General features: G+C 59.0%; 45 protein-coding genes. 24 read left to right on the forward strand and 21 right to left on the reverse strand.

Annotated elements, in window-relative coordinates:
* The coding region (locus GE543_RS25930; RefSeq protein WP_306092884.1) for a calcium-binding protein at window positions 1–3,756 on the forward strand (3,756 nt) is incomplete at its 5' end.
* Between the two features lie 507 nt (window positions 3,757–4,263).
* Entirely contained in the window at window positions 4,264–4,725 is a 462-nt protein-coding gene (locus GE543_RS25935; RefSeq protein ID WP_058445857.1) for a hypothetical protein, read from the forward strand.
* Window positions 4,726–4,850: 125 nt separating this feature from the next.
* Here GE543_RS25935 and yacG read toward each other — a convergent pair whose 3' ends face one another.
* Genes yacG through pilB form a run of 5 tightly spaced genes read right to left on the reverse strand, consistent with a single transcriptional unit; the run spans window position 4,851 to window position 9,465 of the window.
* On the reverse strand, window positions 4,851–5,060 hold the full coding sequence (yacG, locus tag GE543_RS25940) for a DNA gyrase inhibitor YacG (RefSeq protein WP_002552020.1): 210 nt from the start codon (window positions 5,058–5,060) through the stop codon (window positions 4,851–4,853).
* On the reverse strand, window positions 5,057–5,680 hold the full coding sequence (coaE, locus tag GE543_RS25945) for a dephospho-CoA kinase (protein WP_153222690.1): 624 nt from the start codon (window positions 5,678–5,680) through the stop codon (window positions 5,057–5,059). The genes yacG and coaE overlap by 4 nt, the downstream gene beginning before the upstream one ends.
* Window positions 5,677–6,549 carry an A24 family peptidase gene (locus tag GE543_RS25950; RefSeq protein WP_044313562.1) on the reverse strand — a complete coding sequence of 291 codons (873 nt, stop codon included), beginning with the start codon at window positions 6,547–6,549 and terminating at the stop codon, window positions 5,677–5,679. Before GE543_RS25950 ends, coaE begins: the two co-directional genes overlap by 4 nt.
* Window position 6,550: 1 nt before the next feature.
* Window positions 6,551–7,768 (reverse strand): type II secretion system F family protein, encoded by a 1,218-nt coding sequence (locus tag GE543_RS25955; RefSeq protein WP_003414825.1) that lies wholly within the window; start codon window positions 7,766–7,768, stop codon window positions 6,551–6,553.
* A 2-nt stretch (window positions 7,769–7,770) separates the two neighbouring features.
* Window positions 7,771–9,465: a type IV-A pilus assembly ATPase PilB gene (gene pilB / locus GE543_RS25960; protein WP_003414827.1), complete on the reverse strand. Its 1,695-nt coding sequence runs from the start codon at window positions 9,463–9,465 to the stop codon at window positions 7,771–7,773.
* 224 nt (window positions 9,466–9,689) lie between these two features.
* Between pilB and GE543_RS25965 the strand changes: the two genes are divergently transcribed.
* From GE543_RS25965 to GE543_RS25975, 3 genes are all read left to right on the forward strand, one after another.
* Window positions 9,690–10,106: a prepilin-type N-terminal cleavage/methylation domain-containing protein gene (locus GE543_RS25965; RefSeq protein WP_032697899.1), complete on the forward strand. Its 417-nt coding sequence runs from the start codon at window positions 9,690–9,692 to the stop codon at window positions 10,104–10,106.
* Between the two features lie 352 nt (window positions 10,107–10,458).
* Complete coding sequence (locus GE543_RS25970; RefSeq protein ID WP_256664804.1) at window positions 10,459–11,697, forward strand: O-antigen ligase; 1,239 nt, start codon at window positions 10,459–10,461, stop codon at window positions 11,695–11,697.
* Window positions 11,698–11,808: 111 nt separating this feature from the next.
* Entirely contained in the window at window positions 11,809–13,095 is a 1,287-nt protein-coding gene (locus tag GE543_RS25975; protein WP_003414831.1) for a polysaccharide biosynthesis C-terminal domain-containing protein, read from the forward strand.
* A gap of 49 nt (window positions 13,096–13,144) precedes the next feature.
* Here GE543_RS25975 and GE543_RS25980 read toward each other — a convergent pair whose 3' ends face one another.
* Window positions 13,145–13,690, reverse strand: coding sequence for a DUF1523 family protein (locus GE543_RS25980; RefSeq protein ID WP_032702604.1), 546 nt, complete (start codon window positions 13,688–13,690; stop codon window positions 13,145–13,147).
* 119 nt (window positions 13,691–13,809) lie between these two features.
* On the opposite strand from GE543_RS25980, the gene GE543_RS25985 reads away from it, so the two are divergent.
* The 13 genes from GE543_RS25985 (at window position 13,810) to GE543_RS26045 (ending at window position 25,324) form a co-directional block, all read left to right on the forward strand.
* The gene (locus GE543_RS25985) at window positions 13,810–14,808 is read left to right on the forward strand and encodes an ATP-grasp domain-containing protein (protein ID WP_046266186.1); all 999 of its coding nucleotides are present in this window, start codon (window positions 13,810–13,812) and stop codon (window positions 14,806–14,808) included.
* A gap of 54 nt (window positions 14,809–14,862) precedes the next feature.
* The gene (locus GE543_RS25990; protein ID WP_046269786.1) at window positions 14,863–16,002 is read left to right on the forward strand and encodes a trypsin-like peptidase domain-containing protein; all 1,140 of its coding nucleotides are present in this window, start codon (window positions 14,863–14,865) and stop codon (window positions 16,000–16,002) included.
* 66 nt (window positions 16,003–16,068) lie between these two features.
* Window positions 16,069–17,202, forward strand: a complete 1,134-nt coding sequence (locus GE543_RS25995) for a phosphoribosyltransferase domain-containing protein (RefSeq protein WP_153222691.1) — start codon at window positions 16,069–16,071, stop codon at window positions 17,200–17,202.
* Window positions 17,195–17,953 carry a hypothetical protein gene (locus GE543_RS26000; RefSeq protein WP_003345111.1) on the forward strand — a complete coding sequence of 253 codons (759 nt, stop codon included), beginning with the start codon at window positions 17,195–17,197 and terminating at the stop codon, window positions 17,951–17,953. The genes GE543_RS25995 and GE543_RS26000 overlap by 8 nt, the downstream gene beginning before the upstream one ends.
* Window positions 17,946–19,040: a cysteine protease StiP family protein gene (locus GE543_RS26005; RefSeq protein ID WP_004409949.1), complete on the forward strand. Its 1,095-nt coding sequence runs from the start codon at window positions 17,946–17,948 to the stop codon at window positions 19,038–19,040. The genes GE543_RS26000 and GE543_RS26005 overlap by 8 nt, the downstream gene beginning before the upstream one ends.
* Window positions 19,040–19,990, forward strand: a complete 951-nt coding sequence (locus tag GE543_RS26010; protein WP_044313567.1) for an HpcH/HpaI aldolase/citrate lyase family protein — start codon at window positions 19,040–19,042, stop codon at window positions 19,988–19,990. Before GE543_RS26005 ends, GE543_RS26010 begins: the two co-directional genes overlap by 1 nt.
* Window positions 19,991–20,737, forward strand: coding sequence for an HAD family hydrolase (locus GE543_RS26015; RefSeq protein ID WP_003317765.1), 747 nt, complete (start codon window positions 19,991–19,993; stop codon window positions 20,735–20,737). It abuts the gene before it with no gap.
* A gap of 46 nt (window positions 20,738–20,783) precedes the next feature.
* A complete protein-coding gene (locus GE543_RS26020) occupies window positions 20,784–21,377 on the forward strand; it encodes a TerD family protein (protein WP_003414858.1) in 594 nt (197 codons plus the stop codon).
* The gene (locus GE543_RS26025; RefSeq protein WP_153222692.1) at window positions 21,374–22,543 is read left to right on the forward strand and encodes a TerD family protein; all 1,170 of its coding nucleotides are present in this window, start codon (window positions 21,374–21,376) and stop codon (window positions 22,541–22,543) included. Before GE543_RS26020 ends, GE543_RS26025 begins: the two co-directional genes overlap by 4 nt.
* Window positions 22,544–22,594: 51 nt before the next feature.
* A complete protein-coding gene (locus GE543_RS26030; protein WP_003371299.1) occupies window positions 22,595–23,044 on the forward strand; it encodes a tellurite resistance TerB family protein in 450 nt (149 codons plus the stop codon).
* A 26-nt stretch (window positions 23,045–23,070) separates the two neighbouring features.
* Entirely contained in the window at window positions 23,071–24,105 is a 1,035-nt protein-coding gene (locus GE543_RS26035) for a TerC/Alx family metal homeostasis membrane protein (protein WP_003414862.1), read from the forward strand.
* A 27-nt stretch (window positions 24,106–24,132) separates the two neighbouring features.
* Window positions 24,133–24,708, forward strand: coding sequence for a TerD family protein (locus tag GE543_RS26040; RefSeq protein WP_004409953.1), 576 nt, complete (start codon window positions 24,133–24,135; stop codon window positions 24,706–24,708).
* Between the two features lie 37 nt (window positions 24,709–24,745).
* Complete coding sequence (locus GE543_RS26045; RefSeq protein WP_003317757.1) at window positions 24,746–25,324, forward strand: TerD family protein; 579 nt, start codon at window positions 24,746–24,748, stop codon at window positions 25,322–25,324.
* Between the two features lie 226 nt (window positions 25,325–25,550).
* Here GE543_RS26045 and GE543_RS26050 read toward each other — a convergent pair whose 3' ends face one another.
* Window positions 25,551–26,627: a TIGR00266 family protein gene (locus GE543_RS26050; RefSeq protein ID WP_046235481.1), complete on the reverse strand. Its 1,077-nt coding sequence runs from the start codon at window positions 26,625–26,627 to the stop codon at window positions 25,551–25,553.
* Between the two features lie 47 nt (window positions 26,628–26,674).
* Complete coding sequence (nadC, locus tag GE543_RS26055) at window positions 26,675–27,523, reverse strand: carboxylating nicotinate-nucleotide diphosphorylase (protein ID WP_003414876.1); 849 nt, start codon at window positions 27,521–27,523, stop codon at window positions 26,675–26,677.
* 354 nt (window positions 27,524–27,877) lie between these two features.
* Here nadC and GE543_RS26060 point away from each other — a divergent pair, with 354 nt between their 5' ends.
* From GE543_RS26060 to ampE, 3 genes are all read left to right on the forward strand, one after another.
* Complete coding sequence (locus GE543_RS26060; RefSeq protein ID WP_004409958.1) at window positions 27,878–30,133, forward strand: DUF1631 domain-containing protein; 2,256 nt, start codon at window positions 27,878–27,880, stop codon at window positions 30,131–30,133.
* A 197-nt stretch (window positions 30,134–30,330) separates the two neighbouring features.
* Window positions 30,331–30,879: a 1,6-anhydro-N-acetylmuramyl-L-alanine amidase AmpD gene (gene ampD / locus GE543_RS26065; RefSeq protein WP_046235483.1), complete on the forward strand. Its 549-nt coding sequence runs from the start codon at window positions 30,331–30,333 to the stop codon at window positions 30,877–30,879.
* Between the two features lie 15 nt (window positions 30,880–30,894).
* On the forward strand, window positions 30,895–31,731 hold the full coding sequence (gene ampE / locus GE543_RS26070; protein ID WP_153222693.1) for a regulatory signaling modulator protein AmpE: 837 nt from the start codon (window positions 30,895–30,897) through the stop codon (window positions 31,729–31,731).
* A 21-nt stretch (window positions 31,732–31,752) separates the two neighbouring features.
* Here ampE and GE543_RS26075 read toward each other — a convergent pair whose 3' ends face one another.
* Both GE543_RS26075 and cra read right to left on the reverse strand, forming a co-directional pair.
* Window positions 31,753–32,553, reverse strand: coding sequence for a TatD family hydrolase (locus GE543_RS26075; protein ID WP_153222694.1), 801 nt, complete (start codon window positions 32,551–32,553; stop codon window positions 31,753–31,755).
* Window positions 32,550–33,545 carry a catabolite repressor/activator gene (gene cra, locus GE543_RS26080; protein WP_004409969.1) on the reverse strand — a complete coding sequence of 332 codons (996 nt, stop codon included), beginning with the start codon at window positions 33,543–33,545 and terminating at the stop codon, window positions 32,550–32,552. Before cra ends, GE543_RS26075 begins: the two co-directional genes overlap by 4 nt.
* Before the next feature lie 354 nt (window positions 33,546–33,899).
* Between cra and ptsP the strand changes: the two genes are divergently transcribed.
* Genes ptsP through GE543_RS26095 form a run of 3 tightly spaced genes read left to right on the forward strand, consistent with a single transcriptional unit; the run spans window position 33,900 to window position 39,466 of the window.
* Window positions 33,900–36,770: a phosphoenolpyruvate--protein phosphotransferase gene (gene ptsP, locus GE543_RS26085; protein ID WP_153222695.1), complete on the forward strand. Its 2,871-nt coding sequence runs from the start codon at window positions 33,900–33,902 to the stop codon at window positions 36,768–36,770.
* On the forward strand, window positions 36,770–37,711 hold the full coding sequence (gene pfkB, locus GE543_RS26090) for a 1-phosphofructokinase (protein ID WP_024663879.1): 942 nt from the start codon (window positions 36,770–36,772) through the stop codon (window positions 37,709–37,711). The genes ptsP and pfkB overlap by 1 nt, the downstream gene beginning before the upstream one ends.
* Window positions 37,712–37,723: 12 nt before the next feature.
* Entirely contained in the window at window positions 37,724–39,466 is a 1,743-nt protein-coding gene (locus GE543_RS26095; RefSeq protein WP_153222696.1) for a PTS fructose-like transporter subunit IIB, read from the forward strand.
* Between the two features lie 39 nt (window positions 39,467–39,505).
* On the opposite strand, the gene GE543_RS26100 is transcribed toward GE543_RS26095, so the two are convergent.
* From GE543_RS26100 to gluQRS, 11 genes are all read right to left on the reverse strand, one after another.
* Window positions 39,506–40,684, reverse strand: coding sequence for an acetyl-CoA C-acetyltransferase (locus tag GE543_RS26100; protein WP_153222697.1), 1,179 nt, complete (start codon window positions 40,682–40,684; stop codon window positions 39,506–39,508).
* Window positions 40,685–40,791: 107 nt separating this feature from the next.
* Window positions 40,792–41,658: an oxygenase MpaB family protein gene (locus GE543_RS26105; protein ID WP_103690059.1), complete on the reverse strand. Its 867-nt coding sequence runs from the start codon at window positions 41,656–41,658 to the stop codon at window positions 40,792–40,794.
* A 417-nt stretch (window positions 41,659–42,075) separates the two neighbouring features.
* The gene (pgi, locus tag GE543_RS26110) at window positions 42,076–43,740 is read right to left on the reverse strand and encodes a glucose-6-phosphate isomerase (protein ID WP_004409985.1); all 1,665 of its coding nucleotides are present in this window, start codon (window positions 43,738–43,740) and stop codon (window positions 42,076–42,078) included.
* Between the two features lie 253 nt (window positions 43,741–43,993).
* Window positions 43,994–44,845 carry a pantoate--beta-alanine ligase gene (gene panC / locus GE543_RS26115; RefSeq protein ID WP_153222698.1) on the reverse strand — a complete coding sequence of 284 codons (852 nt, stop codon included), beginning with the start codon at window positions 44,843–44,845 and terminating at the stop codon, window positions 43,994–43,996.
* A complete protein-coding gene (panB, locus tag GE543_RS26120; RefSeq protein ID WP_024664032.1) occupies window positions 44,842–45,642 on the reverse strand; it encodes a 3-methyl-2-oxobutanoate hydroxymethyltransferase in 801 nt (266 codons plus the stop codon). The genes panC and panB overlap by 4 nt, the downstream gene beginning before the upstream one ends.
* Before the next feature lie 228 nt (window positions 45,643–45,870).
* The gene (gene folK, locus GE543_RS26125; RefSeq protein WP_368990273.1) at window positions 45,871–46,377 is read right to left on the reverse strand and encodes a 2-amino-4-hydroxy-6-hydroxymethyldihydropteridine diphosphokinase; all 507 of its coding nucleotides are present in this window, start codon (window positions 46,375–46,377) and stop codon (window positions 45,871–45,873) included.
* Window positions 46,370–47,773 (reverse strand): polynucleotide adenylyltransferase PcnB, encoded by a 1,404-nt coding sequence (locus tag GE543_RS26130; protein ID WP_003345072.1) that lies wholly within the window; start codon window positions 47,771–47,773, stop codon window positions 46,370–46,372. The genes folK and GE543_RS26130 overlap by 8 nt, the downstream gene beginning before the upstream one ends.
* 698 nt (window positions 47,774–48,471) lie before the next feature.
* On the reverse strand, window positions 48,472–49,905 hold the full coding sequence (locus tag GE543_RS26135; RefSeq protein WP_153222699.1) for a sigma-54 dependent transcriptional regulator: 1,434 nt from the start codon (window positions 49,903–49,905) through the stop codon (window positions 48,472–48,474).
* 22 nt (window positions 49,906–49,927) lie between these two features.
* Window positions 49,928–52,882 carry a sensor histidine kinase gene (locus tag GE543_RS26140; RefSeq protein ID WP_004415167.1) on the reverse strand — a complete coding sequence of 985 codons (2,955 nt, stop codon included), beginning with the start codon at window positions 52,880–52,882 and terminating at the stop codon, window positions 49,928–49,930.
* Window positions 52,866–53,042 carry a hypothetical protein gene (locus tag GE543_RS26145; protein ID WP_002552060.1) on the reverse strand — a complete coding sequence of 59 codons (177 nt, stop codon included), beginning with the start codon at window positions 53,040–53,042 and terminating at the stop codon, window positions 52,866–52,868. The genes GE543_RS26140 and GE543_RS26145 overlap by 17 nt, the downstream gene beginning before the upstream one ends.
* 98 nt (window positions 53,043–53,140) lie before the next feature.
* Window positions 53,141–54,028 (reverse strand): tRNA glutamyl-Q(34) synthetase GluQRS, encoded by an 888-nt coding sequence (gene gluQRS, locus GE543_RS26150; protein ID WP_153222700.1) that lies wholly within the window; start codon window positions 54,026–54,028, stop codon window positions 53,141–53,143.
* Window positions 54,029–54,262: the final 234 nt, after the last annotated feature.

Genomic DNA, 54,262 nt, shown 5'->3' on the forward strand with positions numbered 1-54,262 from the left:
GACTTGCTGCAAGGCGGTCTGGACAATGACATCCTTAACGGCGGCGCCGGCAATGATGTGCTCGATGGCGGTGCTGGCAATGATCGTCTGGATGGTGGTGCCGGTGACGATACCTACCTGTTCGGCAAGGGGTCGGGTCAGGACACGATCTACTACGCCAACGAAAGCCGCGTCGGCAAGGTCGATACCATTCAGTTGCTCGGCCTCAACGCTGCCGACGTCAGCGTTTCGCGAGACAGCTATGACCTGGTCATTCGGGTCAATGGCACGACCGATACCCTGCGTGTTACGTATCACTTCATGAGTGATGCGACCTCGGGTTATCAGATCGACCGCATCCAGTTTGCTGATGGCAGTAACTGGGACCAATCGGCCATCAAGGCGCAGGTGCTCAAGAGTAGTGACGCAGCCCAGGTTCTGACCGGTTTTGCCAGCGATGATCTGATCGATGGCGGCATAGACGACGATACGTTGTATGGCGGTGCAGGGCAGGACAGACTGTTGGGTGGTGACGGTGCCGACTCGCTCAATGGCGATGAGGGTGACGATTACCTCAATGGTGACGCAGGCAATGACACCCTTAACGGCGGTGCTGGCAACGATGTGCTCGATGGCGGTGCTGGCAATGATCGTCTGGATGGCGGAGCCGGTGACGATACTTATCTGTTCGGCAAGGGCTCGGGCCAAGACACGATCTACTACGCCAACGAAAGCCGTGCAGGCAAGGTCGACCAGGTCAAGCTGGTTGACCTCGATGCAGCCGACGTCAGCGTGGCGCGTGACGGTTATGACCTGGTGATTCGCATTAACAGCACGACTGATACGTTGCGCGTTGTGTATCACTTCATGAACGATGCCACAGCGGGTTATCAGATCGACCGGATTGCGTTTGCTGATGGCAGCTTCTGGGATCAAACCGCGATAAAGGCGCAAGTACTGCAAGGTACTGAAGCGGATGAAACCCTGGCTGGTACCGGCAGCGATGACATTATCAACGCAGCAGCAGGTGACGATGTCGTCAATGGCGGTAGTGGCAACGATACCCTTTCGGGCGGTATCGGTGCCGATACCTTGAATGGGGACGATGGCAATGATGTGTTGAATGGGGGCGACGGTAAAGACGCTCTCTATGGCGGCAACGGTAACGACCAACTCGATGGTGGTGCTGGCAATGACATGCTGGACGGCGGGAATGGTGACGACATTTACCTGTTCGGCAAAGGCTCGGGTCAGGACAGCGTCTACTACGCCTATGAAGGTCGCGCAGACAAGCTTGATACAGTGAAGCTGATCGGGTTGAATGCGGCGGATGTGAGCGTGCGTCGTGAGAGTAATGACTTGCTTATTCGCGTGCTGGGCACCACCGACAGCCTGCGCGTGGTGAGCCACTTCACCAACGACGCAACCTATGGTTACCAGATTGACCAGATCCAGTTCGCTGACGGTAGCACCTGGAATCAGGCGGCGATCAGGTCCGCAGTCTTGCAAGGAACCGATGCCGACGAGACGCTGGCAGGTACTGCCAGCGATGACAGCATTGATGCAGGCGCCGGTGACGACACCGTCAATGGGGGGAGCGGCAACGATACGCTGTCAGGCAGCAAGGGCGCAGATACTCTCAATGGCGAAGCCGGAGATGATCTGATGCTGGGCGGTCTGGGCAACGACACCCTTAATGGCGGTCTTGGTAACGATATCCTTGATGGCGGTGCGGGTAATGATCGCCTCGATGGCGGAGATGGCGACGATACCTATCTGTTTGCCAAGGGGGCCGGTCAAGACACGATCTATTACGCCTATGAAAATCGTGTGGGCAAGCTCGATACCGTCAAGCTGGTTGACCTGAACGCGGTGGATGTCAGCGTGCGTCGTGATGGTAACGACCTGCTTATTCGAGTGCTGGGTAGCACTGATAGCCTGCGTGTCGTTTATCACTTCCAGAGCGACGCCACGGGTGGATATCAAATCGACCGTATTCAGTTCGCAGATGGGAGTTTTTGGGATCAGGCCGCTATCAAGAACCAGGTCCTGCAGGGCAGCGAAGTTGAAGAAACTCTATCGGGCACTGGGGGTGACGATGTCATCGATGCGGGAGCGGGTGATGACATCATCAATGGCGCAGCCGGCAACGACACTCTGGCCGGCAATGCGGGTGCCGATAGCCTGAACGGTAACGAAGGCAATGACTTGCTGCTGGGCGGTGCGGGGAATGACAGTCTCATTGGCGGTACCGGTGATGACATCCTTGATGGCGGTTTGGGCAATGACCAACTTGACGGTGGCGAGGGCAACGATACCTATCTGTTCGGTAAGGGGGCGGGTCAAGACACGATTTACTACGCCTATGAAAATCGCGAAGGCAAGCTCGATACGATCAAGCTTACCGATCTCAATGCCTCTGATGTCAGCGTGCGCCGCGATGGTAACGACCTGATCATCCGGGTACTGGGTAGCACCGACAGCCTGCGAGTGGTTTACCACTTCCAGGGGGACGCCGCTGGCGGTTATCAAATCGACCGTATCCAGTTTGCCGATGGCAGTTTCTGGGATCAGAGCCAGATCAAATCCCAGGTCATGCAGGGCTCGGACATCGATGAAACCCTCTCCGGTACGTCCGGCAATGACTTGATCGACGCCGGGGCTGGCGACGATACAGTGAACGGTGGCAGCGGCAACGATACCTTGTCCGGCAGTGCGGGCGCTGACACGCTTAACGGCGATGGTGGTAATGACTTGCTGCAAGGTGGAACTGGTAATGACACGCTCTACGGCGGAGATGGCAATGATGTTCTGGACGGCGGTGCCGGGAATGATCAACTGAACGGTGGTGACGGAGACGATACCTACCTGTTTGGCAAAGGCGCCGGGCAAGACAGCATCTACTATGCCAATGAAGCCCGTGTCGGAAAGCTTGATACCGTAAAACTTGCCGACCTGAACGTCAGTGATGTCAGTATCACTCGGGACAGCAGTGATCTGCTTATTCGCGTCAACGGTACAACCGACAGTCTGCGCGTGATGAACCATTTCGCCGAGGACGCAACGAGCGGGTATCAGATCGATCAGCTGCAATTTGCTGATGGCACACTCTGGAATCAGTCGGCCATCAAGTCCCAGGTACTGTTTGGAAATTCATCTGACCAGAGCCTCCGCGGTTACGCGAGTGATGATGTTATCAACGCTGGCGACGGCGACGATAACGTTTCCGGTGCGGCCGGCAATGACAGCATCTATGGCGGCAAAGGGCTTGATACGCTGTATGGTGAAGAGGGTGACGACAGGTTGTACGGAGAGTCGGGCAACGACACTCTCTATGGCGGCGCGGGCAATGATGTACTCAACGGCGGCACTGGCAACGATAGCCTTATCGGGGGCGATGGCAGTGATACCTACGAGATCAACATTGGCTCAGGACGAGACGTGATCAACAATTATGATGTCAGTAGCGGAACCGATGTGCTGCAATTCGGCACAGAGGTAAGCCTTGACGACTTGTGGTTCCGTCGCAGTGGTAGCGATCTGGAAGTCAGTATCATCGATACCAGCGACAAGGTAGTGGTGAGCAACTGGTATGCGGCTAATGACTATCAGGTGGACCAATTCAAGACTGCCGATGGAAAAACGTTGCTTGATAGCCAGGTGCAAAGCCTGGTCGACAGCATGGCGTCGTTCGGAGTTGATGCAGGGGCCGAGCGAAACCTGACGGCTGCACAGCAAACACAGTTAGACGCTGTGTTGGCAGCCAACTGGCAGTAGGGTTGATGCGAAAAGAGGTGTGTTGGTTATCGATGCATCTCTTTTTGCAATTCGTTTCGATAGCAAGCGAGTTCAATTTCTCGTGTTAATAACTGAACTGGACGAGCCAAGTACTCATTTTTGTTAACTCAAGGATTGCTTTATGCAGATAGGTAATGTCGATGGACAAGAAGTTTACGCCGAAGTCTGGTGTGACAAGTGTGCAGAAGAAGGTGTACGAAAAGGAAGCTTCACTAGCACGGACAAAGCGTCAGTCCAACCCTGTCAAAAACAAGGTTGTAATGATCCAATGGCTGAAGTAAGAAAAGCCAAAAAGAAATAGTCCATCTCTGGTGAGCGTTATTTGTCGTTTCGCTCACCAGCGCTGCCAGAAGCCTTACCTTTACGGGGAACGGGGCAGGCCCTTAAGCATATTGGGTGTCTCTGAATTCGGCGTATTGAATAGTTCTGCGTGACGCCTGCAGAAAGCATTATGCTTGCTGTCCTTAACCTCGGAGGACTCTGGCAGTGAAATTTCTTTCCGCTCTACTCTTGGCCTTGCTGCCCCTCACCGCTAACGCCCTGCAAGTCGGCGAGCGTCTGTCCTCCTGGACACTGCTCGATCAATACGATCAGCCCTACACTTTGAACAACCAGACGCAAACCTTGCTGGTCGCACGCAGCATGGACGCCGCTAAGCTGGTGAATGCCGCCCTTCAGGACAAGCCAAAAGGCTTTCTGGAATCACGCCATACGGTGTTTGTCGCTGACATCCAGAAAATGCCAACCATCATCGCCAAGATGTTCGCCATCCCCAAAATGCGGGATTACAGCTATCGCGTGATGCTTGATCGAGACGCGCGCATCGTGCCGCAGTACGCAGGCGATGACGATAAAGTGCTGTGGTTACAGTTGCGCGACGGGCAGTTGGTCAGTCAGCAGCAGTTTGGCAGTGCTGATGCGTTGAGGGCTGCGTTGGACGGTAAATGATCGAGAGACATGAGCGTCGTGGGAGTGAGCTTGCTCGCGAAAGGGCCATCACAGGCGTCCTGAGATGCGGCTGAAAGATAGCCCTCGTAGTTGCGTATAAGCGATTGCTTCGCATCGACTTGTTATCAATGCCCCCTGTGCGGAGCCTCCAGATCACCCGAGAACAACTCATCCTCGGCATCCGGGCTCACCGGAATCGCATGCTCTTCAGAGGCCCAGGCCCCCAGGTCGATTAGTTTGCAGCGCTCGGAGCAGAACGGGCGGCTCGGACTGGCTGCGCTCCATTCCACCGGGGCGTCGCAGGTTGGGCATTGAACGGTCATTGGTTGGCTCATGATTGGCCTCCACGCAAAGTAAGGTAAAAGTGGTGCAGTCGCTCGACTTCGCTGGTAAGCCAAGCGTGATCGCGGTCGTTGACCAGCACATCATTGGCATGACGCAGGCGGTCTTCACGCTGGATCTGCACCTTGAGAATGGCTTCGACCTGCTCCCGGCTGGAGCTGTCGCGCAGCATGGTGCGTTCTATCTGCAGGTGCGCCGGAGCATCGATCACCAGCAGCCGCTGAACCATGCGGTATTGCCCGGACTCGACCAGCAGTGGCGAGACCAGAATGGCATACGGCGATTTGGCCTTGGCCAGATGGCTGACGATTTCCTGATTGATCAGCGGATGCAGCAGCGCTTCCAGCCAGCGCCGCTGCTCGGGGTTTTCGAAGATCAGCTTGCGCAGCGCGCCACGGTCCAGCTCGCCGCTGGTCTGCAGTACGCCTTTACCAAAGTGCGCCGCGATCTGCTCCAGCGCCGAGCGCCCGGGCTCGACTACCCAGCGGGCGGCATGATCGGCATCCACAGTGTCGACGCCAAGGTCGCTAAAACACTTCGCCGCTGCACTTTTACCACTACCGATGCCGCCAGTCAGGCCAAGAATCCAGGGTTTTTCATCAGGGTGAGTCATCTGAAACCGGCAAACTGCATGTAAGAGTCGGTTATTTGACCACCCCAGAGCAAAGCGATCCACCCCGCAATGGCCAGATAAGGACCAAAGGGGATCGGCGTACCGCTTTCGACCCTGCGCACACGCATCATGATCACCCCAAGCACCGCGCCCACCAGCGACGATAACAGGATGGTCAACGGCAAAATCTGCCAACCGCCCCACGCGCCAAGCATGGCCAGCAACTTGAAGTCGCCATAACCCATGCCTTCCTTGCCGGTCACCAGCTTGAACAGCCAGAACACCGACCACAGCGCCAGATAGCCGGCCACCGCTCCCCACAGCGCATCGTTCAGCGAGGTGAACAGCCCGAAGGCGTTGACGATCAGGCCCAGCCACAGCAGTGGCAGCACTAGAGAATCAGGTAACAGCTGGTGATCAGCATCTATCAGACTCATCGCCAGCAGCCCCCAGCCCAACACCAGCATCGCCGCCGCCTGCCAGCCAAAGCCGAAATGCCAGGCCACGTATGCCGACAACACTGCGCAGGTCAGCTCGACCAGTGGGTAGCGTTTGCTGATCGGCGCTTTGCACTGCGAGCATTTGCCACGCAGCAGCAGATAGCTGATCACCGGCAGGTTCTCCCAAGGGCGGATTTTGTGCGCGCAATGCGGGCAGCTGGAACGGGGACGGTTCAGATTGAAGACGGGTTGATCGGGTTCAGCAGGCAGGCCGAGCAGTTCTCTGGATTGGGCTTTCCAGTCGCGCTCCATCATTATTGGCAGGCGGTAGACGACCACGTTGAGGAAGCTTCCGATGATCAGGCCGAGGATGCAGCAGGTGGTGACGAAGGCCAGTGGGGAGCTGGCCAGGAGGTCGAGGAGGGGCATGTCAGACGACGTTTCCGAGTTTGAAAATGGGGAGGTACATCGCAATGACAAGGCCGCCGACGATGACACCCAGCACAGCCATGATCATGGGTTCCATCAAGCTGGTTAGACTATCGACCATGTTGTCGACTTCTTCTTCGTAATAGGTCGCGACTTTATCGAGCATATTGTCCAGTGCGCCTGATTCCTCGCCAATAGCGGTCATCTGAATCGCCAGACTCGGGAAAACACCGGTCGAGCGCATTGAGAAATTCAGTTGCATGCCCGTGGAGACATCCTGTTTTACCTGATTGACCGCGTTTCTAAAAACCACGTTACCAGTAGCACCTGCAACTGAATCAAGTGCTTCTACCAACGGGACGCCTGCTGCAAATGTCGTTGCAAGCGTTCGGGCGTAGCGAGCTACTGAAGACTTGAAAATAAGTGGTCCTATGACAGGCACTTTCAACAAAAATCGATCAATGCTGTCTCGAAATTTTTGGGACTGCTTATAAGATTTTTTGAATACGAAGAAACCGAAAAAAAATAATCCAACTATGCCTAACCACCACTCCTGTACGATGTTAGACAGTCCGATGACCATCAGTGTGAACGCCGGTAGCTCTGCACCAAAACCGGTAAATACAGATTGAAATTGTGGTACTACTTTAATTAATAAGATGCCTGAAACAATAACAGCCACTATCAAAACAGCGGCAGGATAAGTCATGGCTTTTTTAATTTTTGCCTTTAGCTTTTCTGTCTTTTCCTTATAGCTCGCCACTCGGTCCAGCAGGCTCTCTAGCGCTCCAGCCTGCTCCCCAGCATCTACCAAATTGCAAAACAGGTCATCGAAGTATTCCGGTTTCTGTCGCAGAGCAGTCGCAAAGCTGTTCCCTGCTGAAACCTCCTGCTTTAGTGAATCGACTAGCGCACGCATGTTCGGGTTTTCTGCGCCCTCGGCAATAATGTCAAATGACTGCAGAAGCGGTACACCTGCCTTCATCATGGTTGCCATCTGCCGAGAAAAGAATGCGATGTCCAGCGGCTTGATCTTCTTGCCTTTGCCAAAGATTGATACGGGCTTTTTGCGTACCTTGGTGACGTTGATACCTTGTTTGCGCAACTGCGCCTTCACAAGCGCAAGATTGTGCCCGTTCACTTCTCCACTGAGCTTGCTGCCTTTCTTGTCCAAACCTTCCCATGTGTAAACACTGACTTTAACTGACTTGCTGGCCATGCTTAATCCTTGGTCACACGGTTGACTTCTTCGAGGCTGGTAATGCCCTGCATGGCCTTCGACAGACCGGAGGTCCTCAAGTCATTGAAGCCGTCTTTACGCATCTGCCTGGAAATCTCCAGCGAATTACCTTCTTCCATGATAATACGTTCCAACTCTGGAGTTTTCTTGACCACTTCGTAAATTCCGACCCTGCCCCTGTAGCCGCCGTTGCAATGCTCACAACCTACTGGGCCATAGATTTTGAACGTGCCGACCTTCTCTTCCGGAAAGCCCTCCTGGATGAGGGTTTCACGGGGTATATCGAGTTCTTTCTTGCAATGGCTACAGAGCTTTCGCGCCAACCGCTGGGCAATGATGAGGTTGATGGCCGTAGCGATGTTGAACGCTGCGACACCCATATGATGCAAGCGCGTCAGGGTTTCTGCGGCACTATTAGTGTGCAGGGTAGATAATACCATGTGACCGGTCTGCGAGGCTTTGATGGCGATTTCGGCGGTTTCCAGATCTCGTATCTCGCCGACCATGATTACGTCGGGATCTTGACGCAGGAATGCGCGCAATGCCTGAGAAAAGTCCAGTCCCTGGCGCGGATTGACGTTGACCTGATTAATGCCTTCCAGGTTGATTTCCACTGGGTCTTCAGCAGTGGAAATGTTGATGTCCACAGTGTTGAGAATGTTCAGGCCGGTGTATAGCGAAACGGTTTTACCCGAGCCGGTGGGACCGGTTACAAGAATCATGCCTTGTGGTTGTTTCAAGGCTTCCATATACAAAGCTTTTTGGTCCGGCTCATAGCCCAATGCGTCAATGCCCATCTGTGCGCTGGTCGGATCGAGAATCCGCATCACGATCTTTTCGCCCCACAGTGTTGGCAGCGTATTCATACGGAAGTCGATCGCTTTATTTTTGGACACTCGCAGCTTGACCCTGCCGTCCTGCGGTTTGCGCCGCTCAGAGATATCAAGGCTTGCCATGACTTTCAAGCGCGCTGCAATTCGGTTGGCCAGATGGATCGGTGGTTTGGCAACTTCATGCAAAATACCGTCGGTGCGCAGGCGAACGCGAAAAATCTTTTCGTAGGGTTCAAAATGGAGGTCGGAAGAACCGAGCCTTATGGCGTCCATCAGCATCTTGTTGACGAAACGCACCACTGGAGCGTCATCGGCGTCACTCTGAGTTGCAAGCGAGGTTTCCTTGTCACTGGCAGGCTCAATTTCAAGACCCAGATCAATGTCAGCTAACTCCCCAAGGCCGCTTTCAGTGTCGAAAAAACGGTCTATCGCAACGGTCAGCTTGTCATCTTCAACCAGGATCGCTTCAGTATTCAGACCTGTGCTGAACTGAATGTCTGTGATCGCCTGATGGTTTGTCGGGTCCGATATACCGATAAACAGCTTGTTACCACGCCTCCATAGAGGGAGGGCATTATGCTGCCGTACAAGCTTCTCACTCACCAGCCCTTTAGGCTGGCTTTCCTTGTCCAGGCTTGAAAGATCTACGAATGGAACGCCGAACTGATCGGATGCTATTTCCGCCAGCGTCAGGCTTCTGACCAATTTGTTTTGTACGAGGTAGCTAACCAGCGAGACTTTTTCGCGGCGAGCCTGCTGATAGGCCTGCTGCGCGGCAGTTTCTGTAAGGAGCTCGGCCAGGACCAGTTGTTTGGCCAAACCAGTGAGAACAACATCAGTCATAAAACCACCAGACACAGACAGTGTGAGGGTTATAGCGCAGTCGGACGATGCTGCCAAATGGCAGTGATAGATGTGACGAAAATTGTCAGTTTCTGCGAATTTCTGAAACCTTTTGACGATGACGGTCTTCGCTAGACGACGTAATCGTAGCCTAGCCTTATTGTGGCACGAGCTATGCTTCTCTTTAGCGAAGGCACTACCTTTTGACGCCTGGAGAAGTATTTATGCAAAAGCAAAAAGGCTTTACGTTGATCGAACTGATGATCGTTGTTGCGATTATCGGGATTCTGGCTGCTGTCGCACTGCCAGCCTATCAGGACTACACCGCTCGAGCCAAAGCTTCGGAGTTGATCTTGGCTGCGAGCAGCGCTCGCACATGCGTGACTGAGACTGTGGCCAGCAAAGGATTCCTTGCACTTGACGCATGTGGCACAGGCTTTGTCCCTACTACCTATGCAAAAAGCCTGACCGTCAACGCAACTACTGGGGCAATCACAGTGAAAGGCTTTATTAAAGTGGCGGATGACACAACTGTCACCATGACGCCTACTAAAAACTCTGGTGGTACTGATATTACAGGCTGGACTTGTATAGGTACACCTTCCAATTGGATGCCTGGCTCTTGCAAGTCAAGCAGCTGATCAGTCTGAAAGTAAATTTTATGAATGTAATCCCAGCATGTTATTTGTGGTTAGCGTGACTTGAAACGCGGTGTGCTGGGCTCAGCTAAATAAAAAGGGTCAGCGCTTGTTTGCTTAGCTTAATAGAAACCCGATCACCATTGGTCGGGTTTTCTTTAAGGTGGACAGAATTTTGGTTTTAGTATCCAGAGATAGTATATTTTTTTTCTTGTGTCTTGTTGGCCTATTTGCATGCGCTTGTATCCCTGATCTCACCATGCATGACTCTCAAAGGATTGGGCAGTTTTTTATAGGCTTATTATCCAGCGCAATTCTATTCTTGGGTTCCTCCAGGTCTTCAGCTGTCAGCGCCATGGAGCTGAAGGTAAAGGTGGTTTTTTTTCTTATATTGTTTGGTGGGGTTACTTCAAGTCTTAATGCCCACCAGCCGCTATGGGCGCTAACCGAACTGTCAGTCTTGTTGCTGTCCTGCGCTATCGCCACCGCGTTCACTCAACAAAGACGATATCATGGAGCACTGTTGGATCTTGCCTTTGTAGGTGCTGTTACTCTCATATGCGCCGTCAAAACAACCCAGTTTCTTTCCGCCTCTATCGCGGCATTTCTAAGCTCAGCAGATGTGCTGGACACCGACCTACTACTCGACGGCTTTTCCAACAAGCGTTTCTACGGCCAATTTCAGACCTTCACTTTGCCCTTACTTGTACTGCCGTTACTACTGACATCGACACGGCGCTTGATCAAAGTCGGCTTGTTCTGTTTGACCAGTCTCTGGTGGATGATCGCGATCAGCGGAGGGACTCGCGGGACATGGCTGGGTATGGGGGTTGCAGTTGCCTTAATGTTTTGCCTGGGGCATGCAGGGCGACGCTGGTCTGGCTGGCAACTCGCTGCTGCTACGGCCGGGCTTCTGCTATTTACTATGCTATTCAGCGTGCTACCAGGCCTGTTGGGTATCGAAGTCAGCAATTTTGCCGGCGACCGCCTGACCACGTCACTGTCCGCACGGGAAATCCTCTGGCAACAAGCATGGGCAATGATCAAAGAGCGCCCGCTATTGGGCTTCGGCCCCATGCATTTCGCTGATATATGGAATGCCGTGGCGGCGCACCCACATCAGGCCATTCTGCAATGGGCCTGTGAGTGGGGAATACCCTCGACGTTATGCGTGGCAGGCCTTGCGTTATATGGGCTGAGCACCACCGCAGTGCTAGTGCGCAAGCGAGCGCAGTCCCTTGAGCCTGTAGACATGATGCGCCTGTGCCTGTTCGCCAGTCTTATTGGTGCCCTGACCCAGTCAATGGTTGATGGCGTAATCGTTATGCCGTATTCACAACTTTGGCTGGCGATCATTATAGGCTGGCTGCTGGCGTTGCATGAATGGCAAACAGCCCCCCGTCCGGCCAGTATTGCGCTCAGTCGTGCATGGTTGCTTTGCCTGACGCTTGCGACAGGCATGATTCTCTACACCATTGTTCGCGACCTACCCGACATGGACACACGCAGACAGCAATTTAGTGAGGATTTCGGTGGGCGATATCTTCCACGTTTTTGGATGCAGGGAGTTATTGCGGATCCCCCCGCGAGATGACGACAACACTTGTGCTAGCATTTTGTGCGTGAGGTAGTCTGATCCTGAGACGAGTAAGCAGAGACTCGACTTAGTGAGCTGTGGATAAAATATTTTCTTTCGGAGTATTCAATGGCTGCAAAGATGCCTTTACAGGGCACTGAAACTCCATCGAATTTCTCGTTATTTTCTCTGTTGAGGAAAGGCAGTCCTCTGATCGTTCAGTGGATGTCAACGATTTACGGCGCTGCAATGTCGCTTGGGATCTCAGTTCTCCTGGCGAGAAGCATGGGGCCAGACGCCTTTGGCGCTTACACCTACATTTATGTTCTCGCTATGTTTCTTGCATTGATTCAGGACGCGGGCCTTAAGACCCTTTTTCTGCGTGAGCGAGCCTCTCCTACGACGGCCCTGAAAGCGTTGAATCAAACGCTGCCGAGCCAGGCTCTATTGCATCTTGTAATCAGCAGCCTGATTTTAATGCTGCTCGCCTGCCTTGCTTCCCGCTGGATAGATGGTTTCGCGCTGGCTGCTGCAGTGTTCTGTTTCGGCGCAATTACTCTGGTTACATGGTTATCGTCATGGCTCAAAGGCGCTGGAGAGTTTTCCCAGGATGCGTTCTTTCAGGTTTGCTCTCGAAGTCTGAGCGCGCTGATGATCCTGTCCAGCATTGCCATCTTCGGCCTGACACCGGTCGCTATCTTCTCTGCCTGGGGGCTTGGCCTGTTATTGACGTTTGTTTGGTTTCGGCGAGATTTGCCTATGCTGATCAAAGCACCGCTGATGCTGCCCGTGTGGGCTTACCGCAGTGCGTTCGTCTTTCTGTTGCTAGATCTGCTTACAACGATCTACCACCGCGTAGACATTGTCATTTTGCATAGCGTGCTGGGCTACGTCCCGCAAGTGGGTTCCTATGCCGTTGCTTGCCGGTTGATTGACGGCGTCATGCTGCTTGCTACTCCTGTAGCGCTAGTGATATTCCGGCGCATGCGGCATCTGGCGGAGACGCCGGAAGGTAGCGTTAATTTCAGCCGCAAGGCGATCCTGATCGCTTTTGCGATTGGTGCGTTGCTGGCAGGTGGTGGCTGGATATCAGGCGGCTGGGGAGTAGGCCTGCTTTTTGGTAGCGCTTATGTGGACGAAACACAGCCCATCATGGGTTGGTTGTCGATTTCATTGTTCTTTGCTCTCCCAAATTTTGTTCTTACGCAATGCGCAGTTGCAACTCATCAAGAGCGTTTCTTTCTGATCAGTGCGGCATTTTCGTTATTCGCGAACGTGTGCCTTAATGCGTGGCTTGTACCACTACATGGCGCCATGGGGGCTGCATGGGCAACCGTTTCTTCTGAAGCAATACTTACGATCTGCCTGCTGTTGGGCGGTATCCTCGCAGTGAAGCCCGACACTTCCGCTCACTAAGGCTCTCACCGGAAGCCATCCGTCGAGAGCCAGAGCTCAAAGCCCAGTGTTAACGCGCCACCCCATCAACCCGCGGCTGCCTACGAAACCGCCTCCTCACCCCAACCACAACCATCACCACCAGCAACCCCACCACCACAAAAAAGATCGTGTTAAAAATCGGAAACGGCTGATCGCGACTTGTCACCGCCTCAACCTCTGTCACGTTGGGAAACATCGACAGGATCGTTATCCTCCAGCCGTAGTAACGGATCAAAGCCAGTTGCTGGGAGTCACGCGAGTAGCCCTGGGCTTTGGCCTGGATGTCGGCGGAGTCGAATTTGAAGTACCACGGGAAGCTCCAGCCGGTGTCTTCGTTGCGGTAGACCACGACTTTCTTGCTGTCCGGGTCTTCGGTGTTGATGAAGTACACGTCGCGGGTCGGGCCGTCTGCCGGGTTTTCGGCGTTGATGACGCCGTCGGCGTCCATTCTTTTGACTTCCACGCCGGTGATCATCACGACATCATGGCGCGGCAGGACGTAGTAGAGGCTTAATGCGCCGATCCCCAGTGCAACGAATACCACAAGCCAAATCGACCTTCTCAGCCACTTCATACCAGCGTCCTCTGTTTAAAATTGCGTGACTTTGCCCTAATCCGAACATTTCGAAGCAAAACAGTTATTACAAAATTCGACAAGGCCGTTGCTGACGGCGTTGTCTCCCGGAGATTGACATGATTTGGTTCCTTGAAGGGCAATCCAGCCAGCGTGAAGTGATCATGGGCGCGCGCGATGCGCTGCCTGCGTCGGTGCAGATCATCGCTTCGCATCGCCAGCAGCGTTCCGAAATCACCGGGCAGGCCGATGTGGCGCTGCAAGAGCCGGTCGATAACGACGAGCGTATCGACTGGGTGCTGCACACCGCTCGCTCGCTGGGCGTCAAGATTATTGTCGCCGGGCGGATAGGCAGCTTTTACGAAGCGCAGCGTGCGCGTTTTGTCGCTGAAGGGTTGGACCTCGTTACCGGCGGAACGTCCCAGCAGACCTTCATGGACGTCGATGACAAGAGTCGTTTCACGGCGGCGGCCGAGGCGGCGGGGCTGGCGTGTATTCCGGGGATTGCCGTCAGCAATGCCGAGGAGTTGCAGGCGGCTTACGATGCGTTGGCGGTGTCTGGCGAGGTGTGTATCAAGCCGGTGGTCGGGATTTACGGGCGCGGCTTTTGGCGCTTCAAGACCGACGTTGACGATTTTCGTTGTTTCGCCAACCCCGATGCGCGTGAGACGACCTTTCAGGCGTACCTTAATGCTTATCGTCAGGCCGATGACGTGCCGGCCATGCTGCTCATGCCGTATATGCCGGGCAGTGAGTGTTCGGTGGACATGGTCTGCGAGCACGGCAAGGCGGTTGCCTTCGTCGGGCGGCGCAAGGTGGGGCTCAATCAGACCTTCGAGCGTGACAGCGAAGCGGTAAAACTGGCAGTCCGCGCGGCGGAGCATTTTGCCTGCGACGGGCTGATCAATGTGCAGACCCGCGACGACGCGGATGGCAAGCCGCGCTTGCTGGAGATCAACCCGCGTTATTCAGGCGGCATTGGCTACACCCGTGAAACCGGCGTCAACCTGCCGGGTATTTTCGCGGCACGGCGTCTCGGCTTGAAAGAACCGGAAACACATTGGCTCGAAGATATCCGCGTCAAGGCCATCACGGTCGCTGTACGGGCCTCGGTTTGATCGTGATAATAGATTTTTGCTATCACTAATCGCTCTTATCAGGGAGGATCGGGCATGAAGCTTCTTGCGCCAGGTGCAAACACTGCTTTAGCTAACGCCCACTGCTCCTGGAACCTGGAGAGCGGTAAGTCTTCGGTTTTTGGTGAGTACGCAGCGGTCGCCTTGCTGGCGGTCAACGACAAACGCCAGCCGATGGGCGATCCGGCGCTGCTGCATCAGGAGCAGGGCTGGATGGAGTGGAGCGGCGGCCCTCAGGACGTTGGCTGCACGTTAAGGCTGGACAGGTTGCCGACGGGCAGTGATCGCGTGCTGCTGATGGTCTACGTCTACGCTGCCATGGGGCCGATCCGTGATATCGGCAGCCTGCACCTCAAAGTGGATGGCGACATCGAGCACCGCCTGGACCTGCGCGATAACGGCGAAGCGGCGATCATTATCGGCGAGTTCTACAAACGCAATGAGCAATGGAAATTCCGCGCGCTGAGCGAAGGCTCGGCGTATGGACTGTCGGCGTTCGGGCGCAAGATCGGACTGGACGTGGACGACCGTCATCCGCGCCGCCCGTCTGCGGGTTCGGGTGGCGGGCCGCGGCATGAGTCGGCGACCGGCACGGCGTTCGTGGTCGGCCCGGCGCACGTCATGACCTGTGCGCATGTCATCGAAGACATGGGCGTGTTCTACATCACTTCACTGGAGGGCCGTTACAAGGCCGAGCCGGTGGTCATCGACCGTCGCAACGACATCGCGCTGCTGCGCGTGCAGGGCGCACCGCTGTTGTCTCCGGTTACATTCCGGGACGGGCAGGGCTGTGAGCCGGGTGATACCGTAGCGGTTTTGGGCTATCCACTGGCGTCCATTTCAGGTGGCGGGTTGCAGGTGACTCAGGGCGGGATCTCCGGTCTGTTCGGCCTGCACAACGATGCCAGCCTGTTTCAGTTCACGGCACCGATACAGCCGGGGTCCAGTGGCAGCCCGTTATTCGACAACGGGGGCGCGGTGATTGGCATGGTGACCTCAACCGTACCGGACGGGCAAAACATGAACTTCGCCGTGAAGTCCGCACTGTTACTGGCCTTCCTGCAGGCGTGCCGCATCGACGCTGCGCATGCCCGTCCGGAAAGGTCCTACACCACCACAGAAATCTCACGCACCGCTCAGTCGTCGTTATGGCTCGTTGAAGCCTCTCGCCAATGAAGTCGGTGTTGCCTGCCTGATCCGCAGGCGTCAGGGGCTGCGGCCCCGCTAATCAGGAATATATCGATGGACAGCAGCGCAGCTTTTTCCAACCCTACAAAGCTTCGTGCTGATCTGCTTCGTGGTCGTCTCGATGTCAGCGTCGATTCGTCGACCATCGCTCCGGATTCACTGTTCGGCTTTGCCGAGCGGCGTAACCCCAAGCGCGCGTTTCTCTTCGTGTCCCGAGTGTTGGGACGCCACATCCCTGCGCGCCCGAGCGTGATGCTGAAAAGCTTTCAGGACCTGGCGCACAAGATCCCCGCAGACCTGCCCGGCCCGGTGCTGGTCATCGGCATGGCCGAAACCGCCGTGGGCCTCGGCGCCGGGGTACACCGTGCCTACAGCGCAACGCGCCCGGATGCCCTGTACATGGTCAGTACGCGCCATCCGACCGGCAGCGCGCTGTTCGCCCGCTTTGAAGAAGAGCACAGCCACGCCAGCGCTCATCTGATCCACCTGCCCGTTGATCCGGCGTTACGCGAGATGATGCTCGGCGCGCGTTCGCTGGTGCTGGTCGATGACGAGGCGTCGACGGGCAAGACCTTCATCAACCTGCATCAGGCGCTGGTTGACGCCGGCTTGAGCAAGATCGAGCGGGTGGTGACCTGCGTGCTCACCGACTGGTCGGCGGGCGCGGTCAGTACCTCGATGGGCGCAGTGGCAGAGCAGGTTTCGCTGCTGCAAGGCTCTTACTCCTTCGATGAGGACCTAAGCGCGCCGCTGCCTGAGATGCCGGAAGTCGGCACCGTTGCCATGGGGGACTGGCCGCTGGTCACTACCAATGACTGGGGGCGCATGGGTGTGCTGTCGGTGGCCGATACGCTGGCGCCCGGCATTACCGTCAAAAAGGGCGAACGCATTCTGGTGGTTGGCACCAGTGAATTCGTCTGGCGCCCGTTCCTGCTCGCCGAGCGTCTGGAGAAGGCTGGAGCCGACGTGCATTTCAGTTCCACCAGCCGTTCACCGATTGCACTCGGTCATGCCATCGACCATGCGCTGTCGTTCTCCGACAACTATGGACTGGGCATCCCCAACTTCCTCTACAACGTGCGGCCGGGTCAGTTCGACCGGGTGCTGATCTGTACCGAAACCCCAAGGCAGGCCGTGCCTGCCGAGCTGATCGAAGCACTGAACGCCGAGGTCATCTGCGATGAGTAACGACCGCCCGCTGATCTTCGTCGATCTGGACGACACGCTGTTCCAGACCGCGCGCAAAACCCCGGCTGACATTGAAAAGCACGTCGCAACGCTGGACATCTCTGGTAATGCCAATGGCTACATGACCAATGTGCAGAAGTCGTTCGCGCACTGGTTGCTGGCGCATTCCGACGTGGTGCCGGTGACGGCGCGCAGTGTCGAGGCCTACAGCCGGGTCAAACTGCCGTTCACCGCAGGCGCGATCTGCTCCCATGGTGGGGTGATGCTCGATGTCATGGGGCGACTGGATCATGACTGGAATGAGCAGATGAAACAGACCCTGGCCAGCTACCAGTCGCGCCTGCATGAGCTGTCGGCGACGACACTGGCGATCGGTCAGGAGCTGGGGTTTTCACTGCGCGGCTGGGTGGTCGAAGAGGCGCAGCTGTTCCATTACGTGGTGACCAAGCACAACGAGAGCGATGACAGCATCCTCGGCAAAGTGCTGGCCGAAGTGCAGGCGCGGGGCTTGCTCGACGGCATGCATATCCATGGCAACGGCAACAATCTGGCTTTCCTGCCCGAAGGGCTGGCCAAGCGTTACGCGGTCCAGGAGTGGCTGCGGCGCGACAAGGCGATCAATGGCGAACGCCCGGTGCTCGGTTTTGGCGACAGCATTACCGATCTGGGTTTCATGGACGAGTGCCACTGGTGGGCGACACCTGCCCGCAGTCAGTTGGCGAAAATGTTTGTCGGAGCAGCGCATGAGTGATCCCGTTCACGGGCTCGATACGGTCGGCAGTGGCAGTTACCTGCATGACGACGTGCATTTTCTGTTGCGCGGCGTGGCGCTGCAGACTACCAGCGTCGCGGAGAAGGAGCGCCTGATTCAGACGCGACAGAAGCACTATTCGGAAATGATCAGCGAAGAGTCGGCCCCCAGCGTCGCCCACAAGGCGCTCTATGAGCGGGCGCTCGAGCAGAACGGCGCGCGCATGGCCGACGATGTACAGGCCCTGGCCCAGGGGCTCGCCCGCGAGTGCGCAGGTGCTGAAATCATTCTGGTGTCGTTCGTGCGCGCCGGTCTGCCGCTGGGGGTGTTGTTGCGTCGGGCGCTGATCGATCTGGGCCGCGAAGCGCACCACTACGGCATCAGTATCGTCCGTGATCGCGGCATTGATACGGTGGCGCTTGAAGCCATCATTCAGGCCCACGGCGCGCAGAACATCGTGTTCGTCGACGGCTGGACCGGCAAGGGCGCGATTTCGGGGGAGATCCGTCGCAGTCTGACGGGCGATAAACGCTTCCCGGATCAGCCTCGGCTGGTGGTACTGGCCGATCCGTGCGGCAGCGCCTGGCTGGCAGCGTCGGCAGAGGACTGGGTGATTCCGTCCGGCATTCTCGGTGCCACGGTGTCCGGTCTGGTGTCGCGCTCTATCTGGCCGACGGACGGCGGGCTGCACGGTTGCGTGGTGTACGAGCAGTTGCTGGAGCACGACGTCACGCAGTCTTTTATTGAACAGATCGACAGCCAGCGTCGTCAAAACAGTTCTACTCTCACACTGACACCCTGGACGCTGCCTCAGCGAACCGAACTCAAGGCCGCCGCATCACAGGTGGTCGACCGTCTGGCCGAGCGCTTCGGGATCAATAACTTCAATCGCATCAAGCCGGGCATTGCCGAAGCCACCAGAGCGGTCATGCGCCGCGTGCCGGATCATGTACTGGTGCGCAACCTGGCTGACAGCGACGTGCAATTGCTGTTGCACCTGACCGAAAAAGCGGGGATCCCCGTCGAAGAAGTGGGCGATCTCCTGGGACCCTATCGGGCCGTGACCATCATTCGGAGTCTGAGCTAATGGCCTTATTCTCGCCTTATGCGCTGGGGGCAACGCTGTATATGCCCGCGACCCGGGACGACATCGTCGATGTGGTGTTCGGTGAAAAGATTCCCGAGCTGCGTTCGCTGGTCGTCTGTCTGGAAGACGCCGTGGCGCTGACCGATGTCGACACGGCGTTGCTCAATCTTCGTCAGGTACTCACCCGTATCCGTGACCGTGGCGGTCGTCCGGCCAACGGTCCGCTGCTGTTCGTGCGTCCGAGGGACGCAGCGATGGCGCGCATTCTCAACGACTGGCCGCTGATGGCGCACGTCGACGGTTTCGTTGTGCCCAAGCTCTCGTTGAAAAGTCTGACCAGCTGGGAGCAGGCCGTCACCAATCCTTCGCTGGCGTTGATGCCTACACTGGAAACCCCCGAGGTGTTCAATCCGACCGCGATGGTCGAGTTGGGGGAAGCCTTGAAGGCCAGTCTGTACGAGCGGATCATTGCGCTACGCATCGGGGGTAATGACCTGATGGGCTGCCTGGGGCTGCGCCGCAATCCGGCCATGACCCTGTACTCGACGCCGATGGGGTATGTCATCCCCATGCTGGCGGGTGTCATGGGTTCGCAGGGCTTTGCGCTTACCGCTCCGGTGTTCGAGCAGTTGGCCACTCCGGACATTCTGCAGCACGAACTGGCGCTGGATATTACCAATGGGTTGGTCGGTAAAACGGCAATTCACCCCTCGCAGGTCAATATCATTCAGAATGCGCTACGCGTCAGTCTGGAGGACATGAACTCCGCCCGGATGATTTTGAACTCTGTGGCCCCCGCAGTGTTCAAGTACAACGACGCGATGTGTGAACCGGCTACCCACTACAAATGGGCAACCCACATCATGGAGCGCGCCAAATGGCATGGAGTGTTATCCGCACCCGCTTCGATCATGGATGCCAGCATTCGACTCGCTGAGGCAGTTAGCTAGATGATAGAACCTGACCTTGAAACCGCAGGACCTGATCTTGAGCCTGTAGGGCCCGACCTTGAAATCGAAGTGGAACAGCGCCTGCTGGCGGTCTTCGATTTCGACGGGACCATTACCCGCCACGACAGTTTTGTCCCGTTTCTCAAATTCGCCTTCGGGCAACGTGCCTTTTCGGTGCGCATGGCGCGGCTGGTGCTGCCCAGCATCGGCTACCTGGCCAAGCGCCTGACCCGCGATGAACTCAAGGGCCGTCTGATCAAGGCTTTTCTGAGCGGTGTTGAAGTGCAATGGCTGCAACAAAAGGCCGAAGCCTTCTGCCAGTCGCACTGGAAACGCCTGATGCGTCCTGCTGCGCTGGAGTCCATTGCCGCTGAAATCGAGAAGGGCGCCATTGTCACGCTTTGTTCAGCATCGCCTGCTATGGTCCTGCAACCGTTCGCTGATCGCCTGAAAGTAGAGCTGATCGGTACTAATCTGGAAGTAATCGACGGCAAGTTGACCGGCTTGATCGAAGGCAGCAACTGCCGTTGCGACTCGAAAGTTGCTCGCCTGGAGAGCGTCTACGGGCCGTTGACCCAGTTCCGGGTTCGCGCCTGGGGCGACACCCGGGGTGACCACGAATTGCTCGCGGCGGCTCAGGACGCGCACTGGCGTTTGTTCCATCCGACGTGGCGTCGAGGCCGCTATAAAGGCCCCGTTAACGCCAAGTTACACAATCCTGATGGCAAAGACGGGCCAACACGGTAAGGCTGTAACACTTTTATCCGAAATCCAACGTCACATGGAGCGAAAAATGGCACTCACTTTGGCAAAGAACCAGACGATCTCACTTGAGAAAACTGCTGGTACAGGCCTCAAGAAAGTCAGCATGGGACTTGGATGGGACCCTGAAAAAGCCAGTGGTTTCTTCGGTAAATTGCTCGGTGGTGGCGGTGGCGATATCGACCTGGATGCCTCGTGCATCATGCTCGACGCCGACAAAAAGCCCCTCGACCTGGTCTGGTTCCGCCAGCTGCAATCGCGTGACGGTGCCATTCAGCATTCGGGTGACAACCGTACCGGCGAAGGCGCGGGCGACGATGAAACCATCAGCGTCGATCTGGAAAAACTGCCTGCCACGGTCAAATACCTGGTGTTCACCGTCAATTCGTTCACCGGTCAGAATTTCGAAAAAGTCGCCAACGCCTACTGCCGTATTGTCGATCTGGGCAGCCGTAACGAACTGGGTCGCTTCGATCTGTCCGAAAAAGGCCAGCACACCGGCGTGGTGATGTCTTATCTGGCGCGCACGCCATCGGGCTGGGACTTCACTGCAGTAGGCCAGGTCACCAACGGTCGCACTGCTGATGATTTGGTCGAGTTGGCGATCGGGGCTGTACGCGCATGACCCAACTTGTCCCGGGCGCCAACGCGCCGGTCGCTGCCGGCCCGCTGACGGTGGAAATTATCTACTCTCCGATCACGGATGCGGATATCGACGTCTCCGCTTTTCTGCTGACCGCGTCCGGCAAGGTCCGTGGCGATCAGGACATGTGTTTCTACGGCCAGAAAAGCGTGAACGGCGGTGCGCTGCAGCAGACTGAAGCATCAGCCGGACGCGCGGTGTTCAGTCTTGACCCGAGCCGTCTGGACTCGGTCATCGAGAAGGTTGCCCTGACGGCGACCATCTATGAGAACAAGGCCAGTTTCGGCAGCGTGTCACGCCTGGCCTTGAACATCACCGGCGGTATCGAAGCCGATATCCCGACCAGTGGCATGAAAGAAACCGCGCTGATTCTGGGCGAGTTCTACCTTCGTCAGGGGGCCTGGAAATTCCGTTGCGTGGCCCAGGGTTTTGCTGGCGGCCTTGAGCCATTGGCGAAAAACTTCGGCGTCGAAGTCGCCGCGCCTCAGGATGAACCTGCACCTGCACCTGTTCCAGCGCCTGCAGCGAAGTCGACCGTCAGTCTGAGCAAGATCACGCTCGACAAGACCCGAGCCTCGATCAGCCTGGAAAAATCCAGTGCCGGTTTCGGTGAGATTCGGGTCAACCTGAACTGGAACCGTCGTAACGACAGCAAGGGTGGTGGCTTCTTCTCGATGAAGAAGAGCAATGCCATCGACCTTGATGTAGGCTGCCTCTTCGAAATGCAGGACGGTCTCAAAGGCGCTGTTCAGGCGCTGGGTAACTCGTTCGGTTCGCTCAACACCGAGCCTTTCATCAAGTTGATGGGCGATGACCGTACCGGCTCGATCAGCGACGGTGAGTGGCTGCATATCAATGGCGCGCACTGGAGCAAGATCCGTCGCATTCTGGTCTACGCGTTCATCTATGAAGGTGCACCGAACTGGAAGGAAACCGACGGTGTCGTCACCATTCACGCGCCGGGCCAGCCGCCCATCGAGGTTCGCCTCAATGAGGAGGGCGGTCGTCAGGGCATGTGTGCCATTGCCCTGCTGGAAAATGACAACGGTGCAGTCAAGGTGACGCGTCGCGTGGATTTCCACAACGGCCACAGCAACATGGACAAAGCCTACGGCTGGGGCATGCGCTGGGCTGCCGGTTCCAAGTAAACAATACCGTGGTATTTCTGGGCTGGCTGTGCCGCCTCATGGGAGATAGACATGCTGGACTGGTTGAAAACAAACGCAACAGCTGCTCGCGATAAGCTGGCTTCGGAAGTCTCGAAGTTCAAGAATCGCGAATTCATGGAGGCTGTGGTTTCCGGCTGTGCTCTGGTATCGGCCGCTGACGGTGATATCAGCTCCAGTGAAAAGCAGAAAATGGCCGGCTTCATTCAGAACTCTCAGGAACTGAAAGTTTTCGACATGAAGGACGTCATCCAGGGCTTCCAGGAAGCCTGCTCCAAGTTCGAGTTCGATTTTGAAATTGGTCGCGCCGAGGCCTTGAAAACCATCGGCAAGATCAAAAAGAAAGAAGATGCAGCCCGTTTGCTGGTGCGCGTCTGCTGTGCTATCGGTGGCGCCGATGGCAGCTTCGATGAGAAAGAGCGGGAAGTCTGCCGCACGATCTGTCGAGAGCTTGGCCTCAACCCGTCCGATTTCGACCTGTAATTTTTTACCCTAAGGAACGCAGTTAAATGGAAAGCACCTCTCTAGGCTTCCCTCCACTCACGATGGCGGTTTTCGTCGGTCTGGCCGTTACGGCCATGGCTATCGACATGTTCTCTCACCGGGGAAACAAGCCAATCACCCTCGCGCAAGCCTCGGCGTGGTCGATTTTCTGGGTCGCCATTTCGCTGGCCTTCGCGGGTTTCCTGTATGTCCAGCACGGCTCTGAAGTGGCCACGCTGTTCGTCACCGGTTACGCGCTGGAAAAAGTACTGAGCGTCGACAACCTGTTCGTGTTCATGGCGTTGTTCTCCTGGTTCAAGATTCCGGATGGCCTGCGCCACCGCGTTCTGTACTGGGGCATCATCGGCGCCATCGTCTTCCGCGGCATTTTCGTCGCCATCGGCACCGGCCTGCTGGCGCTGGGTCCATGGGTCGAAGTGGTGTTTGCGGTCATCGTTGCCTGGACAGCCATCATGATGCTCAGGGCGGGCGATGACGACGACGAAGAAGTCGACTACTCGCAACACATGGCTTATCGCTTCGCCAAGAAGCTGTTCCCGGTGTGGCCAAAACTGCACGGCAGCAACTTCTTCGTCAGCCGCTCGGTTCTGGAGCAGGAAGTCAAAAAGCCTGAAAACGCCGGTATCACGCTGGCCGCCAAAGGCGCTTTGTTCGCGACCCCGCTGTTCCTGTGTCTGGTTGTGGCGGAAATCTCCGACGTGCTGTTCGCGTTCGACTCCGTGCCTGCAATCATCGCCGTGAGCCGCGAGCCGCTGATCGTATTCTCGGCCATGCTGTTCGCGATTCTTGGTCTGCGTACCTTGTATTTCGTACTTGAAGCCCTCAAACGTTACCTGGTGCACCTGGAGAAAGCGGTTATCGCCTTGCTGTTCTTCATCGCCTTGAAATTGGGCCTGAACGCAACCAACCACCTGTTCCATCACGGTTACGAGATCAGCGCCAACACCAGCCTGCTGGTTGTGGTCGTCGTGTTGATCATCGGTATCGTTGCAAGCCTGCTCTTCCCGGGCAAAGACGAATCCGCGGAAGAAAAAGCGTAAATACTGGATAAAGGAGATAAACGAATCATGGCTTTGACTCTGCAAAAAGGTGGCAACCTTTCGCTGTCGAAAACCGACCCGACCCTGACCAACGTATTGATCGGTCTGGGCTGGGATCCGCGAGCCACTGACGGACAGGATTTCGACCTGGACGCCAGCGCATTCCTGTTGGCCGCCAATGGCAAGGTCCGCAGTGAAGCTGACTTCATTTTCTACAACCAGCTCAAGAGCGCCGACGGTTCTGTCGAGCACACCGGTGACAACCGTACCGGTGAAGGTGACGGTGATGACGAAGTGGTCAAGGTCGATCTGACCCGTGTGCCTGCTGACGTCGACAAGATCGCATTCGTGGTGACCATTCATGACGCAGAAAGTCGTGGCCAGAATTTTGGCCAGGTGAGCCGCTCTTTCATTCGCGTAGTGAATGAAAAGTCGGGCGCGGAAGTCGTCCGTTACGATCTTGCTGAAGATGCCTCTACCGAAACCGCAATGATCTTCGCTGAGTTGTACCGCAATAACGGCGAGTGGAAATTTCGCGCCGTTGGTAGCGGTTTCAAGGGGGGCCTGAAAGCATTGGCCAACTCTTTCGGCATGAATTTCTGATTCACGCCCAACCACTTTTCTGGAAAGGATCAAGAACATGGCAGTAAGTCTGAGTAAAGGCGGCAACGTTTCCCTGTCCAAAGAGGCTCCTGGCCTGACAGAAATCACCGTGGGCCTGGGCTGGGATCCGCGTGTGACCGATGGCACCGAGTTCGATCTGGATGCGTCGATCTTCATCGTTGGCGAAAATGGCAAAGTGCTGGACGACAACAGCTTCATTTTCTACAACAACAAGAAGTCGGCTGATGGTTCGGTCGAGCACCTGGGCGATAACCGTTCAGGCGCTGGCGAAGGCGATGACGAGTCGGTAACGGTCAAGCTCACTGGCCTGGCAGCGGCAGTGAAGAAGCTGGTTTTCGCGGTCACCATCCATTCCGCCGAAGAGCGCAAGCAAAGCTTTGGCCAGGTTTCCAATGCTTACATCCGCGTTGTGAACAAGGCTGACGGCAAGGAAATCGCTCGTTACGACCTGTCGGAAGATGCATCGACCGAAACCGCGATGATCTTCGGCGAGCTGTATCGCAATGGCGAAGAGTTCAAGTTCAAGGCCATTGGCCAGGGCTTTGCCGGCGGTCTGAAGCCGTTGGCAGAAGCTCACGGCGTGGCAATCGGCTAAACCCGAGCAGCGCCCAATAAAAACCCCCGCCAGCGATGGCGGGGGTTTTTTATTGGGCGCTGATTACTGCTATCGTTCCTCACGCTCTACAGCGTGGGAATGCAGTTCTGGACGCTCTGCGTCGTCAAGAGGACGCGGAGCGTCCAGAACAGCATGCGACGCAGAACGTCGCACGATAGTCGCAAGTACGCAGCACAGTCTCCGGTCTAATAATGTAGTGCTGAAGTCAGCGTTCGCTTCTGCCCACGCCCGATGGTCCTGCGGCCAGCATGCGCCCGGCCAGTCGTGAGAAGGGCAGGCTTTGCAGCCATACCGTGCCGGGGCCGGTCAGTCTGGCGAAGAACACCCCTTCGCCGCCGAACAGCATCGACTTGATGCCGCCGCCGACCATGCGGATATCGTAATCGACCGTCTGGGTCATGGCTGCCAGGCAGCCGGTATCGACGTCCAGCGCTTCGCCCGCCGCCAGTTCGATCTTGCGCACCGTGCCGCCCATGTGCACGAAGACCCAACCGTCGCCTTCCAGCTTTTGCAGGATGAAACCTTCGCCTCCGAACAGGCCGGTGAGGATTTTCTTCTGGAACTGGATACCGATGGAGACGCCTTTGGCGCCAGCCAGGAAACTGTCTTTCTGACAGATCAGCTTGCCGCCGAAATCACGCAGGTTGAGCGGCAAGATCGTGCCGGGGTAGGGCGCTGCAAACGCCACGCGGCCCTTGCCCGAACCCTGTTGCGAAAACACTGTGGTGAACAGGCTTTCGCCGGTCAGCATGCGTTTGCCAGCACCGAACAGCGAACCCAGCAGCCCTGGCGATTGATTGCTGCCGTCGCCGAAGATGGTTTCCATCTGCACGTCGCAGGTTTTGTACATCATCGCTCCGGCTTCGGCGACGGCGCTTTCGCCAGGGTCAAGTTCCAGTTCGATGAACTGGGTTTCCGTGCCGTACAGCTTGAAGTCCACGCCATCGGTGGTCTGCGCCAGGCCATAGCCGCCCGAGGCGTTCGGATCAGGCGTAAACGAAGGGCGTCTGGCGGGCACCGAGGCCGGCGCGGGTGTCGGGGCTGCCTGCGCTGGCAGCCCGGACGGCCTGGGCTGGACCATGTCCGGCGTCGGATCAGGAAAAGGCGTCACACCGTCCTTCTTCAGGGCGCGCACCTGCGGCACCTGATAGATCGGCTGCCAGTCCGGCATGCCTTGCTTCCAGCACCAGGCACCGGGCGACTCACGGGCGATCAGCCGCGCAGCATCCGCGTCCATCGGGCCGAGTTGCTTGCCCGCGTTCATCACAAACCATTGTTCCAAGACGTCTACTCCCGAGCGAATAGTGACAGTTGGCTGTGCGCGATGCGTCAGAGGCTCAGGCGCATGGACAGGTCCACGGCCTTCACATCCTTGGTCATCGCACCGATGGAAATGTAATCGACACCCGTTTCGGCAATCACCCGCAGGGTATCGTCGTTGATGCCGCCGCTGGCCTCCAGACTGGCACGGCCTGCGGTGAGGCGCACGGCCTCGCGCATGTCATCAAGGCTCAATTCATCGAGCATGATGATGTCGGCGCCTGCGTCCAGCGCCTGCTTGAGTTCACCCAGGCTCTCCACCTCCACTTCCACAGGCTTGCCGGGTGCAATCCGGTGCGCCGCTTCCACTGCCTGGGCGATGCCACCACAGGCTGCGATATGGTTTTCCTTGATCAGAAACGCGTCGTAAAGCCCGATGCGGTGGTTATGACAGCCGCCGCAGGTGACCGCGTATTTCTGCGCCATGCGCAGGCCCGGCAGAGTCTTGCGGGTATCCAGCAGTTTGACCTGAGTGCCTGCGACCATGTCTGCGAAATACTGGGCACGCGTGGCCACTCCCGAGAGCATCTGCAGGAAATTGAGCGCGCTGCGTTCGCCGGTCAACAGGGAGCGGGCCGGGCCTTCAAGGTGAAACAGCGCCTGATTAGGGCTGACGCGATCGCCATCGGTCACTTGCCAGTGCACGGCAACGCGCGGGTCCAGTTGCCGGAAGACCGTATCGACCCAGGCAGTGCCCGCGATCACCGCTGCATCGCGGGAAATGATGGTGGCCTTGGCCAGCCGCTCTGCCGGAATCAATTGGGCGGTGATATCGCCGCTGCCGACATCCTCCAGCAATGCGCGACGCACATTGGCCTCGATCTCGGCGGTCAGGTCGGCAATTCGTAAGTTCGGCATGGCGGGCTCCAGTAGCAAAGTCGTTCGAGTATAAGGCACCGCATCCCGCTTACCCACCTGCGCCAATGCCAAGGTGTTACCTCTGGGAACATGCAGTTGGTCGGTTTGGCAAATTCCTTTGCGATGGAAAGCGAATATCGCGGTCTATCGCTGCACATGAATGCCTTGCCACTTCCTTCGCGAGAGTGAAAGAAAAGTCTGACTGGCGCTGATGACAAGTTTTGAAAGATAATCCGACTTGTAATTGACGCCATGAGTTTGACGTTGCGCGAGGCCAAGAGGGTCGCTTCACAGTGCGAGGGTAACAAGCCACGTTTGTGATGGGGTTCAGGTTGTTTCCTGTCAGGGGGTGTAATGCCGAACGACGAAAAAGTAGTGCCGTTGAGCAAATCGTTCCCTTTGCAGGGGGCGGGTACGCCTTTGGCCCGATTACCTGTTGTGTTGTTGCAGGTTCGCGACAAGGCGGCCCAGCAGCTCAAGGATGCATTGCAGGCGTTGTTCGATAACGCCGACGATACGCTGTTCGAAATGGCTGACCGCGCCCGCAGCAACACTGAGCAGAACATCTTTTTTGAAGCCATGCGTGACCTGCGCCTCAAGCGCAAAAGCATAGAACGGGGTTTCCTCGACAAGTTCTATGAGTCTTTCCTGGTCCTGGGCCAGTATCAGATCCAGGAGCCAGCGCTTCCGCCCGCAGTGTCCTTCGACAAGCTGTCGCTGGTGCACAACGATGATCTCGAGAAGACCGTGGCCGTGGATGCCATGGTCAGCAAGGTCATGAGCCGTGACGCCCTAGCCCTGGGCCAGCTCACTGCACGCCTGAACGTTCTCATTCCTCAAGCCATTGCCGAAGATTCCAACCCGCTGGGGCCGGCGATGCTCTGCAGATTCTTTCTGGAGGCCGGGCGCAGCCTTGGCGTCGAGATCAAGGTCAAACTGATCATTCTCAAGCTGTTCGAGAAGTACGTCCTGGCCAATACGGACGATCTGTACAGCGAAGCCAATCAACTGCTGATCGCCACCGGTGTATTGCCGGATATGAAAGCGCTGCCGGCTCGCCGCTCATCTGACCGGGCGGCGCCCAGAAGCCGCGCCGCCGAGATGTCCGACCCCGCCCTGAATGAAGCCGCCGACAAGCTCGACAAGGGTGTGCAGGAGGTTTTCTCGGCCTTGCAGGAACTGCTGCTGCACGTGCGCGGCCACCTCGCGCCGCGTCATGAGCCCAACGCCGAAGTGCGTCCGATTTCCAGCCGGGACCTGCTGCGCCTGCTGTCTCACCTGCAGCAATATGTGCCCTCGCAAGACACTGCAGACGATTTCGACCTGCGCAACCAGCTGGAACAGCTGCTGACGCGGGTCAACGTCAAGACCGGCAAATCCAGAATCGTCGGTGTTGGTGACGAAGATGTCATCAACCTGATCGCCATGCTGTTCGAGTTCATTCTCGATGACCGCAACCTGACGCCGTCATTGCGTGCTCTGATCGGGCGCCTGCAGATTCCGATGCTCAAAGTGGCGGTCATTGACAAAAGTTTCTTTAGCCGCGGCAGTCATCCTGCCCGTCGCCTGCTTAACGAAATTGCTACTGCCGCATTGGGCTGGGGTGGCCGCGACGACTATCAGCGCGACTCGCTGTATCAGCGCGTCGAGCAGATCGTGCAGCGCCTGCTCAATGATTTTGTCGATGACCCGGCGATCTTTTCTGAATTGCTGGCGGATTTTCTGGCCTTCACCAGTGACGAACGTCGCCGCAGCGAGCTGCTCGAGCAGCGTACCCGTGATGCCGAAGAGGGTCGTGCCCGTGCCGAACTGGCTCGGCAGCAGGTGCAGCACGAGCTGAATCAGCGCCTGCTGGGCAAAACCTTGCCCGAGGTTGTTGTACGGCTGTTGCAGGAGGCCTGGAGCAAGGTCCTGCTGTTGACCTGTCTCAAGCATGGCGAGGAGTCCAGCGAGTGGCAGGCCGGGCTGGAGACCATGGACGAGTTGATCTGGAGCGTCGAGCTGCACGACGACCCGCAGGCCCTGCAGCGCTTGCTGGAGCTGGTTCCTGGACTGCTCAAGTCGCTGCGGGATGGCTTGACCAGCGCCGCTTTCGACCCGTTTGCCACCAGCGAATTCTTCAGTCAGCTGGAGTCGCTGCATGTCCAGGCGTTCCAGCACTTCTCGCGCTTGCAGGAAGGCGAGGGTGACACTGCGCAAGGTGATTCGGCGCAGGCAGATGGCCAGGCCGTCGAAGGCCCACCGATGATGGCGGTGATTGAAGAAATCGTGCTGATCACCCCTGAAGAGCAGATGCTCAATGAGCCGGTGGTCCAGTTACCTGATGACGACGCAGGCCTGCAGATGGTCGACAAACTGCGGGTCGGTTGCTGGGTCGAGATTCAGGAAGATGAAGAGCACAAGCTGCGTTGCAAGTTGACTGCGATTGTCGAGCCGACCGGGCGTTATGTGTTCGTCAATCGGACCGGCATGAAGGTTCTGGAAAAGACCCGCACCGGCCTTGCCGTCGAATTTCGTCGTGGCGCGGTACGTATTCTCGACGACGCGCTGCTCTTCGATCGGGCTCTTGAGTCCGTCATCAGCAACCTGCGCAAGCTCAAGGGCGCCTGACTGGCGGCGGTGCCTGTCGTCAGGCACACGTTTGACCAAGGTGCCGACGCCCGCGTCGGCAGGCAGTCCGCGCCGCTGCGGGTCTTTGCTGTCTACAGCGTGTTTCCTGCATCGCGGATCCGTAGCCAGGCTCCCACATCAGCTCCTGTCACGGGCATAATCAGCGCTACCTATTTCTCCCCGTTCAAGGAGCATTCATGCAACTGGACTCCGCAAGCGGCTGGTGCGACGGCGTGCAGCATTGCCCCTCGCCCAACTTCAATGCGCGACCCGAAAGCGAAATCTCGCTGCTGGTGATTCACAACATCAGCCTGCCGCCAGCACAGTTCAAGACCGGCAAGGTACAGGCTTTCTTTCAGAACCAGCTCGACATCGACGAGCATCCCTACTTTGTGGGGATTGCCGATCTGCGCGTTTCAGCGCATTTTCTGATTGAACGTGATGGCGAGGTCGTTCAGTTCGTCTCTTGTCTTGATCGTGCGTGGCACGCCGGTGTTTCCAGTTTTCAGGGCCGCGAAGGGTGCAATGACTTTTCTGTCGGCATCGAACTGGAGGGGACGGATGACCAGCCTTTCACCGAAGCGCAATACGACGCGCTGATCGACCTGACGCGACAGTTGCGTCAGGCGTTCGAGGCGATCACCCCCGAGCGTATCTGTGGCCACAGTGACGTGGCGCCGGGACGCAAGACTGATCCTGGGCCCTGTTTTGACTGGGCCAGGTTTCGAGCGGCTTTGCTGGATTGATGTGAGGGACGAACAATGAGTTTTCTGGTGCTACTGCTGGCCGTTCTTATCGAAAAATTTTCTGCTCTGCGTCAGCGCGTTCAGCGTGACGGGCCGTGGCTGAAAGAACTGGCAAAACTCGAGGCCAGCCCGCGGACCTCGACACGTCCCTGGGTAATGCTGGCGCTGCTGGTGCTTGTGCCCGTGCTGATCCTGCAACTGGCGCTGACCATTATCGGCTCGGTGGCCTATGGCTGGCTGGTTCTGCCCATTCACCTGCTGGTGTTGATCTACAGCCTTGGCCGGGTTGACCTGATTGCGGTGCTCGGGCCGTTTCGCGATGCCTGCCGACGTGGCGATGCGCAGGCTGCGGTGCACGTGGCCGAGCGCGACATGGGCGTGCAGGCGGACAACAGCGAGCAATTGCTGCAGGGTGTGCAGGGCTACCTGCTCTGGCAGGCGTTTCAGAGTTTCTTCGCCGTGATTTTCTGGTACTTCGTACTCGGTCCGGTGGCTGCGCTGGCCTACAGGCTATTGGCCCTTGTTGTCGAGCACGGCAAGACACCCGCACTGGTGGAGCGCGCAGGGCAGTTGCGTCATGCCTTCGACTGGGTGCCGGTCAGGTTGCTCGCCGCCAGCTTCGCATTGGTCGGCAATTTTGTGGCGGTCACCCGGGTGATGCTGCATGAGCTGTTGAACTGGAACATCAGTGCTGCGCAACTGATTACGCGCGTCGGCTGCGCCGCCAGCGAGGTTCCGCCGCCGATGATGGGTGCCCAAGGTGTTACCGGCCTCGACATGCTCTGGGAGCTGCTGGTACGTGCCGCGGTGGTCTGGTACGCAGGGTTCGCCCTGTGGACCCTTCTACTCTGATCCGGTCCTTGTCACATCGACTCAGGTGAGCGACAGGCGAGGCCAGTCGAACAGTTCGCAGGCATTGTCCGTGCTCGCCTGGGCCAGGCGCTCGGGGATGATCTTCATCAGCCCCGCAAGGGCCTCGCAAATGTCGGGCAAATGCTGCGGGCTGTTGCGCTGATAGGGGTGCATGGCGGGCGCCATGTCCGGTGAGTCGGTTTCCAGCACCACGCTGTCCAGCGGCAGTTCGGCGATGACCCGATGCATGCGCAGCGCCTGCGGCCAGGTTGCGGCTCCGCCCAGGCCCAGTTTGAACCCCAGCCTGATGTATTCACGCGCCTCTTCGCGGCTGCCGGCAAACGCATGAATGATGCCGCTGCGCTTTGGCTTGTGGCGCTTGAGCGTCGCGATCACATCGGCATGGCTGCGGCGCACGTGCAGCAAGGCGGGCAGGTTGAAGTCGTTCGCCAGCTGCAATTGTGCGTCGAAGAGCGCCTGCTGACGCGCCTTGTCCGGCTGCTCGACGTAATAATCCAGACCGATCTCACCCACCGCACACAGCTGCGGATGGCCTTTCAGGCGCGTCAGCCAGTCGCCCAGCTCGGTCAGGTGTGCTGTGCGGTGCTCATCGATGTACACCGGATGCATGCCGAACGCTGCGTACAGGGCGGGGTTGGCCTCGGTCAGCTCCCAGAGCCGCTGCCAGTTACGCTGATACACCCCGAGCACCACCATGCGCTGCACGCCGAGCGCCAGGCAGTTTTCCAGCACCTGAGCGCGGTCGGCATCGAAATCCGCAAAGTCCAGGTGGGTGTGGGTATCGATCAGCATCACCTTCATGCCTCGTGAATACGTTGCTTGAAGGCCCTGGCAATAGCGTGCACGCCGGGCTGGTAATCATCCTTTTCGATAGCGGCCAGCGCCAGTTGCAGGGCCTTGTCGGCGATCAACTGGTGTTGCTGAGCCATGGCGTTGACAGGCAGCGGCAGGAAGTCGAGCAATTGCGTATCGCCGAAGGTACCCAGATGCAGTGGGGTCGATTGCAGTGCCTGACTTTGCAGCACATCGAACACGCCTTGCAGCAGCACGTAGGAGGTGGTGATCAACGCGTCCGGAAAATGTCCCTGGCGCTGTAGCATCCCGGTCATCAAACGCTGCCCACACTGGCGGCTGAACGCTTCGCCATGCTCGACGATGGTGGCTCCGGTAAACCCGTCGAGTGCATGTTCGAAGCCAGCGGCGCGCGCGCGACTGATGCTCAGCTCAGGACGTGCGCCGATCAGGGCGATGTGGCGCGGTCGGGTTTGCAGGAGGCTATGGGTCAGTTGCAGGCAGGCGTCATGGTCGTCGCTGACCACCGAGCAGAAAAACTCGGGATTCATTTCCCGGTCGATGGCGATGATCGGCGTGCCCTTGAGCTGCAATTCGCGGTAGCTGTCGTCACCGGGTGGCAGGCAACTGGCGACCAGCAACGCATCGCAACGGCGTGCGCGGAACAGCTGCAAAAGCTGCAGCTCGCTGGCGGGGTCGTCATCTGAGCTGGCGATCAGCAGTTGATAACCCAGGCTGCGCGCGCCTTGCTCGAGCAATTTGGCGATGCGCGCATAGCTGGGGTTTTCCAGGTCGGGCAGGATAAAGCCCAGTGTCTTGCTATGACGGCTGCGCAGGCCCGCCGCTTGCGGATTGGGTCGGAAATCGTGCTGCTCGACCACGGCTTTGACACGCTCGACCGTTGCCGGGCTGATGCGCTGTTTTTCGGCCTTGCCATTGATGACGTAACTGGCCGTCGTGACAGAAACACCTGCCAGACGTGCGATATCGCTCAGTTTCACCCCGGAATTTCCTTTTATTAGGTACGCGGCTCAGGACAATCGAGTTATTTTTTTCATGGCGCTGATCTTTACACCAGACCGTAGGAAATTCCCAAGTACTTCACGTATTTTGGGAATTGTCCCACAGTGATCGGATCGACTGGGCTTCAATGAATCCCCAGAATCGAGTAACGTGCCGGGCAATTCTAGATTAAACGATTCAGCACGCCTGTTGTCTGCTGCAATCGAGATGAAAGTGATGTCCGATACGATGCTCGGACAGATATCACCTTCATCCCCCTAAGCTGTCGATCACACGATCGCCATTAAAACAAGAATCAGGTGGCGCCTCGGCGCTGCATAGGAGTCAAGGCAATGCTCGAACTCACTCTGGAGCAAATATCCATGGCCCAGTCGGCTGTGGATAAAACTGCCGCACTTAAGCTGATTGCCGACCACCTGGTCGCTGATGGTCTGGTTGCCGAGGGCTACCTCACCGGGCTGATGAACCGTGAGCAGCAAGGCTCGACCTTCCTCGGTCAGGGCATCGCCATCCCACACGGTACACCCGAAACCCGCGACCTGGTGTTTACCACCGGTGTGCGTCTGATGCAGTTCCCCGAAGGGGTGGACTGGGGCGACGGGCAAATGGTTTACCTGGCGATTGGTATCGCTGCCAAATCCGACGAGCACTTGCGCCTGCTGCAACTGCTGACTCGCGCATTGGGTGAAGAGGATCTTGGCCAGGCGCTGCGCGAAGCGAAGACCCCGGAAGACCTGCTCAAGCTATTGCAAGGTGCTCCGCAGGAACTGGCGCTCGACGCACAGATGATCAGCCTCGGCGTATCGGCCGACGATTTTGAAGAACTGGTCTGGCGCGGCGCACGCCTGTTGCGCAAGGCCGACTGCGTGAGTAACGGCTTTGCCGCCGTGCTCCAGCAAGTGGAAGCGTTGTCGCTGGGTGATGGCCTGTGGTGGCTGCACAGCGAGCAAACCGTCAAGCGCCCCGGTCTGGCGTTCGTTACCCCCGACAAACCCATGCGCTATCTGGGCCAGCCGCTGACCGGTCTGTTCTGCCTGGCCAGCCTCGGTGAGGCGCATCAGGCGCTGCTCGAGCGTCTGTGCCTGTTGTTGATCGAAGGCCGTGGCCACGAGTTGGGGCACGCCACCAACAGTCGCGCCGTGCTCGAAGCGCTGGGTGGCGAACTGCCAGCCGAGTGGCCGACCCGGCAGATTCAGCTGGCCAACGCCCATGGCTTGCACGCCCGCCCGGCGAAAATACTGGCGCAGCTGGCCAAGGAGTTTGACGGCGAGATCCGCATGCGCGTGCTGGAAACCGGCGAAGCCGCCGTGTCGGCCAAGAGCCTGAGCAAGCTGCTCAGCCTCGGTGCCCGTCGTGGTCAGACGCTGGAATTCATTGCCGAGCCGAGCATCGCCGACGACGCACTGCCAGCCCTGATCGCCGCCGTGGAGCAAGGCCTGGGCGAGGAAGTCGAACCCTTGCCTGCCGTCTCGCAGACCGAGGCTGCGCCAACGCCGACCCCGGCTGCTGCCAAACCGCTCAGTGCTCCGCCAGCCGGTAGCGTGTTGCAGGCTGTGTCTGCTTCACCGGGGATTGCCATGGGGCCGGCCCACGTTCAAGTGCTGCAAAGCTTCGATTATCCCCAGCGGGGCGAGTCGGTGGCTGCCGAGCGCGAGCGCCTGCACAAGGCGATCGGCGAGGTGCGCAGCGATATCGAAAATCTCATTCAGCGCAGCAAATCCAAAGCCATCCGGGAAATCTTCATCACCCACCAGGAGATGCTCGAAGACCCGGAACTGACCAGCGAAGTCGAGGCGCGCCTCAATAACGACGAAAGCGCGGCTGCGGCCTGGGCTACGGTTATCGAGACCGCTGCCGTTCAGCAGGAACAACTGCAGGACGCACTGCTGGCCGAGCGCGCCGCAGACCTGCGTGACGTCGGTCGCCGCGTGCTGGCGCAGATCTGTGGCGTCGAAACCGTTGCGGCCCCGGACGAACCCTACATTCTGGTGATGGATGAAGTCGGCCCGTCCGACGTGGCCCGTCTCGACCCGGCGCAGGTCGCCGGTATTCTTACCGCACGCGGCGGTGCCACCGCGCACAGCGCCATCGTGGCGCGTGCGCTGGGCATTCCGGCGCTGGTGGGGGCCGGTGATGAAGTGCTGCTGCTCAAGCCGGGCACCGTGTTGCTGCTCGACAGCCAGCGCGGACGGCTGACCGTCGCGCCTGACGAAGCGACCCTGCAGCGCGCAGTTCAGGACCGTGACGCACGTGAGCAACGTCTCAAGGCGGCCGCCGAAGCGCGCATGGAGCCCGCTGTGACACGCGATGGTCATGCTGTCGAAGTCTTCGCCAATATCGGCGACAGCACCGGCACACCGGCCGCCGTGGAGCAGGGCGCGGAAGGCGTCGGCCTGCTGCGCACCGAGCTGCTGTTCATGGCGCATTCCCAGGCGCCGGATGAAGCCACGCAGGAAGCTGAATACCGCCGCGTGCTGACCGATCTGGGCGGGCGTCCGCTAGTGGTGCGTACGCTGGACGTCGGTGGCGACAAGCCGCTGCCTTACTGGCCGATCGCCAAAGAGGAAAACCCGTTCCTCGGCGTGCGCGGTATCCGTCTTACCCTGCAGCGCCCGGACGTCATGGAAAGCCAGCTGCGCGCCCTGTTGCGTTCGGCAGACAGCGGCCCACTGCGCATCATGTTCCCGATGATCGGCACGCTTGAAGAGTGGCGTCAGGCGCGGGACATGACCCAGCGCCTGCGCGAGGAAATTCCGGTCAGTGACCTGCAACTGGGGATCATGATCGAGGTGCCATCGGCGGCGCTGATCGCCCCGGTGCTGGCGAAGGAAGTGGACTTCTTCAGTATCGGCACCAATGACCTGACGCAATACACCATGGCCATCGACCGCGGCCACCCGACACTGTCGGCCCAGGCTGACGGCCTGCACCCGTCGGTGCTGCAACTGATCGACATGACCGTACGTGCTGCGCATGCCAACGGCAAATGGGTGGGTGTATGCGGCGAACTGGCTGCAGACCCGCTGGCCGTGCCGATTCTGGTCGGCCTGGGCGTGGATGAATTGAGTGTCTCGGCGCGCAGCATTGGCGAGGTCAAGGCCTGCGTACGTGAACTGACCCTGAGCAGCGCTCAGCAACTGGCGCAAAATGCGCTGACGGCGGGCAGCGCCGCCGAAGTCCGCGCGCTTGTGGAGGCTGTGTAATGGCGAAGATTCTTACCCTGACCATGAACCCGGCGCTGGACCTGACTGTGCAGTTGGGGCAGTTGGAGCTGGGCCAGGTCAACCGCAGCACGGCGATGCTCACTCACGCCGCGGGCAAAGGCCTGAATGTGGCCCAAGTGCTGGCTGATCTGGGCCATGACCTGACCGTCGCCGGCTTTCTTGGCGTCGACAATCAGCAAGCGTTCGAAGCGTTGTTCGAGCGTCGTCAGTTCGTCGACGAGTTTGTCCGGGTGCCGGGCGAAACGCGCAGCAACATCAAGCTGGCCGAAGGCAGTGGCCGTATCACCGACCTGAATGGCCCCGGGCCACAGGTCAGTGAAGAGGCGCAGCAAGCGCTGTTCACCCGCGTCGAACAGATCGCTCAGGGTTTCGACGTGGTGGTCGTGGCAGGCAGTCTGCCGCGCGGCGTCACCCCGGAATGGCTGCAAAAACTGCTGGTGATGCTCAAGGACCTCGGTCTGAAAGTGGCGCTGGACAGCAGTGGTCTGGCCTTGCGTGCCGGTCTGAAGGCCGGGCCCTGGCTGATCAAACCCAACACCGAGGAGTTGGCTGATGCGCTCGACGCACCGATCATCTCCATCGCTGCGCAAGCCGAGGCGGCTGCGCGTTTGCAGGCGCAGGGCATCGAGCATGTGGTGATCTCTCAGGGCTCCGAAGGCGTGCACTGGTTCAGCCCGAGCGTGGCGCTGCATTCGCTGCCGCCCAAGGTCACCGTGGCCAGTACGGTCGGTGCGGGTGACTCGCTGCTGGCAGGCATGGTGCACGGCTTGATCACCGGTCAAGAGCCGCACAAGACCTTGCGCACTGCCACAGCGATTGCCGCCATGGCGGTGACCCAGATCGGTTTCGGTATCACCGATGCCGCGCAACTCAAACGGCTTGAAGGCGGCGTCACTGTACGCAGCCTTTCAGAACAATAAGAGAGGATCGTCATGAAGTTAGCCATAGTTACGGCCTGCCCGAACGGCAAGGTCAGCAGCGTACTCAGCGCACGATTGCTCGAAGCGGCGGCCCTGCGCCAGGGCTGGGAAACCAGCGTCGAAATCATCGACCCCAACAAGGCCGATCAACAGTTGTCCACCCAGGACATCGAAGCTGCCGATCTTGTTCTGGTGGTCAATACCGGTCCTGTGGACTTGAGCCGCTTTGTCGGCAAGCGCCTGTTTCAGGATTCGCCTGCGCATGCGTTGCAGGATGTCGACAGCTTTCTGCAGCGCGCCGAGCGAGAAGCCCAGGTGCATGTAGCGTCCGAAGCAGCGGCGCCTCAGGCAAGCGGTGATACGGGCGCGCAACCGCGCATCGTCGCGATCACCGCTTGTCCGACCGGCGTCGCGCACACGTTCATGGCGGCCGAAGCGATCCAGCAGGCTGCCAAACGTCTGAATTACGACCTGCAAGTCGAAACCCAAGGCTCGGTAGGTGCGCGCAACCCGCTCAGCGCCAAGGCCATCGCCGAAGCCGACGTGGTGCTGCTGGCGGCGGATATTGAGGTCAACACCGACCGCTTTGCCGGCAAGAAGATCTACCGTTGCGGCACCGGGATCGCGCTCAAGCAGTCCGAAGCGACCCTGAAAAAGGCCCTGGCGGAAGGGCAGGTGGAGTCCGATGAGGCCGCCGCCAAGTCGCCGGCCAGACAAGAGAAGGCGGGCGTCTACAAGCACCTGCTGACCGGCGTGTCGTTCATGCTGCCGATGGTCGTGGCGGGCGGGCTGTTGATCGCTCTTTCCTTCGTGTTCGGTATCACTGCGTTCAAAGAGCCGGGCACGCTGGCTGCGGCACTGATGCAGATCGGTGGGGAAGCGGCGTTCAAACTGATGGTGCCGTTGCTGGCCGGTTACATCGCCTATTCGATTGCTGACCGTCCGGGGCTGGCACCCGGCATGATCGGTGGTCTGTTGGCGAGTACGCTGGGTGCCGGGTTCATCGGCGGTATCGTTGCAGGCTTCCTGGCCGGTTACAGTGCTGCGGCGATCAACCGCTACGCACGTCTGCCGGCCAGCGTCGAAGCGCTCAAGCCGATTCTGATCATCCCGTTGCTGTCGAGCCTGTTCACCGGTCTGGTGATGATCTACGTGGTCGGCAAGCCGGTTGCCGGGATGCTCGAAGCGTTGACGCACTTCCTCGACAGCATGGGCACCACCAACGCGATCCTGTTGGGCGTGGTGCTGGGCGCAATGATGTGCGTCGACCTCGGTGGGCCGATCAACAAGGCGTCCTATGCGTTCTCGGTCGGTTTGCTGGCATCCCAGAGCTATGCGCCGATGGCCACCGCCATGGCTGCCGGTATGGTGCCGCCTATCGGTATGGGCATCGCCACGATCCTGGCTCGCCGCAAGTTCGCCCAGAGCGAGCGTGAGGCAGGCAAGGCGGCGTTCGTGCTGGGGCTGTGCTTCATCTCGGAAGGTGCCATTCCCTTCGCTGCCAAGGACCCGTTGCGGGTGATTCCGGCCAGTGTCGTGGGTGGTGCGCTGACCGGTGCGTTGTCGATGTACTTCGGCTGCAAGCTGATGGCACCGCATGGTGGCCTGTTCGTGATGCTGATCCCCAACGCGATCAACCATGCGCTGCTTTATCTGCTGGCGATCATCGCCGGCAGTGTCCTGACCGGCGTGATCTACGCGTTGATCAAGCGTCCGGAGCCCGCTGACATGGAAGTGGCGCCCGCAGCCGCCTGATGACGCAAGGCGCGGGCTGTCCCGCGCCTTCTTCCTGCTCTAGCGTTCGAGCGCCAGAGCAACCCCCTGACCACCACCGATGCACAGCGTGGCCAGGCCCTTCTTCACATCCCGCCTGATCATTTCGTGCAGCAGTGTCACCAGCACGCGGCAGCCCGACGCGCCAATCGGGTGGCCAAGGGCGATAGCGCCACCATTCACGTTGAGCTTTTGCGGATCCAGCCCCAACTCCTTGCCCACCGACAGGGACTGTGCGGCGAAGGCTTCGTTGGCTTCGATCAGGTCCAGTTCGGCCAGCGACCAGCCAGCCTTGTCCAGGCAGCGACGCGTGGCGCTGACCGGTCCGATGCCCATGATGGCCGGGTCGACACCGGCGTTGGCATAGGCGGCGATGCGCGCCAGCACCGGCAGGCCCAGTTGCTCGGCTCTGGCGGCACTCATCAGCATCACGGCGGCAGCCCCGTCGTTCAGCGATGAAGCATTGCCGGCGGTGACCGTGCCGTCCTTTTTGAAGGCGGGCTTGAGCTTGGCCAGGGTCTCGGCGGTGGTGCCGGCGCGGGGTTGTTCGTCTGTTGCAAAGGACAGCGGATCACCCTTGCGTTGCGGGATCAGGATCGGGGTGATCTCATCGACGAAGCGTCCGGCTTCAATCGCAGCCATCGCCTTCTGCTGGGACAGGGCTGCGAACTCATCCTGGGCTTCACGGCTGATGTCGTACTGCTGCGCGAGGTTCTCGGCGGTGATGCCCATGTGGTAATCATTGAATGCATCCCACAGGCCGTCAGTGATCATCGTATCGACCATGCTGGCGTGGCCCATGCGCAATCCGGTGCGTGCGCCCGGCAGCACGTAGTTGGACAGGCTCATGTTTTCCTGACCGCCGGCGATGATGATCTCGGCGTCGCCGCAACGAATCGCCTGGGTCGCCAGGTGCAGGGCCTTGAGGCCAGAGCCGCAGACCTTGTTCAGGGTCATGGCCGGTACCGAGAAGGGCAGGCCGGCCTTGATGGCTGCCTGCCGCGCAGGGTTCTGACCAGCGCCTGCGGTCAGCACCTGACCCATGATGACTTCATCGACCTGCGCGCCATCCACGCCGGTGCGGGCAAGCAGTTGACGAATGACCGCTGCGCCGAGGTCGACTGCGGCGACAGAGGCCAGTGAGCCCTGAAAACTGCCCACGGCGGTACGGGTGGCGGCGACGATAACGACGTCGTGCATGGTGCTGATCCTCATTGTTATTGAGCGCTCATGGTGGCACAGATAGGCAGGCAGGTTCCAACCGTGAACCGCCCGGTCACGGTTTGCCGAAAACCGTCATGCCTCGTTCAAACGTCCATGCGGCGTCTGGCACGTTGCGCCGATCCGTCGCGCACGGCCCAGCGCAGAATGGGCGCAGTGCTGTTGACGCCCTGGCGGATCATCCGGCGTTTGAAGGGGCTTTGCGTGACGTCGAGCATGTCGCTGGCCCAGTCTGGCAGCAGCTCGATACCGGCGCGCATCATCAACACGCCAAACGGCTTGGCCAGCCAGTTGGGTGCGGGGGCATCGAGCAGCAGGCGCATTACTTCGCGGCTGCGCGCGTCACACACCAGTTGGCCGCGAATGTCTGCCAGGTAGTCAGCAATGGCCTGACGCGAGCGCGGAACGTTGCGCGCGCCGAGTCGCTCGGCCACCAGCGCTGTTTCAGCGTAGTACGCGTCCTGAGCGGCAAGCGGCATGTCCGGGCTCAGATAGCGCACATGCGCTGCGAGGAAGCTGCTGACTTCGGCCACATGCACCCAGGTCAGCAAATCCGGATCGCTGGCGGCATACGGCCGGCCATCGGGCGCGGTGCCGACGATGTTCAGGTGAATGTTGCGGACCTTGTCGATCAGCCAGTTGGCATCGCGCGTGGAGCCATAGGTGGTGCCGGACAGAAACTGCCCGGTACGCCGCAGGCGGCCAAGCATGTCCTGACGAAAGTTGGAGTGGTCCCAGATGCCTGCCAGCGCCAGCGGGTGCAGCGCCTGCAGCATCAATGCACTGATGCCACCGACCAGCATGCTGGTGAAGTCGCCATGCACCTCCCAGCACACCGCCTGAGGGCCAAACAGACCCGGGTCGCCCTTGGGGTTCTCCAGATCCAGTTGACCCAGGGCCAGGCCGGTAAGGCTGATGACCTGGTTTTCGATGCGGGTGCGGATGAATTCCATGTCGAGCTCGGGCACCGGGGAGGGAAGTACGGCAAAGAGACTTTTGTGGTAACGGACCGTGCGACCCTTCGCTTGCTTGCGAAAGGGCCGGTACATCCGCTAAAGATGTATCACTCGAAATAAAGCTTTCGCGAACAAGTTCGCTCCTACAAAAGCCCCGTTTCCCCTACTCATCAAGACTTCCACAAGGAGAGTGTACATACGCTGAAGATGTACAGGGCTTCTGCCCGCAGGGCGTGGGAGCGAACTTGTTCGCGAAAGGGCCTGTGCAGTCGCAGAAGTTTCTGCGTCTGACATAACGCCTTCGCGAAAAAGGCGGATCGCCGCCCCGGTCGCTCCTACAAAAGCTCCGTTTCCCCTACTCATCAAAACTTCTGCGTAACGCTGAGCGCAGAGCGTGGGAACGAGAGGGACAAATCAGCCGCGGTGACGGCCGCGGAAGTAGTTGATCAGGCCTTGGGTCGATGCATCGTCAGCCGGCTCTTCGGTGCCGCCGGTCAGGCGCTGGTACACCGCCTTGCCCATTTCCTTGCCCAGCTCCACACCCCATTGGTCGAAGGCGTTGGTGCCCCAGATCACGCTCTGTACAAACACCTTGTGTTCATACATGGCCACCAGCGCGCCAAGACGACGCGGGCTGATGCGCTCGACCACCAGCGTGTTGCTCGGACGGTTGCCAGGGATGACCTTGTGCGGTGCCAGCTTCTGCACCTCTTGCTCGTCCATACCCTTCTCGCGCAGCTCGGCTTCGGCTTCTGCGCGGGTCTTGCCCATCATCAGTGCCTGGCTCTGCGACAGGCAGTTGGCGTACAGCCACTGGTGATGGTCGGCAACCGGGTTGAAGCTGACGATCGGCACAATGAAGTCGGCCGGAATCATTTGCGTGCCTTGGTGCAGCAACTGGTGGTAAGCGTGCTGACCATTGGCACCCACGCCGCCCCAGATCACCGGTCCGGTGTCGGTCGACGTCGGCGTACCGTCCTGACGGACGCTCTTGCCGTTGGATTCCATGTCCAGCTGTTGCAAGTGCTTGGTGATGTTACGCAGGTAGTGATCGTACGGCAGGATCGCGTGGCTTTGTGCGCCCCAGAAATTGCCATACCAGACGCCCAGCAAGCCCAGCAACACCGGCATGTTCTGCTCGAACGGCGCGCTCTGGAAATGCTGGTCCATGGTGTAGGCACCGGACAGCAGTTCCTTGAAGTTGGACATGCCGATGGCCAGCGCGATAGGCAGACCGATGGCCGACCACAGCGAATAGCGACCGCCGACCCAGTCCCACATCGGGAAGATGTTTTCTTCACGGATGCCGAATGCCACGGCCGCTGCGTTATTGCTGGACACCGCGATGAAGTGGCGATGCAGTTCGACTTCCGAGCCGCCCTGCGCCAGGTACCAGGCACGTGCGGCCTGTGCGTTTTTCAGGGTTTCCAGCGTGTTGAAGGATTTCGACGAGACGATGAACAGCGTGGTCTCGGCACGAATCTTCATCGACAGCTCATGGAACTCGCTGCCGTCGATGTTGGCCAGGTAATGGCAGCGGACACCTTTGTGCGCGTAGGCCACCAGCGCTTCGGAGACCAGCTCCGGGCCGAGGAACGAGCCGCCGATGCCGATGTTCACCACGTCGGTGATCGGTTTTTCGGTGTAACCGCGCCACAGGCCGTCATGGATGCGGCCGACCAGTTCGGTCATCTGATTGAGTACGCGGTGTACGTCCGGCATCACATCGACGCCGTTGACTTTCAATTTGTCGCCGACCGGGCGTCGCAGAGCGGTGTGCAGGGCAGGGCGGCCTTCGGATGAGTTGACCAGCTCGCCGTCATACTGAGCCTTGATCGCATCCTTGAGGCCCACTTCGCCCGCCAGGCTGACCAACAGGTCGCGGGTCTCGGTGGTGATCAGGTTTTTGGAGTAATCGAGAAACAGGCCAGCGCTGCTGAGAGTGAATTGGCTGAAGCGCTGCGGGTCGGTGTTGAACGCTTCGCGCATGCTGAAGTTCTGCATGGCCTGGCGGTGTTTGTTCAACGCTTGCCAGGCGGGCAGAGCGGTCACATCGGAAGGAGTGCGGTAGTACGCCATCGCTGCGGGTTTCCTTTAACTGGTTCTGTCTTTGGATATTCTTGGAGCGAGGTCGCAAGCTTTCTCACGGGCTACACATCGCAGACTACCCTTCGCGTACCTGTTTGTCTGCGCCTCGCCTTACATGACCCCGGTACTTTTTCGCACACAGGCAACCGGGGTTTTGTCTCGAATACTGCCGGTTGTGGTTCAGGCAACCTGTACCGGTATGGCATTACCGGTGTGTCTTAGTTCATTGCCAGCGCACATCCGGTCAGCTTCTGGTCAGGTGCAGGTTGTCGATCAAGCGGGTTTTGCCCAGGAATGCCGCTGCGAGGATGACCACGTTGCGATTGTCGGCAGTCGTCGCACGCAGGCTGGTGGCATCGCGTATCTCCAGGTAGTCGATACGAAAACCGGCAGCCTCCAGTTGCTGCTTCTTGCTTGCCAGCAGCGCGTCGAAATCCTGCTCGCCGGCCTTGATCGCGTCGGCGATCTGGCGGATCGCCTGATACAGCGCGGGTGCAGCGGCGCGCTGATCTTCGCTCAGATAACCGTTGCGCGAGGACAGCGCCAGGCCGTCGTCGGCACGTACCGTCGGTTCGCCGATGATCTGGATCGGCATGTTCAGATCACGGACCATGGCCCGGATCACGGCCAGTTGCTGGAAGTCTTTCTCACCAAAGATCGCCAGGTCAGGCTGCACCATGTTGAACAGCTTGCTGACCACGGTGGCGACACCTTCGAAATGGCCGGGACGGCTGGCGCCACACAGGCCTTGCGACAGGTGCGGCACGCTGACCAGTGTCTGGTCGGCCATGCCGTGCGGGTAGATTTCTTCGACGCTTGGGGTGAACAGCAGGTTGCAACCGGCCTGCAGGAGTTTTTCCTGATCGGCAGCCAGCGTGCGAGGGTAGGTGGCCAGGTCTTCGTTGGGGCCGAACTGCAGCGGATTGACGAAAATAGTGGCGACCACGAAATCGGCACGCTGCGCCGCCTTGGTGACCAGCGCGGCGTGGCCGCTGTGCAGGTTGCCCATCGTCGGGGTCAGCGCGATCCGCTTGCCTTCGCTGCGTGCCCGCGCAACAGCGGCGCGCAGGTCCTGTACGGTTTTTACTGTGTTCATGCCGAGAATCCGTGTTCAGTGGCCGGAAAGCTGACGTCTTTGACTGCGGCCACGTAGGCCCGGATAGCCGACTGTATATCGGGTTGTCCGGTCATGAAGTTTTTCACGAACTTGGGCACGCGCCCGGTGATGGACAGGCCGAGCATGTCGTGCAGCACCAGGACCTGACCATCAGTGGCGCTACCGGCGCCAATGCCGATGACCGGGACCTTCACCGCCTGGGTGATTTCCTCGGCGAGTTCGCTGGGCACGCACTCCAGCAGGATCATCGCTGCGCCCGCCTGTTCCAGTGCGATGGCATCGGCGCGCATCTGCCGCGCCTGCGCTTCCAGCCGGCCCTGAACCTTGTAGCCGCCCAGCACGTTGACGGCCTGTGGGGTCAGGCCCATGTGCGCGCACACCGGAATGCCGCGCTCGGCCAGCAAACGGATCGACTCGGCCAGCCAGGCAGCGCCTTCGACCTTGATCATGTGTGCGCCCGCCTGCATCAGCGTCGCGCTGTTGATCAGTGTCTGCTCCAGCGTCGCGTTGGCCATGAACGGCAGGTCGGCGAGAATCATCGCACCCTGGTTGCCGCGTTTCACACAGGCAACGTGGTACGCCGTTTCAGCCGTGGTAACAGGCAGGGTGCTGTCGTGACCCTGCAGGACCATGCCCAGTGAGTCGCCTATCAGCAGCACTTCGACACCCTCTTGGGAGGCTGTGTGGGCGAAGGTTGCGTCGTAGCAGGTCAGCATGGTGATTTTCTCACCCTTCTGCTTCATGGCCAGCAGCGACGTAACGGTTATGTTCGGCATGTAAAGTCCTCCATCAGGCGCTGTGAAGACGGGTGCTCAGCGCGTGAGAGTCATCCTGGAAAAGCAGGCACACCGTCGTGTCGCGGTGTTTTGCAAAGGCCTGTTTCGCGCCCGTTCGCCTGTGGTGTGGCGGCGGGAGGCCTATCTTCGTGAGGAGGGGGCGTGAAGTCAATTGAAGGTGTTACCTGTGCGTCGGAGCGGTTACACCGGCGCGGTGACAGACAGGCTTCATGCCTCGGCGGGCAGACGCTCAAGACCTGTGAACGGGCATTCATCGAGCAGACGATTCAGCGGGCGGCCGTCGGCCAGTGTCAGCCCCGGAGCCAGCTCTGCCAGCGGGTACAGCACGAAGGCCCTGGCCTGCATGTGGTAATGCGGCACCTTGAGGCGTGGCTCGTCGATCAGACGGTCGCCAAACAGCAGGATATCGAGGTCCAGCGTGCGCGGCCCCCAGCGTTCGTGGCGTTCGCGGCCCTGATCCAGCTCGATGGCCTGTAGCGCATCAAGCAGCGTCAGGGGCGCCAGAGCGGTGTCGATTGCCGCAACGGCATTGGTGAAGCGCGGTTGGCCGGGCAGTAGCGAGTCGCTGATATAGAAGGACGACACACCGCTCAACTGACAATCGGGCAATTGCGCAATGGCCTTGAGGGCGCTGCGCAATTGCTCGGCCGGGTCAGCCAGGTTGCTGCCCAGACCGATATACACGCGTTCAATGGCCAACAGCGGTTCATTCACCGCTTTGCGCCTCGCCCGTGGTGCGCTTGCGTTTGGCGCCGCTGTTACGACGACGCTTGCGCGGGGCTGTGCCCGCCGCTTCAGGCTTGTTGCTCAGGTCGCGAATCATGTCGCGGCGTTCGCTGTCGTTGCAGTCCTGATAATCGGTCCACCACTGGCCCAGACCGTCGGTCTGCTCGCCCGCGGTTTCACGCAACAGCAGGAAGTCGTAGCCCGCACGGAACCTCGAGTTGTCGAGCAGCAGGTCGGCGCGTTTGCCCGAACGGCGCGGCAGGCGCTCCTGCATGTCCCAGATCTCGCGGATCGGCAGCGTGAAGCGCTTGGGAATCGCGATGCGCTGGCACTGCTCGATGATCAGTTCGTGAGCGGCTTCCTGCATCGCTGCGATCGGTGGCATGCCGCGTTCCTGGGCGCGCAGCACCTTGGCCGGCAGCGCAGGCCAGAGCAGGGCAGCGAACAGGAACGCCGGTGTGACCGGTTTGTTCTGCTTGATGCGCAGGTCGGTATTGATCAACGCATTGCTGATCAGCGTATGGGTGTAGGTCGGGTTGTATTCCAGGGCCTTGGAGCTGGCCGGGAACAACGGTTCGAACAGTTCCAGGTCCACCAGCATTTCAAAAGTGGGGGCGGCGTGTCCGGAGAGGAACAGTTTGAGCACTTCCTCGAACAGGCGTGCCGACGGAATGTCACGCAGCATCGGCGCCAGTGCGCGGATCGGTTGGGCGCTGTGCTTCTCGATGCCGAAGTCCAGCTTGGCCGCGAAACGCACGGCACGCAGCATGCGCACCGGGTCTTCTTTATAACGCTGCTCCGGATCGCCGATCAGGCGGATCAGGCGATTGCGGATGTCATGCACGCCGTTGGCGTAATCCAGAACGCGCTCGCTGACCGGGTCGTAGTAAAGCGCGTTGATCGTGAAGTCACGACGCTGGGCGTCTTCTTCAAGCGTGCCGTACACGTTGTCACGCAGGATGCGTCCGCTTTCATTGCGCGAGGACTGGTTGCTGTCCTCTTCTTCGTCATCCTGAGGATGATTGGCGCGGAACGTCGCCACTTCGATGATTTCGCGACCGAAATGGATGTGCACCAGTTTGAACCGGCGGCCGATGATCCGCGCGTTGCGGAATTCGGCACGCACCTGTTCTGGCGTGGCGCTGGTGGCGACGTCGAAATCCTTGGGCGTGATATTGAGCATCATGTCGCGTACACAGCCGCCGACCAGATAGGCCTGGTAGCCGGCATTCTGCAAGCGCTCGACAATATTCACGGCATAGCGGCTGAACTGACTGCGTTGCAGCGAATGTTGGCTGCTGTTGAGCACTTCAGGCGTGGTGCGCGTATGTTGCTGCGGTTTGCGCAGTGGGGAACGAAATGACTGGAACAACTTCTTCAGCATGGGATGCACTGTTTGAAGGAATATTCGGCCAAAAACGTGGAATGACCGCATGATGGGCGGGGATTCTAGCATTTAGTCGAGTGATGGTGTAGGAAGCTGTCGCGGAAGGGTAAACGATGGCGCGGATCAAGGCGGGGAAGCTACTGGGGGAGCCGAAGCTCCCCCAAAGTGTGTGCTCTTTATTATTGTTTTCTGCCTGGGCTTCTTGTTTTTGTTGAGTGCCCATTCACGAGACTTGCGTCTGTGAAACCTCCCAGTCGGGAGTCAAGAGCAAACGGATTGCTTTGGTCGCTGCGTTGCAATGATCATTCGATCCAACCAGTTCAGGCGCTACCTAAGGGTAGTTTTTGTTGTTCTCGGCCTGGTTGCGGGGCAAGCCCCAAATACAACTCCTCTCCAAAAGAATCAGTTAGCTGCGCCTCCGCCGTGTTGTTCTTGTTATGCGTGAGTCGATTCGTATTGTTTTTATTGTGGGTGTCGTACTGCTTGTTGTTCTTCTTGTACTAAGCATATAGCAGAAGCTGTGCCAACTTTTGCCAAGCCCCGTAAACCGGGGCTTGGCGGGCAGCAGGGCGTTTTTGCGCACACAAAAAAGCCGGGCCTGCGTTACCGTAAGACCCGGCTTTTGTTACGTGAAACGCTTGAGGTAACAGTTTGTCCCCGCCCTGCGCACCGCGTGCCAGAGCCTTGGGCTGATTTTATGTCTCGCTGGCCACGCCCTTGCGCCGCGGGATACCCAGACGCTGACGGCGTTCCCACAGGCATTTGCGACTGACGCCCAGTTTGCGCGCCAGCTCGGTTTCAGTCATGTGGTCCTGATGCTCCAGAACGAAGTGCTGAAAATAGTCTTCGAGCGACAGGTCTTCGGCGGGCTCGTTGCCCGACGAGCCGGAAGAGCCCGGTAACGGCGCCATGCCCATGTACTCGTCGTCATCCAGACCGTCGAGCTCGATGTCGATACCCAGCAGGTCAGCGGTGATTTCCGGGTTCTCGCAGAGAATCACCGCGCGCTCCACTGCGTTTTCCAGCTCGCGTACGTTACCCGGCCAGCTGTAATGGCGGATCGCTTGTTCGGCGTCGTGTGCAAATTTGAGGTCGTCGCGTCCGACCTTGCTGCTTTGACGGACCAGGAACGCACGGGCTATTTCCAGGATGTCGTTGCCACGTTCGCGCAACGCCGGGAGTTTCAGGGCGATGACGTGCAGGCGATAGAACAGGTCTTCACGAAACTCGCCATTTTTAGCCAGTGTTTTCAGGTCCCGGTGGGTCGCGGCGATCAGGCGCACGTCGACCTTTTGCGATTGCACCGAGCCGACGCGACGAATCTCGCCTTCCTGCAACACGCGCAGCAGGCGAGCCTGGGCTTCCAGCGGCAGTTCGCCGATCTCATCGAGAAACAGCGTGCCACCGTCAGCGGCCTCGACCAGACCTGCACGGCCTGCGCTGGCTCCGGTGAACGCGCCTTTCTCGTGACCGAACAGTTCGGACTCGATCAGCGATTCTGGAATGGCCGCACAGTTGACGGAAATCATCGGTGCCTTGGCGCGGCGTGAGAGGTTGTGCAGGGCGCGGGCGACCAGTTCCTTACCAGTGCCTGACTCCCCTTGAATCAGGACATTGGAATCCGTCGGGGCCACTTTGCGGATCTTGCTGTAGAGATCCAGCATGGGCGGGCATGAGCCGATGATGCCGATTTCGCCGTTATGGTTCTGAGCCGGGCTTTTTTCAGCACTGCTGGTCCTCGCGGTGGCGCTGCGTTCGTCCTGAAGGTGCTTGACCGTCTGCCGATCACGCAGGATCCGCGAGACCGCCTGGAGCATTTCATCGTGATCGAAGGGTTTGGCGATGTAGTCCACCGCGCCCATCTTCATCGAATCGACTGCCGAGCGCAGGCTCGCGTAACTGGTCATGATCAGCACCGGTTTGCCTTCGCCGAGCTTGATCAGCTCGGTGCCGGGTGCGCCGGGCAGGCGCAGGTCGCTGACGATCAGATCGAACGACGGGATGCTGAAGCGTTCCTGAGCCTCTTGAACGGAGCCGGCTTCACTGACTTCATACTGGTTGCGTTCAAGCAGGCGACGCAGGGCTGAGCGGATAATCGTTTCGTCTTCGACGATCAAAATATGCGGCATTGATTCAGTTCTCTCGACGGTCTCAGTTCGCGGTGGACGTCGCGTCGACATGGCGTGGCAAGGTCACCCGAATACGGGTTCCACGCTGCTGCTCGGGATCGGCCGGGCTGTCGATGGTGATTTGTCCATAATGCTCTTCAACGATGGAATAGACCAGCGCCAGGCCAAGTCCGGTTCCCTCGCCAGGATCCTTGGTGGTGAAGAACGGCTCGAACAATCGGTCCATGATTGCCTTTGAAATCCCACTGCCTTCGTCTTCGACGATCAAGTCCACAGTGTGCTCGGATACTTCGCTTCTGACCCTGACTGCACTGCCTGCCGGGGAGGCATCACGGGCGTTGGAGAGCAGATTGATCAACACCTGCGCCAGCCGCTGCGAATCGCCGACAGCCCAATGCTCGGGGTTGCACAGGTTGTAGAAGTGTACTTCGAAATTGCGCCGGTTCAGCGCCAGCAGACCAATAGCATCCTGGGCCACCACGGCCAGACAAACGGCTTCGTCGCTATGCTGATGAGCGCCCGCGTGGGCAAAGCTCATCAATGACTGGACGATGCGCGATACGCGTTTGGTCTGTTCGAGAATCTGGCTGCTGATTTCCTTGAGTTCGCCGTCTTCTTCGCGTTCTTCGCGCAGGTTCTGGGCGAGACAGGCAATACCGGTGATCGGATTGCCGATCTCGTGCGCTACACCGGCGGCCAGTCGGCCAATACTTGCCAAGCGTTCCGAATGCACCAGCTTGTCTTCGAGCATCTGCGTGTCGGTCAGGTCTTCGACCAGCACCACCAGCCCGCTGTTGCCTGGCGCCAGAGGCTCGTTGATGGCTGCCTTGTGCAGGTTGAGCCAGCGTGTCTGGCCGTCCAGACCGAGCTTCTGCTTGTGCAAATGCTCATCGGGCAGGCTGGTAAAACCGGTCAGCAGGCCCTTCCACGGCTCGGCAATGGTTTCCAGTCGCGAGCCGACCACACGCTGCGCGACGATGCCGGTCAATTCTTCCATGGCCCTGTTCCACATCAGGATCTCCTGATCTTCGGCCAGCGAGCAGACGCCCATCGGCAGTTCTTGAAGGGTCTGGCGGTGGTAACGACGCAGGGCATCGAGTTCGGCGGCAAGGCCGGTGAGGCGCGAATGGTAGTCCTCAAGCCGGCTTTCAATGAAATGTATGTCTTCGGTGACGTATTTTTCGCTGCCCGATTTGTACGGCAGAAAGGTTTCCACCATGTCCTGGGCAACGCTCGGCCCCATCAGCCCGGACAGGTTGGCCTCGATGCGGTCGCGCAGGCGGCGCAGGGCATAAGGGCGGCGCTCGTCGAAGGGCAGGTAGAGATCGCGCAGTGCTTGCTCGACCTCTTTCTGTGCGGCTTTCGCGCCCAGTGGTTTGGCCAGTTGGGTAGCGAACTCCTGCGGCGACACAGCATGCAGTTCACGGCGCTGTGGGCGACGCACGTTGTCGACTGCGCAGGCCTCGGCGGCCCCGGCTTCTTCAGGGCTGGCATTGGTGAACAGCGAGATCAGGGTGAACAGCAAGACGTTTGCGGCCAGCGAGGCGATGGCTGCCATGTGCCAGCTGGTGTCGTCCAGCACATAGATCATGTTCAGCCAGGGAATATAGAAGCCCTGCAGGTTGCCGATCAGCGGCAACAGCATGCTGACTGCCCAGACCGAAATGCCGGCCAGCAGCCCGGCGATGAAGCCGCGTCGGTTGGCGGTCGGCCAGTACAGTACCGACAGCACGCCCGGCAGGAATTGCAGGGTCGCAACGAAGGCGACGATGCCCAGATTGGCCAGGTCCTGCTGAGCGCCGAGCATCAGGTAGAAGCCGTAACCCAGCGCGATGATCGCCACGATCAGTCCGCGTCGTGTCCACTTCAGCCAGCGATAGATATTGCCCTCGGCGGGTGGCTGATACAGCGGCAGCACCAGGTGATTGAGTGCCATGCCGGACAACGCCAGCGTGGTGACGATGATCAGCCCGCTAGCCGCCGACAGCCCGCCTATATAGGCGAGCAGGGCCAGAGACTTGCTATTGGCGGCGATGCCGATGCCGAGCGTGAAATATTCCGGGCTGGTGGTGGCGCCGAGCTTGAGCCCGGCCCAGAGGATCAGCGGCACTGCGAGGCTGATCAACAGCAGAAACAGCGGCAGACCCCAGCTGGCGCTGACCAGCGAGCGCGGGTTGAGGTTTTCCGTAAAGGTCATGTGATACATGTGCGGCATGACGATGGCCGAGGCGAAGAACACCAGCAGCAGCGTGCGCCACGGGCCTTCCTGCAAAGGCGTGTGCAGCGAGGCGAGGGCGGTCTGGTTCTGCAGCAGCCACAGTTCCAGTTGTTGCGGGCCGTCGAACACGCCATACAAGGCATACAGCCCGACGCCGCCTAGGGCGATCAGCTTGATCAGCGATTCAAAGGCGATGGCGAACACCAGGCCCTCGTGTTTCTCACGGGTCGCGATGTGCCGTGAGCCGAAGAAAATCGTGAACAGGGTGATCAGCGCGCAGAATGCCACCGCGACCCGATCCTGCACCGGCTCGCGGGTCAGAATGCCGATGGAGTCGGCGACCGCCTGAATCTGCAAAGCCAGCAGCGGCAGCACGCCGATCAGCATGAATACAGTGGTCAGCGCGCCGGCCCAGGTGCTGCGAAAACGGAAGGCGAACAGATCGGCCAGTGATGACAGCTGGTAGGTGCGGGTAATTCTGAGGATCGGGTAAAGCAGCACCGGCGCGAGGAGGAAGGCCCCGGACACCCCCAGATAACTGGACAGAAAGCCGTAGCCATACTGATAGGCCAGACCAACCGTGCCATAAAACGCCCAGGCGCTGGCGTAGACGCCCAGTGACAGGGTGTAGGTCAGCGGATGACGAATGATCCAGCGCGGAATCAGGCCATGTTCGCTGACCCAGGCTACGCCGAACAGCACCAACAGGTAGGCGGCGCTGACCAGCAGCATCTGCGTCAGACTAAAGCTCATCGGCATCTCGCTGGCTCTGCAGAATGAACGTCACCACAATCAGGATCAGCCACAACATGTAGGGCCGATACCAGGCACCGGTGGCATCGATCCACCAGTCCATGATGGCTGGAGAGAACAGATAAATGCCGACCACCAGAAGCAAAACCAACCGGTATATGTACATCTGGTCTCCCTGCGCTGGTAGATGAGGAGCGGCATGTTAACGGATGCCGGATAACCTGCAAGTATCCTTGCGTCGCAGTTTGCGGCGACCGCTCTGGATCAGTCTATCCGGGCTTCCTCAATATTGCGCAGTCGGGGTATCAGGTCAGCGTTCCAGTGACGTATGCCCCAGGCGAGCACTTCCTGCGCGGTGCCATCGGTCATGTGCGCATCGAGCGGCTGCCCCAATGCGCGCAAGGCCCGAAGCAGCAGCGGCGTCGCCTGATCGGCCGGCAGTGGTGGGGAGCGATAGGACTTGCCCAGCTTGTGACCATCGGGTTGGGTGATCAACGGTACATGCAGGTAGCGCGGTTGGGGCAGGCCCAGCAGTTCCTGCAGGTACAGCTGGCGGGGTGTCGAGTCGAGCAGGTCGGCACCGCGAACGATATCGGTGACACCTTGCCAGGCGTCGTCAATGACCACGGCCAGTTGATAGGCATATAGCCCATCGCGCCGGCGGATTACAAAGTCACCGCTTTCGCGGCCCAGGTGCATTTTGAAGGTGCCCTGAACCCGGTCTTCGAAGCGATATTCCAGCTCCGGAACGCGAATGCGGATTGCGGCGTTGTCCGGCGAATGCCCGGCATTTCGGCAGAAACCCGGATAGACACCCTGAAAGTCTTCGAGCTGTTTACGCGAGCAGGTGCAGGCGTAGGCCAGGCCGTGATTGAACCAGCGCTGGAGGATCTCGGCATAGGCGTCATGGCGCTCGCTTTGCCGGACTATCTGGCCGTCCCATTCAAAACCGTAGCGCTCGAGCGTTTCGAGAATCCCCGCCTGTGCGCCGGCCACTTCACGCGGCGGGTCGAGATCTTCCATGCGCAACAGCCACTGACCGTCTGCCGCGCGCGCATCGAGATAGGAGGCGAGGGCTGCGACCAGCGAGCCAAAATGCAGGTAACCACTGGGAGTCGGCGCAAAGCGCCCGATATAGGCCGGTTTTTTCATGGGCGGGATGTTACGGGTGACGGGCTTGGGCGGGCAAGTGGAACGCAGTGGGGGGTTATGCAGAGTCTTGTGCCAATGCTCCGCGTTGGCATGCAGTTCGTGGCGCTCTGCGTTACACAGCAGTTTTTCTTCGTCAGGTAAATTGGGGTTCGACTCAAGTCACCTTTTCGCCCCTCGGCGAGTTACTTTGATGGGGCCAAAGTAACCAAACCCCCTGGCTCCGTTTCCGGCCCG

It is taken from the genome of Pseudomonas sp. SZ57 (genome assembly GCF_009495975.1).
Taxonomy (GTDB): Bacteria; Pseudomonadota; Gammaproteobacteria; order Pseudomonadales; family Pseudomonadaceae; genus Aquipseudomonas; species Aquipseudomonas syringae.

Coding starts and splice junctions, on each gene's coding strand:
- yacG (WP_002552020.1), bottom strand. CDS start 5,060: ATGAGCCAACCAATGACCGTTCAATGCCCAACCTGCGACGCCCCGGTG.
- coaE (WP_153222690.1), bottom strand. CDS start 5,680: ATGACTCACCCTGATGAAAAACCCTGGATTCTTGGCCTGACTGGCGGC.
- GE543_RS25950 (WP_044313562.1), bottom strand. CDS start 6,549: ATGCCCCTCCTCGACCTCCTGGCCAGCTCCCCACTGGCCTTCGTCACC.
- GE543_RS25955 (WP_003414825.1), bottom strand. CDS start 7,768: ATGGCCAGCAAGTCAGTTAAAGTCAGTGTTTACACATGGGAAGGTTTG.
- pilB (WP_003414827.1), bottom strand. CDS start 9,465: ATGACTGATGTTGTTCTCACTGGTTTGGCCAAACAACTGGTCCTGGCC.
- GE543_RS25965 (WP_032697899.1), top strand. CDS start 9,690: ATGCAAAAGCAAAAAGGCTTTACGTTGATCGAACTGATGATCGTTGTT.
- GE543_RS25970 (WP_256664804.1), top strand. CDS start 10,459: ATGGAGCTGAAGGTAAAGGTGGTTTTTTTTCTTATATTGTTTGGTGGG.
- GE543_RS25975 (WP_003414831.1), top strand. CDS start 11,809: ATGGCTGCAAAGATGCCTTTACAGGGCACTGAAACTCCATCGAATTTC.
- GE543_RS25980 (WP_032702604.1), bottom strand. CDS start 13,690: ATGAAGTGGCTGAGAAGGTCGATTTGGCTTGTGGTATTCGTTGCACTG.
- GE543_RS25985 (WP_046266186.1), top strand. CDS start 13,810: ATGATTTGGTTCCTTGAAGGGCAATCCAGCCAGCGTGAAGTGATCATG.
- GE543_RS25990 (WP_046269786.1), top strand. CDS start 14,863: ATGAAGCTTCTTGCGCCAGGTGCAAACACTGCTTTAGCTAACGCCCAC.
- GE543_RS25995 (WP_153222691.1), top strand. CDS start 16,069: ATGGACAGCAGCGCAGCTTTTTCCAACCCTACAAAGCTTCGTGCTGAT.
- GE543_RS26000 (WP_003345111.1), top strand. CDS start 17,195: ATGAGTAACGACCGCCCGCTGATCTTCGTCGATCTGGACGACACGCTG.
- GE543_RS26005 (WP_004409949.1), top strand. CDS start 17,946: ATGAGTGATCCCGTTCACGGGCTCGATACGGTCGGCAGTGGCAGTTAC.
- GE543_RS26010 (WP_044313567.1), top strand. CDS start 19,040: ATGGCCTTATTCTCGCCTTATGCGCTGGGGGCAACGCTGTATATGCCC.
- GE543_RS26015 (WP_003317765.1), top strand. CDS start 19,991: ATGATAGAACCTGACCTTGAAACCGCAGGACCTGATCTTGAGCCTGTA.
- GE543_RS26020 (WP_003414858.1), top strand. CDS start 20,784: ATGGCACTCACTTTGGCAAAGAACCAGACGATCTCACTTGAGAAAACT.
- GE543_RS26025 (WP_153222692.1), top strand. CDS start 21,374: ATGACCCAACTTGTCCCGGGCGCCAACGCGCCGGTCGCTGCCGGCCCG.
- GE543_RS26030 (WP_003371299.1), top strand. CDS start 22,595: ATGCTGGACTGGTTGAAAACAAACGCAACAGCTGCTCGCGATAAGCTG.
- GE543_RS26035 (WP_003414862.1), top strand. CDS start 23,071: ATGGAAAGCACCTCTCTAGGCTTCCCTCCACTCACGATGGCGGTTTTC.
- GE543_RS26040 (WP_004409953.1), top strand. CDS start 24,133: ATGGCTTTGACTCTGCAAAAAGGTGGCAACCTTTCGCTGTCGAAAACC.
- GE543_RS26045 (WP_003317757.1), top strand. CDS start 24,746: ATGGCAGTAAGTCTGAGTAAAGGCGGCAACGTTTCCCTGTCCAAAGAG.
- nadC (WP_003414876.1), bottom strand. CDS start 27,523: ATGCCGAACTTACGAATTGCCGACCTGACCGCCGAGATCGAGGCCAAT.
- GE543_RS26060 (WP_004409958.1), top strand. CDS start 27,878: ATGCCGAACGACGAAAAAGTAGTGCCGTTGAGCAAATCGTTCCCTTTG.
- ampD (WP_046235483.1), top strand. CDS start 30,331: ATGCAACTGGACTCCGCAAGCGGCTGGTGCGACGGCGTGCAGCATTGC.
- ampE (WP_153222693.1), top strand. CDS start 30,895: ATGAGTTTTCTGGTGCTACTGCTGGCCGTTCTTATCGAAAAATTTTCT.
- GE543_RS26075 (WP_153222694.1), bottom strand. CDS start 32,553: ATGAAGGTGATGCTGATCGATACCCACACCCACCTGGACTTTGCGGAT.
- ptsP (WP_153222695.1), top strand. CDS start 33,900: ATGCTCGAACTCACTCTGGAGCAAATATCCATGGCCCAGTCGGCTGTG.
- pfkB (WP_024663879.1), top strand. CDS start 36,770: ATGGCGAAGATTCTTACCCTGACCATGAACCCGGCGCTGGACCTGACT.
- GE543_RS26095 (WP_153222696.1), top strand. CDS start 37,724: ATGAAGTTAGCCATAGTTACGGCCTGCCCGAACGGCAAGGTCAGCAGC.
- GE543_RS26100 (WP_153222697.1), bottom strand. CDS start 40,684: ATGCACGACGTCGTTATCGTCGCCGCCACCCGTACCGCCGTGGGCAGT.
- GE543_RS26105 (WP_103690059.1), bottom strand. CDS start 41,658: ATGGAATTCATCCGCACCCGCATCGAAAACCAGGTCATCAGCCTTACC.
- pgi (WP_004409985.1), bottom strand. CDS start 43,740: ATGGCGTACTACCGCACTCCTTCCGATGTGACCGCTCTGCCCGCCTGG.
- panC (WP_153222698.1), bottom strand. CDS start 44,845: ATGAACACAGTAAAAACCGTACAGGACCTGCGCGCCGCTGTTGCGCGG.
- panB (WP_024664032.1), bottom strand. CDS start 45,642: ATGCCGAACATAACCGTTACGTCGCTGCTGGCCATGAAGCAGAAGGGT.
- GE543_RS26130 (WP_003345072.1), bottom strand. CDS start 47,773: ATGCTGAAGAAGTTGTTCCAGTCATTTCGTTCCCCACTGCGCAAACCG.
- GE543_RS26135 (WP_153222699.1), bottom strand. CDS start 49,905: ATGCCGCATATTTTGATCGTCGAAGACGAAACGATTATCCGCTCAGCC.
- GE543_RS26140 (WP_004415167.1), bottom strand. CDS start 52,882: ATGCCGATGAGCTTTAGTCTGACGCAGATGCTGCTGGTCAGCGCCGCC.
- GE543_RS26145 (WP_002552060.1), bottom strand. CDS start 53,042: ATGTACATATACCGGTTGGTTTTGCTTCTGGTGGTCGGCATTTATCTG.
- gluQRS (WP_153222700.1), bottom strand. CDS start 54,028: ATGAAAAAACCGGCCTATATCGGGCGCTTTGCGCCGACTCCCAGTGGT.